At 72.1% G+C, this 57369-nt stretch carries 48 protein-coding genes (1 of these 48 running past the window's edge); 28 read left to right on the top strand and 20 right to left on the bottom strand.

What is annotated here, in order from left to right; all coding sequences use genetic code 11:
* The 6 genes from rimO to ACX6XY_RS01260 form a co-directional block, all read left to right on the top strand.
* Window positions 1–1453, top strand: partial view of a 30S ribosomal protein S12 methylthiotransferase RimO gene (gene rimO / locus ACX6XY_RS01285; protein ID WP_460325308.1) — the 3' portion only. 35 nt of this gene lie to the left of the window's left edge; only the last 1453 of its 1488 coding nucleotides appear in the window; its start codon lies off the left edge, out of view; it ends in the stop codon at window positions 1451–1453.
* Window positions 1450–2106 (top strand): CDP-diacylglycerol--glycerol-3-phosphate 3-phosphatidyltransferase, encoded by a 657-nt coding sequence (gene pgsA, locus ACX6XY_RS01280; RefSeq protein ID WP_460325306.1) that lies wholly within the window; start codon window positions 1450–1452, stop codon window positions 2104–2106. The genes rimO and pgsA overlap by 4 nt, the downstream gene beginning before the upstream one ends.
* An 86-nt stretch (window positions 2107–2192) precedes the next feature.
* The gene (locus tag ACX6XY_RS01275) at window positions 2193–2825 is read left to right on the top strand and encodes a CinA family protein (RefSeq protein ID WP_460325338.1); all 633 of its coding nucleotides are present in this window, start codon (window positions 2193–2195) and stop codon (window positions 2823–2825) included.
* A 109-nt stretch (window positions 2826–2934) separates the two neighbouring features.
* Window positions 2935–3318, top strand: a complete 384-nt coding sequence (locus tag ACX6XY_RS01270; protein ID WP_460325304.1) for a helix-turn-helix domain-containing protein — start codon at window positions 2935–2937, stop codon at window positions 3316–3318.
* 126 nt (window positions 3319–3444) lie between these two features.
* Complete coding sequence (locus tag ACX6XY_RS01265; RefSeq protein WP_460325302.1) at window positions 3445–3915, top strand: Dps family protein; 471 nt, start codon at window positions 3445–3447, stop codon at window positions 3913–3915.
* Between the two features lie 205 nt (window positions 3916–4120).
* On the top strand, window positions 4121–4372 hold the full coding sequence (locus tag ACX6XY_RS01260) for a hypothetical protein (RefSeq protein WP_460325300.1): 252 nt from the start codon (window positions 4121–4123) through the stop codon (window positions 4370–4372).
* Here the strand turns inward: ACX6XY_RS01260 and ACX6XY_RS01255 are convergent.
* The 3 genes from ACX6XY_RS01255 to ACX6XY_RS01245 all read right to left on the bottom strand — a co-directional run bounded on the left by ACX6XY_RS01255 (window position 4320) and on the right by ACX6XY_RS01245 (window position 10714).
* A complete protein-coding gene (locus ACX6XY_RS01255) occupies window positions 4320–5087 on the bottom strand; it encodes an SDR family NAD(P)-dependent oxidoreductase (protein WP_460325298.1) in 768 nt (255 codons plus the stop codon). The genes ACX6XY_RS01260 and ACX6XY_RS01255 overlap by 53 nt on opposite strands.
* A 110-nt stretch (window positions 5088–5197) precedes the next feature.
* Window positions 5198–5992 (bottom strand): Fpg/Nei family DNA glycosylase, encoded by a 795-nt coding sequence (locus ACX6XY_RS01250; protein ID WP_460325296.1) that lies wholly within the window; start codon window positions 5990–5992, stop codon window positions 5198–5200.
* 75 nt (window positions 5993–6067) lie between these two features.
* Entirely contained in the window at window positions 6068–10714 is a 4647-nt protein-coding gene (locus ACX6XY_RS01245) for an ATP-dependent helicase (RefSeq protein WP_460325294.1), read from the bottom strand.
* Window positions 10715–10824: 110 nt separating this feature from the next.
* Between ACX6XY_RS01245 and ACX6XY_RS01240 the strand changes: the two genes are divergently transcribed.
* The 3 genes from ACX6XY_RS01240 to ACX6XY_RS01230 are packed head-to-tail and all read left to right on the top strand — an operon-like array spanning window position 10825 to window position 12763.
* Window positions 10825–11712 carry an AraC family transcriptional regulator gene (locus tag ACX6XY_RS01240; protein WP_460325292.1) on the top strand — a complete coding sequence of 296 codons (888 nt, stop codon included), beginning with the start codon at window positions 10825–10827 and terminating at the stop codon, window positions 11710–11712.
* Between the two features lie 2 nt (window positions 11713–11714).
* The gene (locus tag ACX6XY_RS01235) at window positions 11715–12458 is read left to right on the top strand and encodes an AzlC family ABC transporter permease (RefSeq protein WP_460325336.1); all 744 of its coding nucleotides are present in this window, start codon (window positions 11715–11717) and stop codon (window positions 12456–12458) included.
* Complete coding sequence (locus ACX6XY_RS01230; RefSeq protein WP_460325290.1) at window positions 12455–12763, top strand: AzlD domain-containing protein; 309 nt, start codon at window positions 12455–12457, stop codon at window positions 12761–12763. The genes ACX6XY_RS01235 and ACX6XY_RS01230 overlap by 4 nt, the downstream gene beginning before the upstream one ends.
* An 87-nt stretch (window positions 12764–12850) precedes the next feature.
* On the opposite strand, the gene ACX6XY_RS01225 is transcribed toward ACX6XY_RS01230, so the two are convergent.
* Window positions 12851–13807 (bottom strand): hypothetical protein, encoded by a 957-nt coding sequence (locus ACX6XY_RS01225; RefSeq protein ID WP_460325288.1) that lies wholly within the window; start codon window positions 13805–13807, stop codon window positions 12851–12853.
* Window positions 13808–13886: 79 nt separating this feature from the next.
* Here ACX6XY_RS01225 and ACX6XY_RS01220 point away from each other — a divergent pair, with 79 nt between their 5' ends.
* Window positions 13887–14081 carry a DUF3046 domain-containing protein gene (locus ACX6XY_RS01220; RefSeq protein ID WP_460325287.1) on the top strand — a complete coding sequence of 65 codons (195 nt, stop codon included), beginning with the start codon at window positions 13887–13889 and terminating at the stop codon, window positions 14079–14081.
* A gap of 65 nt (window positions 14082–14146) precedes the next feature.
* Here ACX6XY_RS01220 and ACX6XY_RS01215 read toward each other — a convergent pair whose 3' ends face one another.
* The 6 genes from ACX6XY_RS01215 to ACX6XY_RS01190 all read right to left on the bottom strand — a co-directional run bounded on the left by ACX6XY_RS01215 (window position 14147) and on the right by ACX6XY_RS01190 (window position 21236).
* Window positions 14147–16306: an MMPL family transporter gene (locus ACX6XY_RS01215; protein WP_460325285.1), complete on the bottom strand. Its 2160-nt coding sequence runs from the start codon at window positions 16304–16306 to the stop codon at window positions 14147–14149.
* Between the two features lie 80 nt (window positions 16307–16386).
* Window positions 16387–17166, bottom strand: coding sequence for a cytochrome d ubiquinol oxidase subunit II (locus ACX6XY_RS01210; RefSeq protein WP_460325283.1), 780 nt, complete (start codon window positions 17164–17166; stop codon window positions 16387–16389).
* Window positions 17167–17175: 9 nt separating this feature from the next.
* Window positions 17176–18474: a cytochrome ubiquinol oxidase subunit I gene (locus ACX6XY_RS01205; RefSeq protein ID WP_460325281.1), complete on the bottom strand. Its 1299-nt coding sequence runs from the start codon at window positions 18472–18474 to the stop codon at window positions 17176–17178.
* A gap of 187 nt (window positions 18475–18661) precedes the next feature.
* The gene (locus ACX6XY_RS01200; RefSeq protein ID WP_460325279.1) at window positions 18662–19327 is read right to left on the bottom strand and encodes a response regulator; all 666 of its coding nucleotides are present in this window, start codon (window positions 19325–19327) and stop codon (window positions 18662–18664) included.
* Window positions 19324–20541: a sensor histidine kinase gene (locus ACX6XY_RS01195; protein WP_460325277.1), complete on the bottom strand. Its 1218-nt coding sequence runs from the start codon at window positions 20539–20541 to the stop codon at window positions 19324–19326. Before ACX6XY_RS01195 ends, ACX6XY_RS01200 begins: the two co-directional genes overlap by 4 nt.
* A gap of 77 nt (window positions 20542–20618) precedes the next feature.
* Window positions 20619–21236 (bottom strand): dihydrofolate reductase family protein, encoded by a 618-nt coding sequence (locus ACX6XY_RS01190; protein ID WP_460325275.1) that lies wholly within the window; start codon window positions 21234–21236, stop codon window positions 20619–20621.
* Between the two features lie 228 nt (window positions 21237–21464).
* Between ACX6XY_RS01190 and recA the strand changes: the two genes are divergently transcribed.
* Window positions 21465–22607: a recombinase RecA gene (gene recA / locus ACX6XY_RS01185; RefSeq protein WP_460325273.1), complete on the top strand. Its 1143-nt coding sequence runs from the start codon at window positions 21465–21467 to the stop codon at window positions 22605–22607.
* A gap of 3 nt (window positions 22608–22610) precedes the next feature.
* The gene (gene recX / locus ACX6XY_RS01180) at window positions 22611–23315 is read left to right on the top strand and encodes a recombination regulator RecX (protein ID WP_460325271.1); all 705 of its coding nucleotides are present in this window, start codon (window positions 22611–22613) and stop codon (window positions 23313–23315) included.
* A 79-nt stretch (window positions 23316–23394) separates the two neighbouring features.
* Here recX and ACX6XY_RS01175 read toward each other — a convergent pair whose 3' ends face one another.
* The 5 genes from ACX6XY_RS01175 to ACX6XY_RS01155 form a co-directional block, all read right to left on the bottom strand.
* The gene (locus ACX6XY_RS01175; RefSeq protein ID WP_460325269.1) at window positions 23395–25245 is read right to left on the bottom strand and encodes an FAD-dependent monooxygenase; all 1851 of its coding nucleotides are present in this window, start codon (window positions 25243–25245) and stop codon (window positions 23395–23397) included.
* Between the two features lie 184 nt (window positions 25246–25429).
* Window positions 25430–26374, bottom strand: a complete 945-nt coding sequence (locus ACX6XY_RS01170) for an amino acid ABC transporter permease (protein WP_460325267.1) — start codon at window positions 26372–26374, stop codon at window positions 25430–25432.
* Window positions 26371–27039, bottom strand: a complete 669-nt coding sequence (locus ACX6XY_RS01165) for an amino acid ABC transporter permease (protein WP_460325265.1) — start codon at window positions 27037–27039, stop codon at window positions 26371–26373. Before ACX6XY_RS01165 ends, ACX6XY_RS01170 begins: the two co-directional genes overlap by 4 nt.
* 86 nt (window positions 27040–27125) lie before the next feature.
* A complete protein-coding gene (locus ACX6XY_RS01160) occupies window positions 27126–27959 on the bottom strand; it encodes a glutamate ABC transporter substrate-binding protein (protein ID WP_460325263.1) in 834 nt (277 codons plus the stop codon).
* Window positions 27960–28000: 41 nt separating this feature from the next.
* Window positions 28001–28777 carry an amino acid ABC transporter ATP-binding protein gene (locus tag ACX6XY_RS01155; protein ID WP_460325261.1) on the bottom strand — a complete coding sequence of 259 codons (777 nt, stop codon included), beginning with the start codon at window positions 28775–28777 and terminating at the stop codon, window positions 28001–28003.
* Window positions 28778–29087: 310 nt separating this feature from the next.
* Between ACX6XY_RS01155 and ACX6XY_RS01150 the strand changes: the two genes are divergently transcribed.
* A complete protein-coding gene (locus ACX6XY_RS01150; RefSeq protein ID WP_460325259.1) occupies window positions 29088–29810 on the top strand; it encodes a response regulator transcription factor in 723 nt (240 codons plus the stop codon).
* A gap of 10 nt (window positions 29811–29820) precedes the next feature.
* On the top strand, window positions 29821–31284 hold the full coding sequence (locus ACX6XY_RS01145) for a sensor histidine kinase (RefSeq protein WP_460325257.1): 1464 nt from the start codon (window positions 29821–29823) through the stop codon (window positions 31282–31284).
* Here the strand turns inward: ACX6XY_RS01145 and ACX6XY_RS01140 are convergent.
* Window positions 31274–32269 (bottom strand): TAXI family TRAP transporter solute-binding subunit, encoded by a 996-nt coding sequence (locus tag ACX6XY_RS01140; RefSeq protein WP_460325255.1) that lies wholly within the window; start codon window positions 32267–32269, stop codon window positions 31274–31276. The genes ACX6XY_RS01145 and ACX6XY_RS01140 overlap by 11 nt on opposite strands.
* A 179-nt stretch (window positions 32270–32448) precedes the next feature.
* Here ACX6XY_RS01140 and miaB point away from each other — a divergent pair, with 179 nt between their 5' ends.
* The 3 genes from miaB to ACX6XY_RS01125 all read left to right on the top strand — a co-directional run bounded on the left by miaB (window position 32449) and on the right by ACX6XY_RS01125 (window position 35396).
* Complete coding sequence (gene miaB, locus ACX6XY_RS01135) at window positions 32449–34002, top strand: tRNA (N6-isopentenyl adenosine(37)-C2)-methylthiotransferase MiaB (RefSeq protein ID WP_460325253.1); 1554 nt, start codon at window positions 32449–32451, stop codon at window positions 34000–34002.
* 95 nt (window positions 34003–34097) lie between these two features.
* Window positions 34098–34502: a hypothetical protein gene (locus ACX6XY_RS01130; protein ID WP_460325251.1), complete on the top strand. Its 405-nt coding sequence runs from the start codon at window positions 34098–34100 to the stop codon at window positions 34500–34502.
* Window positions 34503–34655: 153 nt separating this feature from the next.
* Window positions 34656–35396: a class III extradiol dioxygenase subunit B-like domain-containing protein gene (locus ACX6XY_RS01125; RefSeq protein WP_460325249.1), complete on the top strand. Its 741-nt coding sequence runs from the start codon at window positions 34656–34658 to the stop codon at window positions 35394–35396.
* Window positions 35397–36065: 669 nt separating this feature from the next.
* On the opposite strand, the gene ACX6XY_RS01120 is transcribed toward ACX6XY_RS01125, so the two are convergent.
* Complete coding sequence (locus ACX6XY_RS01120) at window positions 36066–36482, bottom strand: hypothetical protein (protein ID WP_460325247.1); 417 nt, start codon at window positions 36480–36482, stop codon at window positions 36066–36068.
* 182 nt (window positions 36483–36664) lie between these two features.
* Between ACX6XY_RS01120 and miaA the strand changes: the two genes are divergently transcribed.
* The 6 genes from miaA (at window position 36665) to hflX (ending at window position 44989) form a co-directional block, all read left to right on the top strand.
* Entirely contained in the window at window positions 36665–37603 is a 939-nt protein-coding gene (miaA, locus tag ACX6XY_RS01115) for a tRNA (adenosine(37)-N6)-dimethylallyltransferase MiaA (RefSeq protein ID WP_460325245.1), read from the top strand.
* A gap of 108 nt (window positions 37604–37711) precedes the next feature.
* A complete protein-coding gene (locus tag ACX6XY_RS01110; protein WP_460325243.1) occupies window positions 37712–38227 on the top strand; it encodes a hypothetical protein in 516 nt (171 codons plus the stop codon).
* A 43-nt stretch (window positions 38228–38270) separates the two neighbouring features.
* Window positions 38271–39161, top strand: coding sequence for a diaminopimelate epimerase (gene dapF, locus ACX6XY_RS01105; RefSeq protein ID WP_460325241.1), 891 nt, complete (start codon window positions 38271–38273; stop codon window positions 39159–39161).
* 142 nt (window positions 39162–39303) lie between these two features.
* Window positions 39304–41757: a RelA/SpoT family protein gene (locus ACX6XY_RS01100; protein ID WP_460325239.1), complete on the top strand. Its 2454-nt coding sequence runs from the start codon at window positions 39304–39306 to the stop codon at window positions 41755–41757.
* Window positions 41758–41833: 76 nt separating this feature from the next.
* Entirely contained in the window at window positions 41834–43303 is a 1470-nt protein-coding gene (locus ACX6XY_RS01095) for a M1 family metallopeptidase (protein WP_460325237.1), read from the top strand.
* 177 nt (window positions 43304–43480) lie between these two features.
* Window positions 43481–44989, top strand: a complete 1509-nt coding sequence (gene hflX, locus ACX6XY_RS01090) for a GTPase HflX (RefSeq protein WP_460325235.1) — start codon at window positions 43481–43483, stop codon at window positions 44987–44989.
* A gap of 82 nt (window positions 44990–45071) precedes the next feature.
* Here hflX and ACX6XY_RS01085 read toward each other — a convergent pair whose 3' ends face one another.
* Window positions 45072–46283: a trypsin-like serine peptidase gene (locus ACX6XY_RS01085; RefSeq protein ID WP_460325233.1), complete on the bottom strand. Its 1212-nt coding sequence runs from the start codon at window positions 46281–46283 to the stop codon at window positions 45072–45074.
* 142 nt (window positions 46284–46425) lie between these two features.
* Window positions 46426–47673: a trypsin-like serine peptidase gene (locus tag ACX6XY_RS01080; RefSeq protein WP_460325231.1), complete on the bottom strand. Its 1248-nt coding sequence runs from the start codon at window positions 47671–47673 to the stop codon at window positions 46426–46428.
* Between the two features lie 266 nt (window positions 47674–47939).
* Between ACX6XY_RS01080 and ACX6XY_RS01075 the strand changes: the two genes are divergently transcribed.
* The 5 genes from ACX6XY_RS01075 to ACX6XY_RS01055 all read left to right on the top strand — a co-directional run bounded on the left by ACX6XY_RS01075 (window position 47940) and on the right by ACX6XY_RS01055 (window position 56278).
* Complete coding sequence (locus tag ACX6XY_RS01075) at window positions 47940–49331, top strand: diaminobutyrate--2-oxoglutarate transaminase family protein (RefSeq protein ID WP_460325229.1); 1392 nt, start codon at window positions 47940–47942, stop codon at window positions 49329–49331.
* An 80-nt stretch (window positions 49332–49411) separates the two neighbouring features.
* Entirely contained in the window at window positions 49412–51454 is a 2043-nt protein-coding gene (locus ACX6XY_RS01070; RefSeq protein ID WP_460325227.1) for an IucA/IucC family protein, read from the top strand.
* A gap of 30 nt (window positions 51455–51484) precedes the next feature.
* Window positions 51485–52204 (top strand): GNAT family N-acetyltransferase, encoded by a 720-nt coding sequence (locus ACX6XY_RS01065; protein WP_460325225.1) that lies wholly within the window; start codon window positions 51485–51487, stop codon window positions 52202–52204.
* An 86-nt stretch (window positions 52205–52290) separates the two neighbouring features.
* A complete protein-coding gene (locus ACX6XY_RS01060; RefSeq protein WP_460325223.1) occupies window positions 52291–54222 on the top strand; it encodes an IucA/IucC family protein in 1932 nt (643 codons plus the stop codon).
* A 40-nt stretch (window positions 54223–54262) separates the two neighbouring features.
* A complete protein-coding gene (locus tag ACX6XY_RS01055) occupies window positions 54263–56278 on the top strand; it encodes an ATP-dependent DNA helicase (RefSeq protein WP_460325221.1) in 2016 nt (671 codons plus the stop codon).
* Window positions 56279–56391: 113 nt separating this feature from the next.
* On the opposite strand, the gene lexA is transcribed toward ACX6XY_RS01055, so the two are convergent.
* Window positions 56392–57177, bottom strand: a complete 786-nt coding sequence (gene lexA, locus ACX6XY_RS01050) for a transcriptional repressor LexA (RefSeq protein WP_460325219.1) — start codon at window positions 57175–57177, stop codon at window positions 56392–56394.
* Window positions 57178–57369: the final 192 nt, after the last annotated feature.

The raw sequence follows: 57369 nt of genomic DNA, 5'->3' as shown, positions 1-57369 counted from the left end.
TGGCTGCGCCCGTAACGAGGTGGACTCGGAGGAGCTCGCAGGCCGCTTGGAGGCGGACGGCTGGCAGCTCGTCGAGGACGCCGCGGACGCGGATGTCGCCGTCGTCAACACCTGCGGATTCGTCGAAGCGGCCAAGAAGGACTCCGTCGACGCCCTGCTCGAAGCCAACGACCTCAAGGACCACGGCCAGACCCAGGCCGTGGTCGCCGTCGGCTGCATGGCCGAGCGGTACGGCAAGGAGCTCGCCGAGGCGCTGCCCGAGGCCGACGGCGTGCTCGGCTTCGACGACTACACCGACATCTCCGACCGCCTGCAGACCATCCTCAGCGGCGGCATCCACGCCGCCCACACCCCGCGCGACCGGCGCAAGCTGCTGCCGATCAGCCCTGCCGAGCGCCAGGACGCCGCCGACGTGGCGCTGCCAGGACACGCCCAGGAACCCGCGAGCCAGCCCACCGACCAGCCCGCCGACCTGCCGGACGGCCTCGCCCCGGCCTCCGGACCGCGCGCGCCGCTGCGCCGCCGGATCGGCACCGCACCGGTCGCCTCCGTGAAGCTGGCCTCCGGCTGCGACCGGCGCTGCTCCTTCTGCGCCATCCCGTCCTTCCGCGGGTCCTTCATCTCGCGGCGGCCGAGCGACGTGCTGAACGAGGCGCGCTGGCTCGCCGAGCAGGGCGTCTCGGAGATCATGCTGGTCTCCGAGAACAACACCTCGTACGGCAAGGACCTCGGCGACATCCGGCTCCTGGAGACGCTGCTGCCCGAGCTCGCCGAGATCGACGGTCTTGAGCGGGTACGGGTCAGCTACCTGCAGCCCGCCGAGATGCGGCCCGGACTCATCGACGCCCTGACCTCCACGCCGAACGTCGCGCCCTACTTCGACCTGTCCTTCCAGCACTCCGCGCCCGGCGTGCTGCGGGCGATGCGCCGCTTCGGCGACACCGACCGGTTCCTGGAGCTCCTCGACCAGATCCGCGCCAAGGCCCCGCAGGCCGGTGTGCGGTCCAACTTCATCGTCGGCTTCCCCGGCGAGAGCGAGGACGACGTCGCCGAGCTGGAGCGGTTCCTCACCGGGGCGCGGCTGGACGCCATCGGCGTCTTCGGCTACTCCGACGAGGACGGCACGGAGGCGGCGACGTACGAGCACAAGCTGGACGAGGACGTGGTCGCCGAGCGTCTCGCCCGCGTCTCGCGGCTCGCGGAGGAGCTGACCGCGCAGCGGGCCGAGGAGCGGATCGGCGAGACCGTGCGGGTGCTGGTCGAGTCGGTCGACGGCGCGGACGGCGCGGTCGGCCGCGCCGCCCACCAGGCGCCGGAGACCGACGGGCAGGTGGTGTTCACCACGAGCCGGGGGTTGACTGTCGGTCGTATGGTCGAGGCGAAGGTGGTCGGCACGGAAGGCGTCGACCTGGTGGCCGAACCGCTGGAAGGCGTCGAGGAGGCGGGCAGATGACCGGAGTCCCCGCGTCCGCGGCGGGCGGTACCGGGCGCAAGCCCGCGGCCGGCGGCGGCAAGCTGGGCACCGCGGCCGTCAACCAGGCCAGCCTGTGGAACATCGCCAATATCCTCACCATGGTGCGGCTGCTGCTCGTGCCGGGCTTCGTGATGCTGATGCTGGCGGCGGGCGGGTATGACCCCGCGTGGCGCTCCTTCGCCTGGGCGGCGTTCGCGGTGGCCATGATCACCGACCTGTTCGACGGGCATCTGGCCCGTACGTACAACCTGGTCACCGACTTCGGGAAGATCGCGGACCCGATCGCCGACAAGGCGATCATGGGGGCCGCGCTGATCTGTCTGTCCTGGCTCGGCGACCTGCCCTGGTGGGTGACCGGGGTGATCCTCGGGCGGGAGCTCGGGATCACGCTGATGCGGTTCTGGGTGATCCGGTACGGCGTCATCCCGGCCAGCCGGGGCGGGAAGCTGAAGACCCTGTCGCAGGGCATCGCGGTCGGGATGTACATCCTGGCGCTGACCGGGCCGCTGGCCACCATTCGGTTCTGGGTGATGGCGGTGGCCGTGGTGCTGACCGTGGGCACCGGGCTGGACTATGTGCGGCAGGCCGTGGTGCTGCGGCGGCGCGGGCGGGCGGCGGAGCGGTCGGCGTGAACTCTTCCGTTCCCGGCCGACCCGGCGCCACCGGCTCCGACCGGCCCGACGCCACCGGGGGCGCCACGGACCCGAGCGCCGCCGAGGTGCTGGGGCTGCTGGCCGGGCGGGGCGAGACGCTCGCCGTCGCCGAGTCGCTGACCGGCGGTCTCGTCGCGGCGGAGCTCACCGGGGTGGCCGGTGCGTCCAGGTGCTTCCGCGGGTCGGTGACGGCGTACGCGACCGAGCTCAAGGGGCGGCTGCTCGGGGTCGACGGCACCCTTCTGGCCGAACGCGGAGCGGTGGATCCCGAGGTCGCCCGGCAGATGGCCGAGGGCGTACGCCGGGCGCTCGGGGCGGACTGGGGGATCGCGACCACCGGCGTCGCCGGGCCCGAGCCCCAGGACGGGCAACCGGTCGGTACGGTCTACGTCGCCGTGGCCGGGCCGGGGTCCTGTGCTTCTCCGGGGCCCGGCGCTCCGCCGGGCCCCGGAGAAGCACAGAACCTGTCCGCCGACCCCGAGGCCAAAATGGCCGGGACGGTGCGCGGAGTGGCTGGTTCCGGTGGTCCGGTGGGTGGGAAAGTCGTCCAGCTGCGGTTGAAAGGCAGTCGAGCGGAAATCCGTAGAGAGAGTGTACGGAGCGTGCTGGAGCTGCTCAGAGGCCAACTGACCAGGCCGTCGAGCGAACTGATCGCGAATGCGGGGGCACAGGATACGGAACAACACGGGGGGATTTGATGTTTGCAGCCCTGAGTGAACACGACATCGCTCCCCGCACGGCCGCGTCGCGAGGCGGTACGGTGGTGCATGAAGGATGCGGTTACACGGTCCGAGGAGGGAGCCACCGATGATTCTGCTCCGTCGCCTGCTGGGTGACGTGCTGCGTCGGCAGCGCCAACGCCAGGGCCGTACTCTGCGCGAAGTCTCCTCGTCTGCCCGAGTCTCACTCGGCTATCTCTCCGAGGTGGAGCGGGGGCAGAAGGAGGCTTCCTCCGAGCTGCTTTCCGCGATCTGCGACGCGCTTGACGTACGGATGTCCGAGCTCATGCGTGAAGTGAGCGACGAGCTCTCGCTTGCCGAACTGGCCGCTTCGGCTGCGGCCGAGCCGGTGCGCGAGGCCGTTCCCGCCGGGGTGCGCCCCATGCTCAACGCGGTGTCCGTGACGGGCGTCCCACCAGAACGCGTGACGATCAAGGCACCCGCCGAGGCGGTCGACGTCGTCGCGGCCTGACGAACCGCGAGTGTGTCCGAACCCCGGCCGGGGTGATCCCGGCCGGGGTTTTCGCATGTCGTTTTTTGTGGGCTATGTCATGGTTGGTGGGTACTCGGGGAAGTGCGGACGGCTGGAGGAACCCGTATGTACGTTGTGAAGAGCCCGCTCCCCGACGCGGATCTGAAGACGGTCTCCGAGGCGCTGCAAGGCGCTCTGGTGGACCTGGTGGACCTTTCGCTGGTGGCCAAGCAGATCCACTGGAACGTGGTCGGACCGCGCTTTCGCTCCGTGCACCTGCAGCTGGACGAGGTCGTGGACACGGCGCGGCTGCACTCGGACACGGTCGCCGAACGGGCCTCGACGCTCGGGGTCTCGCCGGACGGGCGGGCGGCGACGGTGGCGGGGAGCAGCGGCATCGGAGCGGTGTCCGGGGGCTGGGTCAAGGACGCGGACGCGGTGCGGGTCCTGGTCGACGCGCTGGGTGCGGTGATCACGCGGATGCGGGAGCGGGTGGGGGCGACCGGAGACGCGGACCCGGTGAGCCAGGACATCTTCATCGGGATCACCGCCGATCTTGAGAAGCATCACTGGATGTTCCAGGCCGAGAACGGGTGAGCGGGGTGGGGCGCGGCTGCGCGCGGTCGAGGACGGCTGGGCGCGCCGTGTGACCCGTGTGCGCGTGTGTCCTGTGTCGCGCGCTGTGTCGCACGCTGTGTCGCGCCCTGTGTGGGCCTCGGACGCCCCCGGTGCTTCCGGTGCCTCCTGTGCGCCCTCCCGCTGGGTGATCGCGTGGCTCTAGCGTGGCCGGAGGAGGCTGTCCATGGCGACGTGCGGCGGACGGAGGTGGTCCATACCCAGGGCGCTGGCCGTGCCGGTCGCCCTGGGGCTGGGGGCGGTGTGGTGGTGGGCCGTGCTGCGGCTGGCGGTGGCGCCCGAGCGGGCGGGGGTGCTGGAGGGGGCGGTCGCGGCGGGGGGATGGGGGCTGAGTCTGCTGCCGGTGCACTGTGCGCCGAAGGCGACTACCAGGGCATGGCGACGCCGCCGTTCGGGCGGAGGATCTGGCCCGTCGTGAACGACGCGGCGTCGGATGCCAGGTGCAGCACGGTGTGCGCGACGTCTTCGGGCTCGCCGACCCGGCCCAGCGGTGCCATGCGGGACATCAGGGCCGCCGTGTGGGACTGGGCCTCGTCGTTGTTGTGCCGCTCGGTCATGGGGGTCCGGACCCAGCCGGGGGCGACGGCGTTGACGCGGATGCCGTGCGGGCCGATCTCGGCGGCCAGGGTCTTGGTGAGCTGGACGACGGCGGCCTTGGACGCGCCGTAGCAGAGCAGACCGGGGCCGCCGGTGTCGACGGCTCCGGAGGCCATGGTGACGATGCTGCCTCGGGTTCCGGCGGCGATCATCAGGCGGGCCGCCTCCTGGCAGGCGTACAGGATGCCCTTGAAATTGACCGCGAAGACGCGGTCGACGTCCGCGTCGTCGGTCTCCAGGACTGGGCTGCTGTGCATGACGCCCGCGATCGCCGCCAGGATGTCCAGCCGCTTAGGGCGGTGGAGCGCGGCCTTGAGCTGGGCGCGGTCGGTGACGTCCAGGGGGTGGGTGTGCGCCGTGCCGCCCGCGGCTCTGATCGTGGTGGCGGTCTCGTGCAGGCCGACCTCGTCGCGGTCGGCGCAGTGCACGGTGGCGCCCGCTTGGGCGAGGAGTATGGCGCTCGCGCGGCCTATGCCGCTTGCGGCGCCGGTGAGGAACGCGGTGCGGCCGGTGAGGTCGTACGCCGTGACGGGCATGACCGGACCGTACGAGCTCTCCTGACAGAGCGTCAATCGCCGGTGAGGGATCGGGGTCGGGAGCGGGCGCAGGTGCGGGTGCAGGCGCGGTGCGGGGTTACGGGGTGGGGTTACGGGGTGGGGCCGGGCTGGCAGCGAGGGCACCAGTAGGTGGGGCGTTCGCGGGAGCCGTCGCCCTGGTTCGCCGAGCGGACGGGGGCGCCGCAGCGCAGGCAGGGGCGGGGCGCGCGCCCGTAGACGTACAGGCGGGGGTCACGGCGGCCCGTGGTGCTGCGGGCGGGGCGGTCACGATTGGCTTCGAGGAGCCGTTTGGCGGTGGTGACCAGCCGTTCGGCGGTGGCCGCCGGGAGCTCGCCGACGGGGAGCCAGGGAGTGGCGGCGGCGAGGAAACACAGCTCGGACTTGTACACATTGCCGATGCCCGCGAGGTTGCGCTGGTCGAGCAGGGCCTCGCCGAGCGGGCGCGCGGGGTCTTGGAGGAGGTTGCGCAGGGCGGTTCGCGGGTCCCAGTCAGGGCCCAGGAGATCCGGGCCGAGATGGCCTACGGCCTTCGCCTCGTCCTGAGTGCGGAGCAGTTCCAGGACGGGGAGGCGGTAGCCGACGGCGGTGTGCTCATGGGTGCCGAGGATCGCGCGGATCTGGTGGGCGGGGCCGCCGCTCCAGCGCTCCCCGGAGGCGTAGACCTTCCAGGCGCCGTCCATCCGCAGATGCGAGTGCAGGGTGAGGCCGCCCTCGACGCGGGCGAGGAGGTGCTTGCCGCGTGCGGTGACGTCCCGGACGGTCCGGCCGGTGAGGTCGGCCGTGGCGTACCGGGGTACGCGCAGGTCCGAGCGGGTCAGGACCCGGCCCGCGAGCGCGCTGCTCAGACGCCGGGCGGCCTGGTGGACGGTGTCTCCCTCGGGCATGGGGCCAGGGTGACACGCACCGCGCCCCGGATGCCCGCGCGTCCTGGACGTCCTGCACGTCCCGCGCGTCCCACGTCACGCGCGTATGCGCAGGCCGCGCGGCGTGGCGTGGAAGCCCGCGGACTCCAGCAGGCGGCCCAGCGGCGAGGTCAGGGCGGGGGCGCCGTTGACGCGCTCCACGGTGACCGTCGTGCCGAGGGCGCTCGCGCGGGCCGCGGACGCCAGCGCCTCGGTGGCGCGATGGAGCCGGGCGTCGTCCGCCGCGGCCGGGTCCTCGGGGTCGGCGGGCCAGGCGAGCAGGGTCTTGCCGCCGCGCTCCATGTACAGCGCCAGGACGCCGTCGACCAGGACGACCAGCGAACCGGCCTTGCGGCCGGGTTTATGCCCGGCCTGCGCGGGGGGATCCGGCCAGGGGAGCGCCGCGCCGTAGGCGTTCGCCGGGTCGGCCGCCGCGAGGACTGTGGCCCGCGGGCCCTCGGGGCTGTCGCCGCGATCCAGGGCGTTCGACGCTGCCCGCAGCCGGTCCACCGCGCCGTCCATCGCGAACTGGGCCGCGCCGAGACCCTCGACGACATAGCCGCGCCGGGCCTGACCGCTGTCCTCGAAGGCGGACAGGACGCGGTACGTCGCCGCGAAGCCGCCCTCGACGCCTTCCGCGGCGACCGCGCCTCGGGTGACGACGCCGTGCCGGTCCAGGAGCGTACGAGCTCGGGCGTGGGCGCGCAGCGTGGGGTCGGGTTCGCGGGCCGGGAGCAGCGACCAGCGGCCCGCGACGGTGGGCGGACCGCTGCGCGACGCCGGGCGGGCGGCGCCGGTGAGGGAGCCGTACCGGCCTCGGGGGACAGGGCGTCGGGCGCGGTGGGCGGTGGAGCCCGCCGTACGCCCCGAGCCGAGCAACGAGCGCATGGGGGCGAGGGTGTCGTTGGTGAGCCGCCCGGACCACGCCAGGTCCCAGAGGGCGTCGGCCAGCTGGGCGTCGGTGGCGTCGGGGTGGGTGGTGGCGCGTACCTGATCGGTGATCTGGCGGAAGAACAGGCCGTAACCGCCCGAGAGGGCGTCCAGGACGGACTGGTGGAGCGCGGTGAGTTCCAGCGGGTGGGGCTCGGGCAGCAACAAGGGCGCGGAGTCGGCCAGATACAGCGACAGCCAGCCGTCCTTGCCGGGCAGCGCCCCGGCCCCCGCCCACACCACCTCTCCGGTGGTGGTGAGTTCGTCCAGCAGGGCGGGGGTGTAGTCCTGGACACGCGAGGGCAGGACGAGCTTCTCGAGCGCCGACGCGGGGACCGCGGCGCCCTGCAACTGCTCGACGGCGCGGACCAGTCCGTCGACGCCCCGCAGCCCGTGCCCGCCCAGGTGCTGCCACTGGGGCAGGAACCCGGCGAGCGCGGCGGGCGGCACCGGCTCCAACTCCTGGCGCAGGGCGGCCAGGGAGCGGCGGCGCAGCCTGCGGAGCACGGCGGAGTCACACCACTCCTGGCCGATGCCCGCCGGGTGGAACTCCCCTTGGACGACACGGCCGTTGGCTGCCAGGCGCTGTAGCACGCCCTCGGTGACGGCCGTGCCGAGGCCGAAGCGGGTAGCGGCGGCGGCCGAGGTGAACGGGCCGTGCGTGCGCGCGTAGCGGGCGAGCAGGTCGCCGAGGGGGTCCTTGACGGGCTCGGTGAACGCTTCCGGCACCCCCACGGGAAGTGCCGTGCCGAGCGCGTCGCGCAGGCGTCCCGCGTCCTCGATCGCCGCCCAGTGGTCGGCCCCCGCGATCCGGACCCGGATGGCGCGGCGGGCCGCGGCGAGCTGACCGGCCCAGTCCGGCTCGGCGCCCCGCTCGGCCAGCTCCTCCTTGGTGAGCGGGCCGAGCAGCCGCAGCAGGTCGGCGACGCCCTCGGCGTCCTTGACGCGCCGGTCGTCGGTGCGCCACTGCAGCTCGCGCTCCAGCTCGGTGAGCACATCGGCGTCCAGGAGCTCGCGCAACTCGGCCTGGCCGAGCAGCTCGGCCAGCAGACGCGAGTCCAGCGAGAGGGCCGCGGCACGGCGCTCGGCGAGCGGTGAGTCACCCTCGTAGAGGAACTGCGCGACATAGCCGAACAGCAGCGAGCGGGCGAACGGCGACGGCTCCGGTGTGGTCACCTCGACCAGGCGGACACGGCGGGCCTCGATGTCGCCCATGAGCTCCGTGAGCCCCGGTACGTCGAAGACGTCCTGGAGACACTCGCGCACCGCCTCCAGGACGATCGGGAACGAGCCGAACTCGCTCGCCACCTCAAGGAGCTGCGAGGCGCGCTGACGCTGCTGCCACAGCGGCGTGCGCTTGCCGGGGCTGCGGCGCGGCAACAGCAGCGCACGGGCGGCGCATTCGCGGAACCGGGAGGCGAACAGGGCCGAGCCGCCCACCTGATCGGTGACCAGCTGCTGCACCTCGCCCTGATCGAAGGCGACGTCGGCGGCGCCCACCGGAGCCTGCTCCGCGTCATACTCCGGGCCGGGCTCCGACGGCTCCTGGTCCAGCAGGTCCAGGCCCAGCAGATCGGCGTCGGGGAGCCGCAGCACCAGGCCGTCGTCGGCGTGCAACACCTGCGCGTCCATGCCGTACCGCTCGGTGAGCCTGGCGCCCAGGGCCAGCGCCCAGGGGGCGTGCACCTGGGCCCCGAAAGGGGAGTGCACGACGACGCGCCAGTCGCCCAGCTCGTCGCGGAAGCGCTCCACCACGATGGTCCGGTCGTCCGGCACATGGCCGCAGGCCGCGCGCTGCTCGGCGAGATACGCCAGGACGTTGTCCGCGGCCCAGGCGTCCAGGCCCGCGTCCGTCAGCCGCAGCCGGGCGTCCTCAGCGGCCAGGCCGCCGACCTCACGCAGGAACGCGCCCAGCGCGCGGCCCAGTTCGAGCGGCCGGCCCAGCTGGTCGCCCTTCCAGAACGGCAGCCGTCCGGGGACACCGGGCGCGGGGGAGACCAGGACGCGGTCACGGGTGATGTCCTCGATACGCCAGGAGCTGGTTCCCAGGGTGAAGACATCGCCGACTCGGGACTCGTAGACCATCTCCTCGTCCAGCTCCCCGACCCGGCCGCCCCCCTTCTTCGGATCGGCCCCCGCGAGGAACACCCCGAAAAGCCCGCGGTCCGGAATCGTGCCGCCCGAGGTGACGGCGAGGCGCTGCGCTCCGGGACGCCCGGTGACCGTACCGGCGACGCGGTCCCACACCACGCGCGGGCGCAACTCGGCGAAGGCGTCGGACGGATAGCGGCCCGCGAGCATGTCCAGGACGGTGTGGAACGCGGACTCCGGGAGGGTGGCGAAGGGCGCCGCCCTGCGGGCCACCGCCAGCAGATCGTCCACCTGCCAGCTGTCCAGCGCGACCATCGCCACGAGCTGCTGAGCCAGGACGTCCAACGGGTTGGCGGGAACCCGGAGGGACTCGATGCCGCCGGTGCGCATCCGCTCGGTGACCACCGCGGCCTGCACCAGGTCGCCCCGGTACTTGGGGAAGACCACGCCCGTGGAGACCGCGCCCACCTGATGCCCGGCCCGGCCGACGCGCTGGAGCCCGGAAGCCACCGAAGGAGGCGACTCGACCTGCACCACCAGATCCACGGCGCCCATGTCGATGCCCAGCTCCAGGCTGGAGGTGGCCACGACGGCCGGGAGACGCCCCGCCTTGAGGTCCTCCTCGACCTGGGCGCGCTGCTCCTTGGAGACCGAGCCGTGGTGCGCACGGGCCAGGACCGGCGGGGCGCCCTTGGCCGCACCCGACTCGGCCATCAGCTCGGCGGGCGAGTGGGCTTCGGGGAGCGGCTCCCCCGTCGCCCGCTCGTAGGCGATCTCGTTGAGGCGGTTGCACAACCGCTCCGCGAGGCGCCGGGAGTTGGCGAACACGATCGTGGAACGGTGCGCCTGGACCAGGTCGGCGATCTTCTCCTCGACGTGCGGCCAGATGGAAGGCCGTTCGCCCTCGTCCTGACCGGAGTCGGCGGCCGGTGAACCACCCAGCTCGCCCAGGTCCTCCACGGGGACGACCACCGACAGGTCGAACTCCTTGCCCGAGGGAGGCTGGACGATCTCCACCCGGCGCCGCGGCGAGAGATACCGCGCCACCTCGTCCACCGGACGCACCGTCGCCGACAGGCCGATCCGGCGCGCGGGACGCGGCAGCAGCTCGTCCAGGCGCTCCAGGGACAGCGCCAGGTGCGCCCCGCGCTTGGTGCCCGCCACCGCGTGCACCTCGTCCAGGATCACCGTCTCGACGCCGGTCAGGGCCTCGCGGGCGGCCGATGTGAGCATCAGGAACAGCGACTCGGGGGTGGTGATCAGGATGTCCGGCGGCCTGGTCGCCAGCGAGCGCCGCTCGGCGGCCGGAGTGTCCCCGGAGCGGATACCGACCCGCACATCGGGCTCCGGCAGCCCCAGGCGCACGGACTCCTGCCGGATGCCCGTCAGCGGGGAGCGCAGATTGCGCTCCACATCGACCGCGAGGGCCTTGAGCGGGGAGACATACAGCACCCGGCAGCGGTTCTTGGGGTCCGCGGGCGGCGGCGTGCTCGCGAGCGAGTCAAGCGCGGAGAGGAAGGCGGCCAGGGTCTTGCCGGAACCGGTCGGGGCCACGACCAGGACGTCCGAACCCTCGCCGATCGCCCGCCAGGCCCCTTCCTGGGCGGCCGTGGGCGCGGAGAAGGCCCCCGCGAACCAGCCGCGAGTCGCGGGGGAGAACGAGTCGAGAGCTTTCCCGGTCATGGTCCCCATCGTGCACCGCGCCACTGACAATCGCCCGGACCTGCACAAACTCAGGGGCGCCGAAGGAATCCAGTGGCGCGGCACCCGGCCCCGTGACACACAATGGGCGCATGGCGGCAGGCGAGCGGGCACGGTACTGGCAGTACCCCGACCTGCCCGGAGTGGACCTGCTGCACGCCCGCTACATCCACAAGACGTTCGCCCGGCACACACACGAGACCTTCGTCTTCGCCGCGGTCACCGAAGGAGCCGAGGCGTTCCACTACCGCGACGAACTGGTGCGCGCGGCACCCGGCCAGCTGGCCCTGGTGAACCCCGACACCCCGCACACCGGGCACGCGGCCGTCCCCGAGGGCTGGACCTACCGCACGCTCTACCCGGCCGCCGACCTGGTGCGGTCGATCGCCGCCGACGCCACGACACTGCGCGGCTCGGTGGCCTTCACCGCCCCCGTCGTGGACGACCCCTACGCGGCCCGGCTGGTCGTCGCCGTACACCGAGCCGCCGAGCAGGGCAACGCGCTGGCGGCCGACAGCCTGCTGCGACTGGTCACGGCGCGGATGCTGCGCAGCCACGGAGGCCGGCTCACCGCGCGCCGCCCCCTCTCCGCCGGAGCACGCGACGCGGCACGCGCGCGAGCCGTCCTGGAGGAGCGGATGGCCGACCCGCCGTCGCTGACACGGCTGGCCCAGGACCTCGGCACCAGCCCCTTCGCGCTGCTGCGCGCCTTCAAGGCGGCGTACGGAATGCCGCCGCACACCTGGCTCACCGACGCCCGAGTACGGCGCGCCCGCGGGCTCCTGGACGCGGGCACCGCCCCCGCGCGGGCGGCAGCCGCCGTCGGGTTCACCGACCAGCCGCACCTCAACCGGCACTTCACGCGGATCGTCGGGGTGCCTCCGGGGGCGTACCAGCGAGGGCGCAGAAACGTACAAGACCAGGCCGCCGAGAGTCACGTAGCGTCACCCGCGTGGCAGAACAACCAACAACACCCGTAGTGATACCCCCCGAGGCCGGGCCTCGGGAGGCGAGTGAGCCAGCCGCACCGGCTGACGTGGGCAAACCGGACTCCGCCGTCGTCCGGGACTCGCTCGGCGTCGGCGTCGCCGTCGGCCTGTCCGGGTTCGCCTTCGGCGTCACCGCGGTCGGCAACGGCCTGAGCCTGACACAGGCCTGCGCGCTCAGCCTGCTGGTCTTCACCGGCGCCTCGCAGTTCGCGCTCGTCGGCGCGCTGGCGGGCGGCGGCAACCCGGTCACCGCCGCCGCGGGCGCCTTCTTCCTCGGCGTGCGCAACGCGTTCTACGGCCTGCGCCTGTCGCAGCTGCTCGCGCTGCCGCGCTGGGTACGCCCCTTCGGCGCGCACTGGGTCATCGACGAGACCACCGCGGTCACGCTCGCCCAGCCCACCCGACGGGCCAGGCGCATCGGCTTCGCCGTCACCGGGCTGACCCTGTACGTGCTGTGGAACCTCACCACGCTGCTGGGCGCCCTGGGCGCCGAGGCCATCGGCGACACCGAGGCGTGGGGACTCGACGCCGCGGGGCCCGCGACGTTCCTCGCCCTGCTCGCGCCCATGCTGCGGACCGCGACCGAGCGGGCCGTCGCCGCGCTCGCCGTACTCCTCGGCCTCGGCCTGCTGCCCGTCCTGCCCGCCGGGGCGCCGGTGCTGGTGGCCGCGCTCGCGGCGCCCGTCGTGCTCATCGCGCGGGGCCGTCGCACGACCACGGAAGGGGCGGGGCGGTGACCGTCTGGATCGCGATCGCGGTCACCGCGGTCGGCTGCTACGCCGTGAAACTGCTGGGCCTGCTGGTGCCAGCGGGCATGGTGGAACGCCCGCTGGTCAAGCGACTGGCCGCGCTGCTGCCCGTCGCGCTGCTCGCCGCGCTCACCGCACAGCAGACCTTCTCCGCCGACGGCCAGCTGGTGCTGGACGCCAGGGCGGCGGGGCTCGTCGCGGCGGCGGTCGCGCTGCTGCTGCGCGCGCCCTTCCTGGTGATCATCGCCGCCGCCGTCGTGGTGACCGCTGGCGTACGGGCCATCGGCGGCTGATCCCAGGACACACCACCCGCGGACGTCGGCCCCGGCGGCCGGCCCTGCCGGTCGGCCCAGGAGTCAGTCCAGGAGCCAGTCCGGGAGTCAGTCCAGGGCGCGCCCGTAGGCCCGTAGCGTACGCAGTGCCTCAAGGGTGACGATCGGCCGTGACTCCATGACCGGGCCCGGAGCCCACTGGCGCCAGTTGACCGGCCAGCCGCCGTCCTGGCACTGCTCGCTCTCGAGGAAGTCCAGCGAGCGCGCCGTCTCCTCGTCGGTGAACCAGGAGCGGGCCAGCGACTCGGGCACGCGCGCGTAGTCATGCGGGAAGTGCTGCTCACCCGGCGCGTAGCCGGGCGCCACCGGGTAGTCGGCGCGCCGCCGCGGATCGAGCACCGCCAACCGCTGCTCGCGCACGAGGCGGCCCAGCCGGTCGGCCGCGACCTGTGCGCGCGACCGGTCGGGGACGCCGTCAAGGAACGCGACGGCCGCGTGGATCTCGTACGGGTGGGACGTCTCCAGCCGCTCGACGGCCGTCCAGCAGAAGTCGGTGGCGCGGAACAACCACGCGTGCCACACCTTGTTGCGGTGCAGCAGCCCCACCACAGGGCCGGTGGCGAGCAGGTCGCTCGGCGGATCGTCGACGACCGGCACGAACGGCGCCGCGGGATAGCCGCGCTGGCTGGGGTGGATCGCCGGAAGAGCGCCGTCGGCGGTCGACACCTCCGAGAGATAGCGGCACACCCGCTCCACACGCTGCCCGCCGCAGCGCCCGATGGAGTCCAGGACGCGCAGCGCGTGCGCGGTGTGCAGCGGCTGGCTGACGGGGCCGCGCAGATCGGGTTCGAGCGCGTGGCCGTACCCGTCGTCCTCGTTGCGGTACGCGGCGAGCGCGGCCTCGACCGAGTCCGCCGAGCCGCCGAGGAAGTGGTAGGCGAACCGGCGCTGCTCCAGCACGCGCGCGGTGAGCCAGACGAATTGCTCGGCGAGGGCGAGCCGCGAGTGCTCGGCGCGCCGGGGGCCGACGGAGCCCGCAGGAACTCCGGATGCGGATTCAGGCATGCACCGACCGTAGGACGGTCAGCGCTCCGGGGCAGCCCCTCGGTCCGTGCTGCACTCTCAGGGGCGTGATACTGGAGGCATGCGGTTGACGGTCTTCTGGGAACGGATGGCGGAGCACTTCGGCGCGGGGTACGTCGACTCCTTCGCACGCGATCATGTGATGTCGGAACTCGGCGGACGCACCGTGCACGAGGCGCTGGACGCCGGTCTTGAGGCCAAGGACGTCTGGCGCGCGGTGTGCGCCTCTATGGGGGTGCCGCCCGAGCGCCGCTGAGGCCCCCGCGCCCCCTCAGCGATGAGGGGGCGCGGGGGCGCTGAGGGGCACGCGGTGGTTACGGGTCAGTGCCGCTCCAGCTCCACCCTCGGCAGCACCCTCCGCAGCCAGCCGGGCAGCCACCACGCGCGCGTGCCCATCAGCTGCATCACGGCGGGCACGATCAGGCAGCGAATCACTACAGCGTCCAGCAGGATCGCCACCGCCAGGCCGAGCCCGAACTGCTGAAGCATCCGGTCGGGGCTCAGGATGAAGGCCGAGAACACCACGATCATGATCGCCGCGGCGGCCGTGATGATCTTGCCGGTGGCGGCCAGACCCTCGCGTACGGCGGCCTGCGGGTCCTTCGTACGCTCCCACTCCTCGTGGATGCGGGACAACAGGAAGACCTCGTAGTCCATCGAGAGCCCGAACACGATCGCGAAGATCATCACCGGGATGAACGCCTCGACCGGACCCGCCTGCACACCGAACCAGCCGTGCTGGAAGACCATGGTGACCGCGCCCAGAGCGGCGCCGATGCTGACCAGGTTGAGCACCGCGGCCTTCAGCGGGATCAGCACCGACCGGAAGACGACGAGCAGCAGCAGCGCCGACAGACCCACCACGATGGCGACGAACAGCGGCATCCGGTCCGAGACTGTGGACGCGAAGTCCTCGGACGCGGCGGTGGAGCCACCGACCAGCAACTGGGTGCCGGTCTCCCGCTCCAGGGGCGGCAGGATCTCGCCGCGCAGCCGGTCGACGAGCCGGGACGTCTCCACGGCCTGTGGGGCCGATTCCGGGAAGGCCATGACTGTGGCGACCGAACCGTCCTGCGACGGCATCGGCCCGGCGACGGCCGCGACGCCCGGAGTGTCCTCCAGCGCCTTCCGCACCGCGGACGCCGCCTGGGTGCCGCCCTGGCCTCCGGAGGTCGCGTCGGCGACCACGAACAGCGGCCCGTTGAAGCCGGGACCGAAGCCGTCGGCCAGCATGTCGTACGCCTGCCGACTGGTCCGGTCCTCGGCCCCGTTACCCGCGTCGGCGAAACCGAGCCGCATGTCCAGAGCGGGCGCGGCCAGCGCGCCCAACGCGACGACGGACACCAGCAGTGCCGCCCACGGACGCCGCTGCACACCGCTGGCCCAGCGCCGCCATCCGGTGCCCTCGGTGTGCTTCGCCTTGGCCGCGCGCTTGGCCACGTTCCGCTGGATGCGGCCGCCGAACACGCCGAGCAGCGCGGGCAGCAGGGTGAGCGAGGCGGCCATGGTCACCAGGACGGTCAGGGCGACGGCGAGTGCGACGCCCTGCAGCGAGCCGAGGCCGAGCGCCACCAGACCCATCAGCGCGATGATCACGGTCCAGCCCGCGAAGAAGACCGTACGCCCCGCCGCGTCCAGGGCCAGCCGGGTCGCCTGTTCGGGCTCCGCGCCGCGCAGCAGCTCGGTCCGGTAGCGCGAGAAGATCAGCAGCGCGTAGTCGATACCGACACCGAGACCGACCAGCATCATGATCGACGGAGTGAAGTCGGCGATGGTCGCGAGCTGCGAGGCCAGAGCGATCAGCCCGACCGAACCGCCCACCGCGAACACGGCGGTCACCAACGGCAGGCTCGCCGCGACCAGCGAGCCGAACAGGAAGACCAGGATCACCAGCGCGGCGAGCATCCCCGCGCCCTCGGCGCCGCCGCCCCCGCTCTCCTCGGCCCCGCGCACCGGGTCGCCGCCGACCGCGGTGCGCAGTCCGTCACCCGCCGCGTCCGTCGCGGTGTCGATGATCCGCCGGACGTCCTCCTTGGGAACGCTCTGGGCATCCCCGTCGAGGGAGACCGTGGCATAGGCGACGGTGCCGTCCTGGGCGACGGCGGTGGCGTCGTCGTACGGACTGCGCACGCCCGTCACGCTCGGCAGCGTCTCGACCTCGTCGAGCAGCGACTCGACGCGGTCCTTGACGACCGCCTCGCGGATACCGCCGTCGTCGGCGAACACGATCTGTACGGATGTGTCAGCCTGCACCGCCCCATGCTTCTCCAGCACCTCCTGTGCCTGCTGGGACTCGGTGCCGGGCAGCGAGAAGTCATTGTGGTACGCGCTGCCCACCGCTATCGACGCGCCAGTGATACCGACCAGCACCACCACCCACAGGACCAGCGCCTGCCACCGGCGGCGATAGGAGAACGCGGCGATGCGTTCGAAGGCGCTGGCCCGGCGCGTGGTGCGCGGGACCTCGGTCACGGGAGTCATTGGGGGCCTCCTGAGTGAGAACGGTGGGCGAACAAAATCGGTGAGGTATCAGGGACAGCGAGATAGCAGGGACAGTGAGGTCAGAGGTACGAGGGACGGGTGACGCGGTCGCGGAACGTGTGCCAGGTCCAGGCCTGCGCGGCCACCAGCAGCGGCGTCACGACCAGGAGCGCGGGCACCAGGAAGGCGAGCGTGCCGCCGTCGGCGGCCGAGTCGGCCAGCGGCAGGGCCGCACCCGCGAGCACCGGCAGGACCGCCAGCAGCACGGCGGTCAGCGCGAACGACTGCCAGGCGTGCCGACTCCGCCCGACCAGCCGACGGGCCCGCTCATACGGAGCGCCGGTCAGCCGCCCGGCCGCGAAGCCCAGGCCGTGCGCGGCGAACAGCGCGGCGACTGACAGCGCGGTGACCACCGCGACCGGGCCGGTCGCCGGATGCTCCACCGAGCCGTTGAACAGCGCGGCCAACAGCCAGCCCCAGGCCAGCGCGACGGTCCAGCTGCCGCACACCACCGCCCCGTCGCACCCGGCGCGCCAGCGGCGGCCGCCCGTACGGCCCCGCAGCCACAGGCCCGTGTCCCGCACCACCCATCCGGCGAGCAGCGGCACGAGCACCGCGAACTGGCCGCTCAGCAGCTCTCCCTCGAGGTCGGGGAAGCAGCCGACGAGGAGTCCGGCGGTGGCGATGAGCCAGACCTCGTTGCCGAGGAAGAAGGGCGCGAACGACGTGATCACCAGTCGGCGTTCGTCGTCGGAGCGCCCCAGGTACGGGGTGAGCATCCCGGTCCCCAGGTCGGCGCCGGCGAGCACGAAGTATCCGATGGCGAAGAAGGCGAGCAGGGCGATGGCGAGGGATTCCATGGGCACTCCTCAGTAGCTCGCCAGAGACAGGGAATCGACGGGGTTCCGGTCGTCGCCGTCGCCGTCGCCGTCGCCGTCGGTGCGGTCGTCACGGCCGAGTCCGGTCTGGCCGGGACCCGCGCGGGCGCAGCGCGCCAGCAGCCACGCGTTCACGGCGGCGAGCAGCGCGAACAGAGTGGTGAAGACGATCAGGGACACGCGCATCGCGCCGGGCGAGACATCGGACACCGCGTCCTCGGTCTTCAGCAGCCCGTACACGACCCAGGGCTGCCGACCCGCCTCACGGAAGACCCAGCCGCTGATCATCGCGAGATACGGCAGCGGCACGGCGGCCATCAGCACCACGTGCCAGAGCCGGAAGCGGTAGACGACCTTCTTGAAGCAGGCCAGGACGACACCGCCCAGGCACAGGTACATCATCAACGCGAAGGCCAGCAGCATCACCAGACCGGCGCCGCGCGTCAGACCCTGCGACGGCACATAGTCGCCGGGGCCGAAGCGGGCCGCCATCTCCGCCTGCAACCGGGCGATGTCGGCGGTCTCCCGGCCGAAGACCGCCTTCTTCATGGGCTGCATCGAGGCGAACTGCAGACCGCCGAACACCACCGTCACAAACAGCGCGGGCAGCGAGACGAAGACCCCGACACGCAGGCTCCGCCGGAAGAAGTCCCACTCGGGCGTGCGCTTGAACAGGTGGTACGCGCTGACCCCCGCCATGAAGAAACCGGCCGTCAGCAGCGCGCCGCCCAGCACGTGCGCGAAGGCCAGCAGGGTGTTCGGGTTGGTGAACACGGCCGCGGCGTCGGCCAGTACGAGGCCGTCGCCCTCGGCGCGATGGCCCACCGGGTTGTTGAGGAACCCGTTGGCCACCAGAATCCAGTACGCCGAGGCGTACGCGGTGAGCGTGACCGTCCAGATCAGCGCCAGGTGGACCCACTTGTTGAAGCGGTTCCAGCCGAAGATCCACAGGCTCAGGAAGGTCGACTCGACGAAGAACGCGACCACGGTCTCCAGCGCCATCGACGCCCCGAAGACATCGCCCGCGTAGTGCGTGAGCCCGCTCCAGCTCAACCCGAACTGAAACTCCATCACGATGCCGGTGACGATCCCGACCGCGTAGTTGATGACGTACAGCTGACCCCAGAAGCGGACCATCCGCGCGTGCTGCGGGCTGTCGCTGACCGTCGCCCTGGCCTGCAGGCACGCCACCACCGTCGCGAGCCCCAGGGTCAGGGCGACGAACAGGAAGTGGCCGCCCGCCGTGAGGGCGAACTGCAGCCGCGCGAGATCAAGCGTTTCCTCGGTCACGCCCACAGCGTCGGGGTACGGCTCGGGGCGGGGCGTCGGTCCGGCGAGTACACCCGGCGTACATCCTCAGTTGCGGACGCCCACGCGCGCGTACCGCGAAAGTTGCGGCCACACGCGCGTGACGGCGAACGCGGACGTCAGGCAGGGAGCCAGCAGAACACGCGAGTCAGCCGAACACGGACGTCAGTCAGTTCAGCCAGCCCGGAGTGATCATCCCGGACTCGTACGCGAGGATCACCAGCTGGGCCCGGTCCCGTACATCCAGCTTCGTCATGATCCGGCTCACATGCGTCTTCGCGGTGGCCGGCGACAACACCAGGCGGCGCGCGATCTCGTCGTTGGAGAGCCCCGCGCCGACCAGGCCCATCACCTCACGCTCCCGCTCGGTCAGGGCGTTCAGCCGGGGGCTGGGGTCGGGCTGCCTGCTGCGCCCCGCGAACTCGGCGATCAGCCGACGCGTGACGGCGGGCGCGATCAGCGCGTCCCCGCGCGCCACCACCCGTACGCCGTGCAACAGCTCCATCGGCTCGGTGTCCTTGACCAGGAAGCCGGAGGCGCCGGCGCGCAGCGCGCCGTACACGTAGTCGTCGACGTCGAAGGTCGTGAGAATGACGACCCGCACGCCTTCCAGGCCGGAGTCCGACGTGATCCGGCGGGTGGCCTCCAAGCCGTCGAGCCCCGGCATCCGGATGTCCATCAACACGACGTCCGGACGCAGTTCGCGGGCCAGCGCGAGCGCCTGCTCGCCGTCCGCGGCCTCGCCCACCACCTCGATGTCGTCCTCGTCGTCGAGCATGGACCGGAACCCGGCCCGTACGAGTGTCTGGTCGTCGGCCAGCACGACGCGAATCATTCGGTGCCCTTCCCGTGTCCTTCCAGCGGGAGCCGGGCGCTGACCCGGAAGCCCCCAGCGGTGTTCGCCGCGGTCAGTTCGCCGCCGAAGGCCCTCGCGCGCTCGGACATGCCGCGGATGCCGCTGCCCTGCGCCTGCGGGTCGGGGGTGCCCTGCCCGTCGTCGTCGATCTGCACCCGTACGGCGTCGTCGGCGTAGGCGATGGTGACCAGAGCTCCGCCCGCGCGCGCGTGCCGGGTCACATTGGTGAGCGACTCCTGGACGATGCGGTACGCCGCCAGGTCGACCGGCGGCGGCAGCGCGCGTACGGCCCCCTCGGTGCGGGTACGGACGTCCAGGCCCGCGCTCCGGGCCCGTTCGACCAGCTCGGGGAGCCGGTCGAGCCCGGAGGTGGGCGAGGTCGGCGCCGTCTCCTCCGCCTGGCGCAGCATGCCGAGGGTGGAGCGCAGCTCGCGCAGGGCGTCCTTGCTGGTGCCCTTGACCGCCTCCAGGGCCTCCTCGGCCGAGGCGAGCGCGGCGGGGGCGGCGTCGGCGGCCCGCTTCTTGCTCAGCCGGTGCAGCGCGGCACTGGACTGCACATTGATCAGCGAGATGCTGTGGCCGAGTACGTCGTGCAGCTCACGCGCGATCCGCAGCCGCTCCTCGGTGGCGCTCTGCTCGGCCCGTGCCTCCTGTTCCCGCTCGGCGGCCAGCGCCCGCTGCCGAACCTCCTCGTGGTAGGCGGCACGGGTGCGCTGGGAGCGGGCCAGCACCAGCAGGCTGAGCAGCCAGCCGGCCAGCATGATGATCGACATGTCGTCGACCCGGCGCTGGCCGGACGGTTGGAGGACCTCGGCGTAGACGATCACCAGCATGGCGACGACGCCCAGCGACACGGCGGCGGCGAACCGGCTGGAGAGCGCCGCCGTGTAGAGCGCGACGACGAAGGTGATCATCAGCGGGCCGTCGTTGTCGCTGATCGGGTAGTACGCGCCGCAGACGGCCAGCGTCAGGGCGGCGACCCCGACCGGCCACCGGCGCCGGTAGTAGATCGCGGCACAGGCCACGGCGATCAGCGACCAGCTCGCGAGGGACTGCCACCAGGTCTCGGACGCCCGGAGCATCCCGATGAGGGAGCCGCCCGCGACGACGACCGCGACCGTGAGGGTGACCGCGACGTCCTTGCCGTGCTCGGACAGCTGGCGTGCGCGGTGCGGGGTCGGGGCAAAGGCCATGCCCGAAGGATAGGGCGGGCGGTGGTCCGGGCGGGCGGCCAGGGTGCGGACGGAGGCGGGGCCCTACCGCCGCGGCCTCACCGGAGGACGTCGTAGGCCAGATGTGTCGCGGTCGATGTGGGAGTCACGCTCCGCCGCGCCAGCGTGCGTGCCGCCCCGCCGGTGAACAGCGGCGTCCCGGACCCCAGCAGGACGGGGGCCAGGTGCAGCGACAGCGTGTCGACCAGCCCGGACCCCAGCGCCGAGCTGATCGTGGCGCCGCCGCCCATGAGCACGACGTCGAGGTCCTGGCCGCCGCCCGACGCGGCCGCTTCGGCACGTTCACGCGCGGCGCTGACGGCATCGGGCAGGCCAGTGGTGATGAACGTCCAGTCGAGGTGGGTGAGCCGCACCGACTCCGGTGGCGAACTCGTCACGACGACGAACGCGGGCTCGCCGGCCTCGCCCGCGCCGTAGCCGGTCGTGTCGCCCCAGCCGTTCGGCCCGTCGACCAGGTCGAAGAGGCGGCGGCCGAGCACGACGGCGCCCGAGCGGGCGGTCGCCTCGCGCAGGATCCGGCGGTCGTCGGGATCGTCGGAGAACGCCCAGGTGTGCAGGGCCTCGCCGCCGATGCCCAGACCGCGGTCCGGGCCTGGGTCGGGTCCGGTGACGAAGCCGTCGAGAGAGACCGAGATGTCAGCGATGACGCGCGTCATGCGAGCTCACTTCCCCCGCGTGGTGCGCTTGACACACAAATCGAACATCCATTCTGATGGAGTCTCCGGCCTCGTTCCGGCCCTGCTCCGGTCCAGCTCCAGCCCGGTCTTCCGGGCGTCTCCAGGGAGTTATCCACAGGCCGGGGCCGACGTCAGGGCGCATTGTCAGTGGCAGGCGTTAGCGTCATGGACGTGAAGCGATCGACTCAAGCAAACCGGGTGGAGCCCATGGCAGGTACTGACCGCGAGAAGGCGCTCGACGCCGCGCTCGCACAGATTGAACGGCAATTCGGCAAGGGCGCCGTGATGCGCATGGGCGAGCGGCCGAACGAGCCCATCGAGGTCATCCCCACCGGATCGACCGCACTCGACATCGCCCTCGGGGTCGGCGGCATCCCGCGCGGCCGCGTGGTGGAGGTATACGGCCCGGAGTCCTCCGGTAAGACGACGCTGACGCTGCACGCCGTGGCCAACGCCCAGAAGGCGGGCGGCCAGGTCGCCTTCGTGGACGCCGAGCACGCACTCGACCCGGAGTACGCGCGCAAGCTCGGCGTCGACATCGACAACCTCATCCTGTCCCAGCCGGACAACGGCGAGCAGGCGCTCGAGATCACCGACATGCTGGTCCGCTCCGGCGCACTCGACCTGATCGTCGTCGACTCCGTCGCCGCCCTGGTCCCGCGGGCGGAGATCGAGGGCGAGATGGGCGACTCGCACGTGGGCCTGCAGGCCCGCCTGATGAGCCAGGCCCTCCGGAAGATCACCAGCGCGCTGAACCAGTCCAAGACCACCGCGATCTTCATCAACCAGCTCCGCGAGAAGATCGGTGTGATGTTCGGCTCCCCGGAGACCACCACCGGTGGCCGGGCGCTGAAGTTCTACGCCTCGGTGCGGCTCGACATCCGCCGGATCGAGACCCTCAAGGACGGCACCGACGCGGTCGGTAACCGCACTCGCGTCAAGGTCGTCAAGAACAAGGTCGCGCCGCCCTTCAAGCAGGCCGAGTTCGACATCCTGTACGGCCAGGGCATCAGCCGCGAGGGCGGCCTGATCGACATGGGCGTGGAGCACGGCTTCGTGCGCAAGGCCGGCGCCTGGTACACGTACGAGGGCGACCAGCTGGGGCAGGGCAAGGAGAACGCCCGCAACTTCCTGAAGGACAACCCCGACCTGGCCGACGAGATCGAGAAGAAGATCAAGGAGAAGCTGGGCGTCGGTGTGAAGCCGGGGAGCACGGAGGGCGAGTCGGGCGTGGCCGCGGTCGACGGCGCGGCCAAGGACACGAAGGACCCGAAGGACACGGTGAGCAAGTCGGTGCCCGCACCCGCCACGAAGGCCAAGGCGACCAAGGCCGCGGCGGCCAAGAGCTAGCCCGTGGTACGGCGAACGGACTGGCCGCAGGAGGCCGGGTCGCCCAGGGGCCTCGACCCGGTGGACGCCTCACCGCCGCCCGCTGGCGAACCGTGTGACGGCGGTTCACGGCGTGGCCGTCGGCGGGCCTTCGGCACGCAGGACAGCGGCTCCCCTGACCCGTCGAGGGCAGGGGACGGGGAGTCGCGCGGGCCGGACGAACGGGCGGCGGACCCGGCCGAGCGGGCGCGGGCGATCTGCCTGCGCCTGCTCACCGGCACCCCGCGCACCCGCAGACAGCTCGCGGACGCGCTGCGGAAGCGGGAGATCCCCGACGAGGTCGCCCAGGAGGTGCTCGCCCGCTTCGAGGACGTCGGCCTGATCGATGACGCGGCCTTCGCGAGCGCGTGGGTGGAGTCCCGCCACCACGGCCGGGGCCTGGCCCGGCGCGCGCTCGCACGGGAACTGCGCACCAAGGGCGTCGATTCCGCGACGATCGACGAAGCGGTCGGGCAGCTCGACTCCGAGCAGGAAGAGGAGACCGCCCGCGAACTGGTCGCCCGCAAACTGCGGTCGACCCGTGGCCTGGACCGCGACCGGCGGATACGTCGCCTCGCGGGCATGCTGGCCCGCAAGGGCTACCCGGAGGGCCTGGCGCTTCGGGTGGTGCGGCAGGCGCTGGAGGAAGAGGGCGAGGACACGGAGGACTTGGAGTACGGGGGTCTCTAGGTCCGCCGCGTCGCGGCTCTGCTCCGCCGCGCCGCCCCTCACCTGACGGGCGGGTGCCCGCCGCCCTTCGGCCCTGGCGTCACCCGGCGCCTGCCGCTGGGGCCGCACCCGCACCCCGCGGCTCCGGCTCGGCGGCGGCAGGCTCCTCGCGGTCGTCGCGAGCCTCGGGGTTCTCGCGGTCCTCACCGGGCCTGTGATCCTCACCGCGCTCGCGGTCCTCGCGGCCTTCGTGTTGCTCCGGGTCCGTGTCCTTGGGCTGCCGGACCACCGGCTCCCCGCCTCTCGCCGCGTCGGCGGCGGCGTACAGCTCCGCGGGGCGCACCCCGGCGAGCGCGGTCACCAGGTGGCCGTCGGGGCGTACCAGCAGCACGGTGTGCGCGGCGGCCCCTGGGTAGCTCTCCGCGACCAGCAGTTCGGCGTGTACCGGCAGGGCCGACACCGCCCCCGCGAGCCGGGGCATCACTCCAGCGGTCAGCCAGTGCCGCCGCTCCCAGACACCCGTACCGGGAGCGACCAGGACCACCAGCAGACGATCGAGCCCCAGCCGGTCCCGCAGCCGCACAAACGAGCCGTCCGGCGCGGTCACCCGCACATCCGCGACCGGTGCCCCCCTGCTGGTTCCCACCGTGACCTCCGCCGCCGTGACCGCCGACGAACTCTTCGGCGACAGCGGCGAGTCGTCGTACGAGGGCGGCGCTCCGAGCGCCCCGCGCCCCAGGTGGCCGTCGGTCAGCAGCACGTCGTGCCCGCGTGCCGCACCCGGCAGATACGCGCGCAGCCCACCGCCGCCACGCAGTATCGGCAGCGCCTGGTCGCAGGCGCGCAGCCGGGCGGCGACCGCGGTCCGCCGCTCCGCCTGATAGCTGCCGAGCAGTACCTTGGACGGCCCGTCATGCCAGCACCGCCCCAGCTTCCAGGCGAGGTTGTCGACGTCCCGCAGCCCCTCGTCGACCCCCTGGGTGCCCAGCACGCCCAGCAGATGCGCGGCGTCCCCCGCCACGAAGCAGCGGCCTACCCGCCAGCGCCGGGCCAGCCGGTGGTGCACGGTGTGCACCCCCGTGTCGAGGAGCTCGTAGGGGGGCGTGCCGCCCGCGCACCACCCGGCCAGGGTGTCCCTGATCCGTGCCACCAGGGCGTCCGGCGTGACCAGTTCGCTGCGCGAGGGCAGCAGCCAGTCCAGGCGCCAGACGCCGTCGGTGAGCGGCCGCGCGGTGACCTCGGGCGACGGTTCGCGCCATGGCGGCATCCGGTGCAGCACGGCCTCGCCCGGCCAGGGCAGTTCGGTGCGCAGCGCGGCGACCGCGTACCGCTCGACCGCCGTACGTCCGGGGAAGCGGATGTCGAGGAGCTTGCGCACCGTGGAGCGCGGTCCGTCGCACCCGACCAGGTAACTGCCACGCCACCAGGCGCCCTTGGGCCCCCTGATATGGGCGGTGACGCCGCCCGCGTCCTGCTCCAGGGAGTCGAGCCGGCTCTCGGTCGCGACCTTGATCAGCCGTTCCCGCGCCACCGCGTCCCGCAGCGCGCCGGTGAGCACATGCTGGGCCACGTGCACGGGTGAGGGTCCGCCGTCCAGCACGTCCACGGCGTCGCTCGGCGCGGCTGCGCCCGTCGTCATGCCCGCGTCCGCGTCCGCTTTCGCCTCCACGCCCGCGTCAAGATCCTCGACGTAGTCGAAGGCGAGCCGCCGCATCTCCTGCCGACGGCGCATCGACCGCCACCCGGCCCACCGGCAGTCACCGAAGGTGACTCCGGTCAGCCGTTCGACGAGGTCCACGATGTCCGGACGCAGCACGGCCGTACGCGCGGGCCGCTGCTCGTCCTTGCCGGGCCCCTCGTCCAGCACGACGGAGGGAACGCCCTGGCGGGCCAGGGCGAGGGAGAGCGCGAGCCCGACGGGCCCCGCCCCCACCACGATCACCGGATCCACGACACGGACCTTCCCGCGCTGGTGAAGGCCGCACGAGGTGCATGGGAGATACAGCTACCGGCAAGGGGAGCAAGGCGCACGATCACAGAACGTATGCAACCTACTGCGGGTGCTTGCGTCAAGTGACGGAGGCAGCGGCGTGACCGCCGCTGCCTCCTGTCTCGCTCTTGTCCCGCACACAGCGTCAGATTGTTTTGTCCGGTGGCCTGTTGTCCGGTGGTCTGCTGTCCGGCGCGGGGAAGTCCGGGTGCTCCTGAGCGCCCGGCGTCGCGAGCTCCGCGGCCGCGTCCACGCCGACCACCGTGCCGGTGCTCTTCTTGCCCTGGCGCAGCCTGCGCTCCAGCCAGGAGGCGAGACTGGTCAGGATGAAGTTCAGCACGATGAAGACCACCGCGACGACGACGAAGCTGGGGATGACGCTCGCGTAGAACGCCGCCGCCGTCTTCCGGGAGTCGAGCAGCTCGGCGAAGCCGAGCATCGCGCCGCCGAGCGCGGTGTCCTTGACGATGACGACCAGCTGGCTGACGATCGCGGGCAGCATCGCGGTCACGGCCTGCGGCAGCAGGATGGACCGCATCGTCTGGCCCTTGCGCAGCCCGATCGCCTTGGCGGCCTCCGTCTGCCCCTTGGGCAGTGACAGGATTCCGGCGCGCACCACCTCGGCGAGCACCGAGGCGTTGTACAGCACCAGGCCGGTGACGACCGCGTACAGGGGGCGGATGTCCGAGCTGATGTCGGTGGACGTGGCGTAGAGCGTGTTGGCGAACAGCATCAGCAGGAGTACCGGGATGGCCCGGAAGAACTCCACGACCGCACCGGCCGGGACGCTGATCCACAGATGGTCGGAGAGCCGCGCGATGCCGAAGAGCGCGCCCAGCGGGAGCGCGATGACCATGGCCAGGGCGGCGGCCTTCAGGGTGTTGGCGAGACCGGGCAGCAGATATGTCGTCCATGCCTCGGTGTCGGCGAGGAAGGGGCGCCACCTGTCCCACTCCAGCTGGCCGTTGTCGTCCATGGTGCGCCAGACCCACCACAGCCCCAGCGCCAGGAGGACGAAGAAGACGATCGACCAGATCAGGTTGCGCCGTTTGGCGGCGGGTCCGGGGTTGTCGTACAGAACGGAGCTCATCGCTTCACCGCCAGTCGCTTGCTGAGCCACCCGAGTGCGAGGCCGGTGGGCAGGGTGAGCACCACGAATCCCAGTGCGAAGATCACGGAGATGAGGAGCAGTTGCGCCTCGTTCTCGATCATCTCCTTCATGAGCAGCGCGGCCTCTGTCACGCCGATGGCTGATGCGACCGTGGTGTTCTTGGTCAACGCGATCAGTACGTTGGCGAGGGGGCCGATGACCGAGCGGAACGCCTGGGGCAGCACGACGCTGGTCAGCACCTGGGTGAAGCTGAGCCCGAGGGCGCGGGCGGCCTCGGCCTGGCCGACCGGGACCGTGTTGATGCCAGAACGTACCGCCTCGCAGACGAACGCGGCCGTGTAGGCGGCCAACCCGAGTACGGCGAGCCGGAAACCCCTGGCCTTGAAGTCATCGGCCGCGCCGAGCGTGACGCCGAGGATGTCGGCGAGACCCAGCGAGGTGAAGACGATGATGACGGTCAGCGGAATATTCCGGACGATATTCACATAAGCGGCACCGAAGCCGCGCATCAGAGGAACCGGGCTGACACGCATAGCGGCCAGCAGGGTGCCCCAGACCAGGGCGCCGATTCCGGAAAGGACGGTGAGTTTCACCGTCACCCAGAACGCCCCGAGCAGGTCGTAGCCTTCAAGAAAGTCGAACACGATCTCCCGCGCTCTCGGGTGTGTTGATGACGCGGTGCGCCGCCGGACTCCGGCGGCGCACCGGTGATGAGGTCAGGCGGGCCGGGTTACTTGACGATGTCGCCGATCTTCGGCGCGGGCTCGTTCTTGTAGTTGGCCGGGCCGAAGTTGTCCGCGACCGCCTTGTCCCAGGCCTTCTCCTCGACCATCTTCTCGAGCGCCTTGTTGACCTTGTCCAGCATCTCGGTGTCGCCCTTCTTGACCCCGATGCCGTAGTTCTCGTTGCTCAGGCTGAGCCCGGCCAGCTTGAACTTGCCCTTGTACGCGTCCTGCGCCGCGTAGCCCGCGAGGATCGCGTCATCCGTGGTCAGCGCGTCGAACGTGCCGTTCGCGACGGCGTCCAGGCACTCCGAGTAGGTACCGCGCTCGTCCAGCTGGGCTTCCGGCGCGATCTTCTTCTTGACGTTCTGCGCGGAGGTGGACCCGGCGACCGAGCAGAGCTTCTTGCCGTTGATGTCCGCGCCCTTGGCGATGTTGTCGTCGGCGCGGATCAGCAGGTCCTGGTGGGCGAGCAGGTAGGGACCGGCGAAGTCGACCTTCTCCTTGCGCTCGTCCGTGATCGAGTAGGTGGCCGCGATGATGTCCACGTCACCACGCTTGAGGGCCTCCTCGCGGTCGGCGCTCGGGGTCTCCTTCCACGTGATGTCGTCGGCGTCGTAACCGAGCTCCTTGGCGACGTACGTCGCGACGTCGACGTCGAAGCCCGTGTAGCCGTCGGGCGTCTTCAGGCCGAGACCCGGCTGGTCGAACTTGATGCCGATGGTGATCTTCTTGCCGCCGTCACCCGAGTCCGAGCTGTCGTCGTCGGAGCCGCAGGCGGTGGCGGTCAGGGACAGAGCGAGAACGGTAGCGGCGGCAGCGCTGGCCTTACGGAGATTCATCGTGAACATCCTCTTGTCTTAATTCTCGGAGTGCGGGGAGCTCAGTGGTGCAGGATCTTCGACAGGAAGTCCTTGGCCCGGTCACTGCGGGGGTTGGTGAAGAACTGGTCCGGCGTCGTCTCCTCGACGATCTGGCCGTCGGCCATGAACACGACCCGGTTGGCGGCGGAGCGCGCGAACCCCATCTCGTGGGTCACGACCACCATGGTCATACCGTCGCGGGCCAGTTGCTGCATGACCTCGAGGACTTCGTTGATCATCTCCGGGTCAAGGGCCGAGGTCGGCTCGTCGAAGAGCATCACCTTCGGCTCCATCGCCAGGGCTCGGGCGATCGCCACGCGCTGCTGCTGGCCGCCGGAGAGCTGGGCCGGGTACTTGTCCGCCTGGTTGGCGACGCCCACCCGGTCGAGCAGTGCGCGGGCGGACTCCTCGGCGGCGGCCTTGCCCTTCTTGCGTACCTTGACCTGCCCCAGCGTGACGTTCTCCAGGACCGTCTTGTGCGCGAAGAGGTTGAAGGACTGGAACACCATGCCGACGTCGGCGCGCAGCCTGGCCAGCGCGCGGCCTTCGGCGGGCAGCGGCCTTCCGTCGAGCGAGATGCTGCCGGAGTCGATCGTCTCCAGGCGGTTGATGGCGCGGCACAGCGTGGACTTCCCCGAACCGGACGGTCCGATGACGACCACGACCTCGCCACGGGCGATGGTCAGGTCGATGTCCTGGAGCACATGCAGCGCGCCGAAGTGCTTGTTGACGTTCTTCAGCACGACCAGGTCGTCGGTCGCCTCCGCGGCGTCCTTGGTCGCCGAAACTTCGGTCATCGGCTTGTTGCTCCGTCCTCCTCGGTTGCAGAGGACAGTAGTAACCCGGCGCGACCAGCGTCATTACATCTGAGCGGAAATTGAGCATAACGATCCGGCCGCAACCGGACACACCGCGTGAAGGGGACGCCGCACTCCGTACCGGCTGCATAACGGAACAACCCCGTGACCGGAACGCACTTGACGGGATCCCCGAGTATCGGCGTGGATGCCATGGTGCGTGCCCGCGCACGCCGTGACCGCGCGCCCCCGCTCCGGGCGGGCGCCGGGGCAGGGCTGACCGAACGAGTGACGACCGGGGGAGGCCGGAATGAGACTGCTGCTCGTCGAGGACGACGACCACGTGGCCGCCGCGCTCTCCGCCGTCCTCGCCCGGCACGGCTTCGACGTCGTCCACGCCCGCAGCGGCGAGGAGGCGCTTCAGGCCCTGCTGCCGAGCGACCCGTACGCCGCCGGGCAGGGCGACAAGCCCCCGTTCGGGGTCGTCCTGCTCGATCTGGGCCTGCCCGACCAGGACGGCTACGAGGTCTGCGGCAAGATCCGCAAGCGCAGCGGCATCCCCGTGATCATGGTGACCGCCCGGTCCGACGTACGCAGCCGGATACACGGCCTCAATCTCGGCGCCGACGACTATGTGGTCAAGCCGTACGACACCGGCGAACTGCTGGCCCGTATCCACGCGGTCAGCAGGCGCAACGCCGCCGACGACGCCGCGCCCGGCGACGACGGCCGCCCCCTGGAACTCGGCCCGGTGGCGATCGAGCTCCCCACCCGGCGGGTCACCGTCGAGGGCGAGGCCGTCCAGCTGACCCGCAAGGAGTTCGACCTGCTGGCGCTGCTCGCGCAGCGGCCCGGCGTGGTCTTCCGGCGCGAGCAGATCATCAGCGAGGTGTGGCGCACCAGCTGGGAGGGGACCGGGCGCACCCTGGAGGTGCACGTCGCGTCGCTGCGCTCCAAGCTGCGGATGCCCGCCCTGATCGAGACGGTGCGCGGCGTCGGGTACCGGCTGGTCGACCCGCCGGACCGGACCTAGGGCCCGCCTGGTGCGTACGCGCCTGCTCCCGCTGCTCATCGTCCTGATGGCGGGCGTACTGCTCGCGCTCGGTTTCCCGCTCGCGGTGAGCCTGGCCGCGGCCCAGCAGCAGCGGGTCGTGGTGGACCGGATCGACGACTCCGCGCGCTTCGCCGGACACGCCCAGTTCGTCACGGAGCGCCCGACCGGCACGCGCCCGGCGGGGGCAGGAGCGGGGGCGGAGGCGGGGAAGGACGAGCGGCTGGGGCGGCTGGAACGCGAACTCGAGCGCTACCACGAGGTGTACGGCATCAGGTCTGCGGTGGTCTACCGCGACGGCGAGTCCATGGCCGCCGCGCCCGCCGCACACCGGCCCGACGCGCACATACTCCGCGACGAGCGGGCCCGGCAGGCCTTCGACCAGGCCCTCTACGGCAACAGCAGGCAGGCGCCAAAGCAGGTCTGGCCCTGGCAGCGGCAGCGCCTGTACATCGCGTCGCCGGTGATCCGCGAGGGCGATGTGGTCGCGGTCGTCGTCACCGACTCGCCCACCGGCAAGATGCGTTCACGGATCCTGCGCGGCTGGCTGGTCATCGGCGCCGGAGAGGCCGCCGCGATGCTGCTCGCCATCGGCGCCGCGCTACGGCTCACCGGCTGGGTGCTGCGGCCCGTACGCACCCTGGACGCGACCACACACGACATCGCCACCGGACGGCTCGCCTCCCGTGTGCCGGCCGCTGGCGGACCGCCGGAACTCCGCAGCCTGGTCCGCTCGTTCAACGAGATGGCCGACAACGTCGAGGACGTGCTCGAGCAGCAGCGCGCCTTCGTCGCCGACGCCTCACACCAGTTGCGCAACCCGCTGGCCGCCCTGCTGCTCCGGATCGAACTGCTCGCCCTCGAACTGCCCGAGGGCAACGAGGAGGTCGCCTCGGTCCGCACCGAGGGCAAGCGCCTCGCGCGGGTGCTCGACGACCTGCTCGACCTGGCCCTGGCCGAGCACGCCGCACCGGACCTCCAGCTCACCGACATCGGCGAGCTGGCCACCGAGCGGGCCGCCGCCTGGCGTCCGCTCGCCGACACCAAGGGGGTGCGTCTGACCTGCGACGGTCTGGCGGCGACCACCGCGTGGGCGGACCCGGTCGCCCTGTCCAGCGCGCTGGACGCGGTGCTCGACAACGCCCTGAAGTTCACCCCCGACGGCGAGACCGTCACGGTCACCGTCGGCTCCAACGGCGACACCTCCACGATCACCGTCGCCGACGGCGGCCCCGGCCTCACCGAGGACGAACTCGCCCGGATCGGGGACCGCTTCTGGCGCAGCAACCGCCACCAGAACGTCACCGGCTCCGGCCTCGGCCTGTCCATCACGCGCGCGTTGCTCGCGGCGGGCGGCGGGTCGATCCGCTACGCCCAGAACACCCCGCGAGGCCTGCGCGTGACGGTGACCGTACCGCGCGGTGCACCGTCCCCCGAGACGCCCCTCAGGGCTTGACCGACCGGTAGTAGCGGCGGGCCCCGTCGTGCAGCGCGAGCGGGTCCGTGTAGATCGCGGTGCGCAGATCCACCAGCTGGGCCGCGTGCACCTGGGAGCCGATGTGGTCCCGGCTGTCGATGACCGTACGGGTCAGCCCCTCGATCAGCGCCCGGTCCACCCGGTCCGTGGTGACCAGCAGGTTCGCCACCGCGAGCGTCGGTACGGCGGTGCCGTCCTGCGCGGCCGGATAGGCGTCGGCGGGCATCGTGGCGGCCCGGTAGTTCCGGGACACGCCGCCCTGGCCGTGCAGCTCGTCCACCAGGTCGCCCAGCGGTACGAGGCGGATGTCGACCCGCTGCGACATCTCGCGGATGATCGTCGTCGGCAGTCCGCCAGACCAGAAGAACGCGTCGATGTCCCCCCGCTCCAGCTGCTCGGTCGCGTCGCCGATCCCGCTGGACACCGGCTCGATGTCCGTGCGCGGATCGAGCCCGGCCGCCGTCAGCACGCGCTCCGCTATCAGCCGTACCCCCGATGCGGGCTGCCCGACGGCCACCCGGCGCCCCCGCAGATCCGCGGCCTCGCGTACGGCCGAGCCCTTGAGCACGACCAGCTGTACGTAGTCGTCGTACAGGCGGACGCACCCGCGCAGCCGCTCGGCGCCCGCCAGACCGTCCCGCTGGTACTTCTCCACCGCGTCGGCGGCGGCGATGGTGAAGTCCGCCCGCCCGGTCGCCACCCGCGCCACGTTCTGCTGGGACCCCTCGCTGCCCAGCAGCTCGATCTCGAGATCGGGCAGATCGCGGGCGGCCGCCTGCCGCAGCAGCTGCCCGTAGCGCTGGTACACGCCGCGCTCCACGCCCGTACTGAAGACCACCTCACCGCTCGGCGACGCGGCGCCCAGCGGCAGCAGCCACCACACCAGCAGCCCGAACACGGCCAGGGCCACGGCGGCGCCCTGGAGGGCACGGCCTCGGCCGAGACGGGGGAGCGCCGGGAACATGCCCGCGATCCTGTCAGCTCGGGCCGCCCGCGGACAGACCCTATGCCCGAGGTCACAGCGCCCCGCACGCCCGAGGGCACAGCACTCCGCACGCCCGAGGGCACAGCACTCCGCACGTGTGAGATCGCGGCTCCCGGCTCTCGGACAAGCGACGCCGGGGACACCCTTACCCTTGTTCCATGAGCAGCGCGGGCCGGAGTGAAGCAGTGGCAGTGGACGACATCGACGACATCGCGGCGGGCGACGCCGCGGAGCGTACGTACGAGGTACGCACCTACGGGTGCCAGATGAACGTCCACGACTCCGAGCGGCTGTCGGGCCTTCTGGAAGGCGCCGGATACGTCCGCGCCCCCGAGGACGCCGACGGCGACGCCGACGTCGTCGTCTTCAACACCTGCGCGGTCCGCGAGAACGCCGACAACCGGCTCTACGGCAACCTCGGGCGGCTCGCCCCGATGAAGACCAGGCGTCCGGGGATGCAGATCGCCGTCGGCGGCTGCCTCGCGCAGAAGGACCGCGACACCATCGTGGAGCGCGCCCCCTGGGTCGACGTGGTCTTCGGCACGCACAACATCGGCAAGCTGCCGGTGCTCCTGGAGCGCGCCCGCGTACAGGAAGAGGCGCAGGTCGAGATCGCGGAGTCGCTGGAGGCGTTCCCGTCCACGCTGCCGACCCGCCGCGAGAGCGCGTACGCCGCCTGGGTCTCCGTCTCCGTCGGCTGCAACAACACCTGCACCTTCTGTATCGTCCCGGCGCTGCGCGGCAAGGAGAAGGACCGCCGCCCCGGCGACATCCTCGCCGAGGTCGAGGCGCTGGTCGCCGAGGGCGTCAGCGAGATCACCCTGCTCGGGCAGAACGTCAACGCGTACGGCAGCGACATCGGCGACCGCGAGGCATTCAGCAAGCTGCTGCGCGCCTGTGGCCGGATCGAGGGCCTGGAGCGGGTCCGCTTCACCTCGCCGCACCCGCGTGACTTCACGGACGACGTGATCGCCGCGATGGCCGAGACGCCGAACGTGATGCCGCAGCTGCACATGCCGCTGCAGTCCGGATCGGACACCGTGCTCAAGGCGATGCGCCGCTCGTACCGGCAGGAGCGTTTCCTCGGGATCATCGAGAAGGTGCGTGCGGCGATCCCGCACGCCGCCATCTCCACCGACATCATCGTGGGCTTCCCCGGCGAGACCGAGGAGGACTTCGAGCAGACCATGCACGTGGTGCGTGAGGCGCGCTTCGCGAACGCCTTCACCTTCCAGTACTCCAAGCGTCCCGGAACGCCCGCCGCCGAGATGGACGGGCAGATCCCCAAGGAGATCGTCCAAGAGCGCTATATGCGGCTGGTCGAGCTCCAGGAGGAGATCTCCTGGGAGGAGAACAAGAAGCAGGTCGGGCGCACCCTCGACCTGATGGTCGCCGAGGGCGAGGGCCGCAAGGACGGCAGCACGCACCGCCTCTCCGGGCGGGCGCCCGACAACCGCCTGGTGCACTTCACCAAGCCGGAGCAGGAGGTGCGCCCCGGCGACGTGGTCACCGTCGAGATCACCTACGCGGCCCCGCACCACCTGCTCGCCGAGGGCGAGGCGCTGGCGGTGCGCCGCACTCGCGCGGGCGACGCCTGGGAGAAGCGGAACTCCGCTCCTACTGAGAAGCCCGCCGGTGTGCTGCTCGGGCTGCCGAAGGTCGGCGTCCCGGAGCCGCTGCCCGCGGCGACCGGCGGCTGCGGCATCGACTGAGCGGCCGCACGCGGGGCGGGCGGGGCGGGCGGGGCGGGCCACACGGCGTACGGAGCGCGGGAGCGTAAGAGCACAGGTCACAGGGGGCGGAGAGCATGACGGCGCGGTGGGGCCTCATCGTCGAGGAGAACGACGGGATGGGGGACCGCAAGACCTGGGCCACCCAGGTCCTGGGACGGGTCGAGGGCACCCGCGAGGATGCACTCGCCCAGCTGGAGAAGCTGGCGCGCAACTACAGCGCGCAGCACCCGATGACCCCCACGAGCGTCCAGCTGTACCGGACCGCCGAGGGCTTCCTGCTGCTCAGCGAGGGGTCCATGCGGACCTACCACTGCCGTTTCTCGGTCGCCGAGCTGCTGTACGACAGCGTGGAGGCCCAGCGGGCGGCCGCCGAGGCACGCGCCGCCGAGCGGGCGGCGTGGGAGGCGCACAGGGCCGCGGAGAAGGCGGCCCGGCGCGCCGAGCGCGGGCCGCTGTTCGGCAGACGCCGCGGCCGGTGACGGCGCGGGACGCGGCGGATACAGCGGGACGCGGCGGGATGCAACGGACGCGAGGACGCGACGGAATCGCGCCGCCCGCCGGTCGTGCGACGGCGCACCGTACGCGCACGGGGGATTCGGAGTGCCGGGCCCGGCACGCTTAAGCTCCCGATCATGCTTGTCGCCGCAGCTGTCTGCCCCTGTCCGCCCCTGCTGGTTCCCGAGGTCGCCGCAGGCGCGGCGTCGGAGCTCGACGCCGCGCGGGCGGCCTGCAGCGATGCCGTGGGGGTGCTGGCGGCGGCCAGACCGGACCGGCTGGTCGTCGTCGGGCCCGCGGAGCGGGACGGGCGGGGGGCGCATCCGGAGGGCTCCCGAGGGTCGTTCCGCGGTTTCGGGGTGCCGTTCGACGTCCGGCTCGGGCGGTCGGCGCCGGACGCGGGAGCGGCCGACCAGCCCGGCGACCGCCCGGAGCGTGAGCTTCCGCCCTCGCTCGCGGTGGGCGCGTGGCTGCTCGACCGTACGTCCTGGTCGGCGTCGCCGGTGCAGGGGCTCGGGGTGGGGGAACCCCTCGCGGCCGAACGGTGTGCCCAGGCCGGACGGGAGATCGCGGCGTGGTCCGAGCGGGTGGCCCTGCTGGTGATGGGAGACGCGAGCGCCTGCCGCACGCTCAAGGCGCCGGGGTATCTGGACGAGCGAGCGGCCGGTTTCGACGCGGCGGCGGCCAGAGCGCTCGCCGCCGCCGACACGGCGGCGCTCATGGCGCTGGACCCGCACCTGGCGGCCGAACTCCAGGCGGCCGGTCGCGCCCCGTGGCAGGTACTCGCGGGCGCGGCCGAAGGCACCGCGCTGCGTGGCGCGTTGCTCTACGACGACGCTCCGTACGGCGTGGGGTATCTGGTCGCGGCCTGGTCCTAGGCCCTGTCTTCACGCTCCCGTCGTCGCCCGGAGGGCGGCCTCGCGCCCGCTGCGAAGCAGCTCATGTCACCGAGGTGCGTGATCCTCGGCGTGCCGGGTGCGGGCGCTTGTCGCGGCGTCCGGTGTGGCGTACCGGCGTGCGGCCGGATCGCCCTCGTACGGGACGGAGTGCTCGGGCGCTGCGGCTGTACGGCGAAGGGGGCCGCTGCTTGAGCGGAGCCGAGAGCTTGGGGCGCAGGCCGGGCGTCGCGCCCCCGCGAAGACCGGGCACACGCCCTAGGGGCGCCTGGGCCGCACGGCCGTAGGCGCTCCCGGCGTGGCTGGGGTGACGACGCTGGCGCGGGTCCGTCCTGCGGGGCCCAGCCCGGCCCCGCGGCGGCGATCGGGCGTACCGTCGCGGCGGAGGCGTCGCGGCGGAGGCGTCGCGGCGGAGGCGTCGCGAGGACGTTCGGCGGGCCGTGACCGCTGAGGTCTCCCCTGCTGGCGGAGCGCGAGCGGGGAAGCCGAGAGCGGAGAGGAGCCGAGAGCGGGGGCGTGCGTGCCAGGCCGCCGCGCCCCTGGCGTGATCCGCCGGGCAGGCGCTCCGGCGGCACGCGCCTCCCCGGTGGCCGTGGGGCCAGGCCCCACGGCCGTCCCTGGGGGCGTCCGGCGGTGGCCGACCGCCTCGTGCTACTTACGGGCGGCTTCGCCCGCCGTGCTGTCCGCCGCCGCGTCCGCCGACTGCTGCTTGGGGATCTCCACCGCCTCGGCTGCTGACGCCTCCTCGGCCGGGGCTGCCTCATCGGCTGGGGAAGCGCCCGAGCCCGAGTCCGAGTCCGGGCCGGAGGCCGAGCCCGCGTCCGGACCCGGACCAGGGGCAGAGTCCGCGTTCACGCGCGCGTTCGCGTCCGCGTCGGCGTTCACGCGTGCGTCCGTGTCCGTGCTGGCTTCGGCGGAGGCCTCCGCAGGGGCCTTTGCGGCGGAATCGGTCGCCTCATCCGCGGCCTGTGCCGGGGGCTCGGCCGTGAGAGTGGCCGTCTGCGGCTCGGCTGTTGACGTCTCCTCCGTGTCCTTGGCCTTGCGGCGAAACCGTGCAAATACGCCCATGTCTACTCCATATGCTGTTCGTGTGGGCGAAATCCCGGACCGCCCGGAGCGTTTCCTCGCATCGCCCAGGGGCTCCGGTCCTCACAACCGGCGGCCAGAACCTCGCAACAGGCAACGACCCCGGATGCGTGACGTCACGTCGCTCGTTCGGGTTGAGGCGCGTGATTTGCGAGACTGGGGAGGTGAGTACCGCAGCCTCCCCTCCTCGGGTCATCGCCGTCGTCGGCCCCACCGCGGCCGGAAAGTCGGATCTCGGCGTCTTCCTCGCCCAGCGACTCGGCGGCGAGGTCGTCAACGCCGACTCCATGCAGCTCTACCGAGGGATGGACATCGGCACGGCGAAGCTGACACCCGAGGAACGCGACGGCGTCCCGCACCACCTCCTGGACATCTGGGACGTGACCGAGGCGGCGAGCGTCGCCGAATACCAGAAGCTCGCCAGGGCCGAGATCGACCGGCTGCTCGCCGACGGCCGCTGGCCGATCCTGGTCGGCGGCTCCGGGCTCTACGTCCGCGGGGCCGTCGACAACCTCGAGTTCCCCGGCACCGACCCCGTGGTCCGCGCCCGCCTGGAGGAGGAGCTGACCCTGCGCGGTCCGGGCCCGCTGCACGCCCGCCTCGCCGCCGCCGACCCCGACGCGGCCAAGGCGATCCTGCCCAGCAACGGCCGCCGCATCGTCCGCGCCCTGGAAGTGATCGAGATCACTGGGCAGCCGTTCACGGCCAACCTCCCCGGCCATGAATCGGTCTACGACACCATCCAGATCGGCGTCGACGTCGCCCGCCCCGAGCTCGACGAGCGCATCGCGACGCGCGTCGACCGCATGTGGGAGGCGGGCCTCGTCGACGAGGTGCGCGTGCTCGAGCGCCAGGGGCTGCGCGAGGGGCGTACGGCGTCCCGCGCGCTTGGCTACCAGCAGGTACTCGCGGCACTCGCGGGCGAGTGCGGCGAACAGGACGCGCGCGCCGAGACCGTACGTGCCACCAAGCGCTTCGCGCGCCGTCAGGACACCTGGTTCCGCCGTGACGCGCGCGTGAACTGGCTCAGCGGAGCGGCCGCGGACCGACGGGAACTCCCGGCGCGGGCGCTGACGTTGGTCGAACGAGCGGTTACAGCCTGATCACGTGATGGCATCGGGACGCTCCGGCGGTCATCCGGGCCGTTGGGAGCGTGCCATCATCAAGCTTCGATCGAGCCAGTGGAGTCCGAGTTGGGAGGGCGTGTGGCGATGGAGGCCAGCCCTCGCGACACCGCACATGAGGACCGGGGACAGCAGAGCCCCGACGGTCCTGAGGGAGCCCGTGCCCCCGACACTTCACACGGCGGCGCCTCGCGCAGCGCCACCTCGCCCGGCGTAGTGGACGACGGCCCCGACGAGACCGAAGCCGCCGACGAGGCGGCCGCCGACGAGGTCGAGGTCGAGCTGCGCCCACAGCGCCGGATGCGGATCTGGCAGACCGCGCCCATCGTGGTGCTCGCGACCGTCGGCTCCCTGATGTTCGCCTTCCCGCTGGCCTTCGACTTCGGCGACGGCGGCGCCGTCGTGGCGATGCTGGGCCTGCTGCTCAGCTGCTGCGCCGCGGGCTGGGCCGTGATGGCCGCCCGCCGCGTCGGCCTCACCTGGCCGGGACTGCCGGGCCGCGGTTCGGGGCGCCGCCCGGACTGGCGAGTGATCGCCGCGTACACCCTGGTCGTCGGGGCCGTCGCCGTGCTGGCCGTATGGCGCGTGGCCCGGCTGCGCTGACCGCGCGGCGGGCGTTGTCGTACCCACCCCGTACGATCGAGGAATGAGCACCCGGACCGCCTTCCTCAAGGGGCACGGCACGGAGAACGACTTCGTGATCATCCCCGACCCGGACAACACCGTCGAGCTGCCCCCGGCCGCGGTAGCCGCGCTCTGCGACCGCCGGGCGGGCATCGGCGGCGACGGCCTGCTGCACGTGGTGCGCTCCGCCGCGCACCCCGAGGCCGAGGCCATGGCGGGCGAGGCCGAGTGGTTCATGGACTACCGCAACGCCGACGGCTCAGTCGCCGAGATGTGCGGCAACGGCGTACGCGTCTTCGCCCGCTATCTCCAGCGCGCCGGACACGTATCCGCGGGCGACCTGGCCGTCGCGACCCGCGGCGGTGTGAAGCGGGCGCACATCGCCAAGGACGCCGACGGCCGCGCCGCGGACGGCGACATCACGGTCTCCATGGGGCGCGCGCTGCTCCCCGACGAGCAGGCCACCGCCTCCGTCGGCGACCACGCCTGGCCCACGCGGAACGTGAACATGGGCAACCCGCACGCGGTGGCCTTCGTCGACGACCTGGACCACGCGGGCGACCTGTTCACCGCGCCGACCGTCAGCCCGGCCACCGTCTACCCGGACGGGGTGAACGTCGAGTTCGTCGCCGACCGCGGCGAGCGCCATGTCGCGATGCGGGTGCACGAGCGCGGCTCGGGCGAGACCCGCTCCTGCGGCACCGGCGCGTGCGCCGTGGCCGTCGCCACGGCCCGCAGGGACGGCGTGGACCCCGCCGTGACGGGCGTGCCGGTGACGTACACCGTGGACCTGCCGGGCGGCCGACTGCTGATCACCGAGCGGCCCGACGGCACCGTGGAGATGACAGGACCCGCCGTGATCGTCGCGGAGGGCGAGATCACGGAGGAGTGGTTTTCAACCGTAAACCCCTGAACCTTCGCTCGAATGGGTGATCCGTTTCATGCTGGGCGAGAGCCGGTGAGCAGCGCGTGATGGGCTCGGTAGCATCAAGCACCGGCCCGGTCGGGGGATGCCGCCGCCCGCCCCGCCGCCGGTCGAGCTGCGGGAGGTGCCCATGAGTACGGAACCGAAGGGGGCGGCGCACAGCGCCTCGGGCCGCGCGGCGGGGGAAGCCGGGCAGGCGAGCCCCGCCACACCGCCCACACCCCCCGCCCCTCGCAGGCGCGGCCGTGCCCGCATCGACCTGCGCAGGCTGGGGCGGGCCGCGCTGCTCGGCGGGGCCGCCCGGAGCAGGCTGCCGGCCGCCATCGGCCATGTGGCCGAAGCCCACCGCGCGTACTACCCGGACGCCGACCTGGATCCGCTGCGCCGCGCCTACGTACTCGCCGAGTCCTCGCACCGCGGCCAGATGCGCAAGAGCGGCGAGCCGTACATCACCCACCCGCTCGCGGTGACCCTGATCCTCGCCGAGTTGGGCGCGGAGACCAAGACCCTGACCGCGTCCCTGCTCCACGACACCGTCGAGGACACCGAGGTGACACTCGATCAGGTGCGGTCGGAGTTCGGCGCGGAGGTCTGCTACCTCGTCGACGGAGTCACCAAACTGGAGAAGGTCGACTACGGCTCGGCCGCCGAGCCCGAGACCTTCCGCAAGATGCTCGTCGCCACCGGCAACGACGTACGCGTGATGTCCATCAAGCTCGCCGACCGGCTGCACAACATGCGCACCCTCGGCGTGATGCGCCCCGAGAAGCAGGCCAGGATCGCCAAGGTGACCCGCGACGTCCTCATCCCGCTCGCCGAGCGGCTCGGCGTGCAGGCCCTGAAGACCGAGCTGGAGGACCTGGTCTTCGCGATCCTGCACCCCGAGGAATACGCCACGACACAGACCCTGATCGCCGAGAACGCGGCCCGCCACGACCCGCTCGCGGACATCGCCGACGAGATGCGGACCGTGCTGCGCGAGGCGGGCATCGAGGCCGAGGTCCTGATCAGGCCCCGGCACTTCGTCTCCGTGCACCGGGTACGGATCAAACGCGGCGAACTGCGCGGCGCGGACTTCGGGCGCGTCCTGGTGCTGGTCAACGAGGACGCGGACTGCTACGGCGTACTCGGCGAGCTGCACACCTGCTTCACCCCGGTCGTCTCGGAGTTCAAGGACTTCATCGCCGTCCCCAAGTTCAACCTGTACCAGTCCCTGCACACCGCCATCGCCCGCCCGGACGGCGCGGTCGCCGAAGTCCTCATCCGCACCCACCAGATGCACAAGGTCGCCGAGGCGGGCGTCGTCGCGCTCGGCAACCCGTACGCGCCCGGCGCCGAGGAACCGGGCGACGGCGAGCGCGCCGACCCCACCCGCCCCGGCTGGCTCTCCCGGCTCCTGGACTGGCAGCAGGCGACCCCCGACCCGGACGCCTTCTGGAGCTCGCTGCGCGAGGACCTCGCCCAGGACCGCGAGATCACCGTCTACCGCGAGGACGGCGGGACCCTCGGCCTTCCGGCCGGCGCCAGTTGCGTGGACGCGGCCTACGCGCAGTACGGCGAAGAGGCGCACACCTGCATCGGCGCCCGCGTCAACGGCCGCCTGGCGACGCTCAGCACGGTGCTCCACGACGGCGACACCGTCCACCTGCTGCTCGCCCCGCAGGACACCGGCTCCGGGCCGTCTCCCGACTGGCTCGACCACACCCGCACCCCGGCCGCCCGGATCGCGATCCGCCGCTGGTTCGCCACCCACCCGGCCACCCCGCCGGAAACCCCCACCCCGGAAACCCCCACCCCGGACGCCGCGACCTCGGACATCGCGCCCCCGGCGGCCATGAGCCCGGACACCGTGGCACGAGCCGTGGCCGGGGACACCACCGCTCGCTATGCCACCGCCTCCGAGAACGCCGCCGCTCGTGCGGGCACGAGAGCGGCCGAGGCCACCGCCTCCGCCACCGCCTCTGCCGAAGCCCCCGAGCGCCTCGCGCCGGGCGCCACCGCTCCCACCGCGCACGAGCGACGGCGGCCCGGCTCCCCCGAGGGCGACTCGGGGGCCGTCCCGAGGGCTGAGGCCTCCGGCCCCCGGCCTCCCGCCCCCGCGGCCGCCACCCGCCCGGCGCAGCCCAGCGCCGTGGTCGACCGGCCCGGCGCGACCGTACGCCTGGCGCGGTGCTGTACCCCGGTGCCGCCGGACGCGGTGACCGGGTTCGCGGTGCGCGGCGGCGTGGTCACCGTGCACCGCGTGACCTGCCCCGCGGTGCAGCGGATGGCCGAGGCGGGACGCGAGCCGGTCGGCGTCCGCTGGGAGGACCGCGACGACAGCGCCGAGTGCCGGGTGACGCTGTTCGCCGAGTCCTTCGGGCGGCCCCACCTGCTCGCCGACCTCACCGAGGCCATCGCCCTGGAGGGCGCGGAGATCGTCTCGGCGACCGTGGAGCCGCCGACCGAAGGACGAGTACGCCACACCTACACACTCCAGCTCCCCGACTCAGCCCTGCTTCCCTCGCTGATGCGCGCGATGCGCCAGGTGGCCGGGGTGTACGACGTGGGCCGCGCCCAGCACTCGGCGACGGCAACGCGGTAGCCCGGTCGGCCCCCGTTCGGGTGGGCGGGGCGCGCGTCGTCGCGGCGAAGGCGGTGCGCGCTGATAGCCGTGTTCCATGTCGCTCTCGCCCCGGCTCAGGGCCGCCCTGCTGGCCGTCGCCTCCGCATCGCTGCTCGCCGCGAGCCTGCCCGCACCCGCCGCCGAGCCGCTCGGCATCGGCGACCCGCTCTTCCCGCACCTGGGCAATCCGGGGTACGACGTCATCTCGTACGACATCGCCCTCACCTACCGTGGCGACAACAGCAAGCCCCTGGACGCCGTCACCAAGATCGACGCGCGGGCGACCGACCGCCTGGACCGGATCAACCTCGACTTCACCCACGGCACCGTGCGCTCCGTACACGTCAACGGTTCCGCCGTCCGCCACGAGAGCGTCGGCGAGGACCTGGTCCTGACCCCCGAAGCCCCGGTCGCCCCCGGCGGCGCGCTGCGGATCACCGTGCGGCACACCAGCGACCCCGCGGGCGCGTCCGCGGGCGGCTGGGTACGCACCCGCGACGGCCTCGCCATGGCCAACCAGGCCGACGCCGCCCACCGGGTCTTCCCGTGCAACGACCACCCGGCCGACAAGGCCCACTTCACCTTCCGCGTCACCGCGCCCAAGCACCTCACCGCCGTCGCCAACGGGCTGCCGACCAGCCGGCTGCGCGGCGCGCGCGACACCACCTGGACTTACCGCACCCGGCACCCCATGGCCACCGAACTGGCCCAGGTCTCGATCGGCCGCTCGGACGTGGTGCGCGGGCAGGGGCCGCACGGGCTGCCGTTGCGCGACGTGGTGCCGACCAAGGACCGCGCGAAGCTGGAGCGCTGGCTGGTGAAGACCCCCGACCACCTCGCGTGGATGGAACGCAAGGTGGGCCGCTACCCCTTCGAGACCTACGGAATCCTGGTAGCCGACGCCAAGACCGGCTTCGCCCTGGAGACCCAGACCCTGTCGCTGTTCGAGCGCTCGCTGCTCACCCGGCCCGAGTACCCCGAGTGGTACGTCGAATCGATCATGGTCCATGAGCTGGCGCACCAGTGGTTCGGCGACAGCGTCAGCCCGCGCAACTGGTCCGACCTGTGGCTGAACGAAGGGCACGCCACGTGGTACGAGGCGCTCTTCGCCGAGGAGCGCGCCGGGCGGACCCTGCGGGCGCGGATGAAGCGCGCGTACGCGTGGTCCGACCACTGGCGGGAGAGGGGCGGCCCGCCCGCGTCACCGAAGCGGGCCGAGCCGGGACAGCAGCTCAGCCTGTTCCGGCCGGTCGTCTACGACGGCAGCGCGCTGGTGCTCTACGCGCTGCGGCAGGAGATCGGCGAGCGCGCCTTCGAGCGCCTGCAGCGTGCCTGGGTGCGCACCTACGCCGACCGGTCCGCGACGACGGCGGACTTCGTCCGGATGGCCGGGCGGGTCTCCGGGCGCGACCTGGGCGGCTTCTTCCAGGACTGGCTGTACGCCCCGACCACGCCGCCGATGCCCGGACACCCGGAGTGGAAGTCCGACGCCACTCCCGCCGACCCTGCCGCGTCGGCCGCGTGATCCCCGCCCCGCCGGGTATAAGTCAGGTGACGAGACGGGGCGTGTCGTGCGACCATCAAGGCGTCGGACGGACGGCACGGCCGGACCTCGGGGAATCTCCGGGGCGTCCCGGACGTTGACGCGACTGACCACCCAGCCGATGCGACAGGCCATCGGCGCGAACGACCTAAGGATCCAATGACCTCCTCTTCTTCCCCTTCCCAGGACGCACAGGACGCGCGGAACCCCGCGCAGAACCTCCCCGAAGGACTTCGGGCCGATGCCCTGATGGAAGAGGACGTCGCCTGGAGCCACGAGATCGACGGAGTCCGGGACGGCGACCAGTTCGACCGCTCCGAGCGCGCGGCGCTGCGCCGCGTGGCCGGACTCTCCACCGAGCTCGAAGACGTCACCGAGGTCGAGTACCGCCAGCTCCGCCTTGAGCGCGTGGTGCTCGTCGGCGTCTGGACCACCGGCACCGTGGACGACGCCGAGAACTCCCTCGCGGAGCTGTCGGCGCTCGCCGAGACCGCGGGCGCGCTGGTGCTCGACGGCGTGATCCAGCGCCGCGACAAGCCCGACCCGGCGACGTACATCGGATCGGGCAAGGCCCAGGAGCTGCGCGACATCGTGCTGGAGACCGGGGCCGACACCGTCGTCTGCGACGGTGAGCTCTCGCCGGGTCAGCTCATCCACCTTGAGGACGTCGTGAAGGTCAAGGTGGTGGACCGCACCGCCCTGATCCTCGACATCTTCGCCCAGCACGCCAAGTCCCGCGAGGGCAAGGCGCAGGTCGCGCTCGCGCAGATGCAGTACATGCTGCCGCGACTGCGCGGCTGGGGTCAGTCGCTGTCCCGGCAGATGGGCGGCGGCGGGTCCAGCGGCGGCGGCGGTATGGCCACCCGCGGCCCTGGTGAGACCAAGATCGAGACGGACCGGCGGCGGATCCGCGAGAAGATGGCGAAGATGCGCCGGGAGATCGCGGAGCTGAAGACCGGCCGCGAGATCAAGCGCCAGGAGCGCAAGCGCAACAAGGTGCCCTCGGTCGCCATCGCTGGTTACACCAACGCCGGAAAGTCGTCCCTGCTCAACCGCCTCACGGGCGCGGGCGTACTGGTGGAGAACGCGCTGTTCGCCACCCTCGACCCGACCGTGCGCCGGGCCGAGACCCCCAGCGGGCGGCTGTACACCCTGGCCGACACGGTCGGATTCGTCCGGCACCTGCCGCATCACCTGGTCGAGGCGTTCCGCTCCACCATGGAGGAGGTCGGCGAGTCCGATCTCATCCTGCACGTGGTGGACGGCTCGCACCCCGCGCCGGAGGAGCAGCTGGCCGCCGTGCGTGAGGTCATCCGCGATGTGGGCGCCACGGACGTACCCGAGATCGTGGTGGTCAACAAGGCGGACGCGGCCGACCCGCTGGTGCTGCAGCGGCTGCTGCGGGTCGAGAAGCACGCGATCGCGGTGTCCGCGCGTACCGGACAGGGCGTCGGCGAGCTGCTTGAGCTGATCGACGTCGAACTGCCGCGGCCCCAGGTCGAGATCGAGGCCCTGGTGCCGTACACGCAGGGTGCGCTGGTCTCGCGTACGCACGCCGAGGGCGAGGTGATCTCCGAGGAGCATCTCGCGGAGGGCACCTTGCTCAAGGCGCGGGTGCACGAGGAGCTCGCCGCGGAGCTGATGACGTTCGTGCCCGCGAAGCGGTAGAAGCGGTAGCCGCCGGTGCGCTGAGAAGGCCCGCCCCCCGATTCCGGGAGGCGGGCCTTCTCAGCGCTGTGGTGCGGCGCCGCTACTTCTTGCTCGCCGCGTCGAAGGCCCGCTTGGCGCCCGCGCCGAGCTGCGGTCCCGCGACCCAGCCACTGCCGCCGGCCGGGCCGATCGAGGTGTTGGACACCAGCGCCAGCTGACCGTTCGACTTCTTGTAGAACCAGCCGCCGCCCGACGCGCCACCGGTCATGGTGCAGCCGATGCGGTACATCGTGGCCGTGCCCGGAGCGATGGTGAGGCGGCCCGGACGGTCGACGCACTTGTACATCAGCGCGCCGTTGTGCGGCGGGGCCGCGGGGTAGCCCCAGGCGCCCATCGCGCTCACGCTCCGCGCCGACGGGGCGGAGAAGTCGACGTCCAGCGCGGTGCCGACGGTCTCTTCCAGGGACTTGCCGCCGCGTCCGGGCCGTACCTTCAGCACGGCGTAGTCCTGCGCCCAGGCGGCGTTGCCGGTGCCGCCCTGCTTGATCCAGGCGCTGGAGGTCACTCCCCAGGTCGCCCAGAACTGGCCGTAGGGCGCCACCTGCCGCGGCGCGGCGCTGCGCAGCGCCGCGGGGGACTTGCCGAGGTCGTTGTAGGACGGCACGAACATGATGTTGCGGTACCAGCCGCCCTTGCCGCCGGCGTGGATGCAGTGGCCCGCGGTCCACACCAGGTTGGACTTGCCCGGATGACGCGGGTCCTTCACCACGGTGCCCGAGCAGACCATCGAACCCTTGGGCGAGTCGAAGAAGATCTTGCCGACGGCGGCGGAGTTCTGGTGGTACGGCGTCTTCTCACGCTTCGCCGTGACGGGCCGCGGAGTGGGGTCGGTCTCGCCCTGACCGGCGCTCTGGACGCTGACCGTGGTGTCCGGGTCCTTGGCGCCGCCCATGCGCTCGAGGTCCCACAGGCCGTCGATGACCGGGTTGGCGAAGTCCTTCGCCTCACGCAGCCACTTGTCCTTGTCCCAGTCCTGCCAGCCGCCCTCCTTCCACTTGTCGAGGTCGATGCCCTGTTCCTTGAGCCGGTCGGTGACCTCCGAAGGGAGTTCGATGCCGTCGCCGCCCTCTCCCTCGCCTCCGCCGCCGGTGTCGCCCTCGCCGCCGTTGCCGTTGCCGGTGCCTTCGGCCGTGCTGGCGGTGGCGGTCGGCTTGCCATCGGCCTTGTCGTCGCTCGACCCGCAGGCGGTGGCGGTCAGCGCGAGGGCGGCGGCGATCGACACCGCTGCCAGGGCTGGACGTATGGATCTCATGGTGTGTGAACCCCCGATAGGTGCTTTATGTCATGCTCGCGTCATTTGCGTGCGGCGTGCGGCGTGCGGCGTGCTTCGGCGTGCGGCGTGCTTCGGCGCCCGACGCTCAGGCGCAAGGCCTCACTACGCCGCCCGCCGGGCCCTACTTGGCGTACTTCTCGCTGACCGCGTCGTAGATGCCCTTGGCCTCGTCGCCGAGGCGCGGGCCCGCCAGCCATCCGGCCGTCACCGGGCCGATGGAGGTGTTGGAGACCAGCGCGGGCTTGCCGTCCTTGCCCTTGGCGACCCAGCCGCCGCCGGAGGAACCGCCCGTCATGGTGCAGCCGATGCGGTACATCGTCGGCTCGTCCTTCTTCAGCGACAGCCGCCCCGGCTTGTCGGTGCAGGAGAACTGCTTCTGGCCCTCGAAGGGCGGAGTCGCCGGGTAGCCGGTCGCCGTGATGCTGTCGACCTCGGGCACCGCGGGAGCCTTGAACTCCACCGGAAGCGACGCGCCCACCGTCTCCTCAAGCGACTTGCCGCCGCCGTTCTCCGGCTTGACGTGCAGCACGGCGAAGTCGTACGGCGCGCCCAGGCCGCCGCGCGTGGCGCCCTGCTCGATCCACTGCTCGGAGGTCTGCGCCCAGTCGGCCCACCAGGAGCCGTACGGGGCGAGCTCCTCCTTCGTCGGCTTCTCCTGGCGGAGTTCGGCGAGCGACTTCCCGTCGTTGTTGTACGAGGGGACGAAGACGATGTTGCGCATCCAGCCGCCCTCCTTGCCCGCGTGCACACAGTGGCCCGCGGTCCACACCAGGTTGGACTTGCCGGGGTTGGCCGGGTCGGCGACCACGGTGGCCGAGCAGACCGCCTTGCCCTGGGGCGTGTCGAAGAACAGCCTGCCCGCCGCCGGGGCGCTGTCGTGGTACGGAGTCGCCACCTCCCGCGCCTCCACGGGATCGGGCGTGGGGTCCGTCACCCCCTGGTCGCCGGAGATGTCGTCATCGACGGGCTGGTCCGGCGTCTTGTCGGCGTCCCGCATCCGGTCCGCGTCCCACAGGTCCTTGATGATCGGATTGACGAAATCCTTGGCCTCGCGGAGCCACTTGTCCTTGCTCCAGTCCTTCCACTCGCCGTCCCGCCACTTGTCCATGTCGATCCCGTGCTCCTTGAGCCGGTCCTTCAGCTCGTCCGGGATCGTGATCGCGTCGGCGCCGTCCGAACCGTCCGAACCAGCGGTGGCGGTGGCGGACGGCTGGTCGTCGGCCTTGTCGCCGCCGCCGTCGTCGGGGCCGCAGGCCGTCGCCGTCAGGGCCAGCGCGGCGCAGACGGCGGCCACAGCGGGAGCGGGGGAGGTTCCGCGGCGCGCGCCCCTCCCTCGGCGAACGGTCAAGAGCGGGCGAATGGGACGCATGGTGAGATCTCCCCCTGGACTGGCGGTGGACTTCGCTGGCTGTCGAGCACCCACACACTATGTCGGCGCTATCGGGGACTTCCGACGGGTCCGCAACAGTCCTGTCACGGAAGGATCTTGACCTTGCCCGTGATCCTCCGGCCTTCGCGTCGTTGGTACGTACGGGGGACCCGCGGCGCGCGTTCGGCCTGCCTCCCCCTCCGTGTTCCCCCGTGAACCAACCGACATCCAGCGTCAGTTCCCGTACAGCAGGAGGACCCACCGCCGTGGCCGTGACCGAGCAGGCGCCCGCGGGGCCGCCCACCGCACCCGCCGTGCTCCCCTCCGCCCCCCTCGACGGCGCGGCCGACGAGGGGATTCTGCGGCGTCAGTCCTCGCGTGAGTCGGCGGCGCGCACCTACGCGCGGGCCCTGCCGATCGTGCCGGTACGCGCGCGAGGGCTGACGATCGAGGGCGCCGACGGGCGGCGCTATCTGGACTGCCTCTCCGGAGCGGGGACGCTGGCACTCGGGCACAACCACCCCGTGGTGCTGGAGGCGATCAGGAAGGTCCTGGACTCGGGAGCGCCCCTGCACGTCCTGGACCTGGCCACACCGGTCAAGGACGCGTTCATCACCGAGCTGTTCGCCACCCTGCCGAGTGCGCTGGCGGACCGGGCGCGGGTGCAGTTCTGCGGACCGGCGGGCACGGACGCGGTCGAGGCGGCGCTGAAACTCGTCCGCACGGCCACGGGACGCGACGGCCTGCTCGCCTTCACCGGCGCCTACCACGGGATGACGGCGGGCGCGCTCGAAGCCTCCGGCGGCGCTCGGGACGTACGGGTCACCCGGCTGCCGTATCCGCAGGACTACCGCTGCCCCTTCGGGGTCGGCGGGGAGTACGGCGGCGAGCTGGCCGCCCGCTGGACCGAGACGCTGCTCGACGACCCCAAATCCGGGGTGCCCGCGCCCGCCGGAATGATCCTCGAACCGGTCCAGGGCGAGGGCGGTGTGCACCCCGCGCCGGACGGCTGGCTGCGGCGGATGCGGCGGCTCACCGCGGACCGCTCCATTCCGTTGATCGCCGACGAGGTGCAGACCGGGGTCGGGCGCACGGGCGCCTTCTGGGCCGTCGAGCACAGCGGGATCGTGCCCGATGTGCTGGTGCTGTCCAAGGCGATCGGCGGCAGCCTGCCGCTGGCCGTCGTGGTGTACCGGGACGATCTGGACACCTGGGAGCCCGGCGCGCACGCCGGTACGTTCCGCGGCAACCAGCTCGCCATGGCGGCGGGCGCGGCCACGCTCGGGTACGTCCGGGCGAACGGCCTCGCGGAGCGGGCCGGGGTCATCGGGGCCCGGATGCTCGCACAACTGCGGGGCCTGGCCGCCGAGTACCCGTGCGTCGGAGACGTACGCGGGCGGGGACTGATGATCGGGGTCGAGCTGGTCGACCCCTCCGCGGACCCGGCGGCGCTCGGGCGGCCGCCCGCCGCGCCCGCGCTCGCGGCGGCCGTGCAGCGTGAGTGCCTGCGCCGAGGACTGATCGTCGAGCTCGGCGGGCGGCACTCCAGCGTCGTACGGCTGCTGCCGCCGCTCACCCTCACCGACGAACAGGCCACGGCGGTACTCGACCGGCTGGCCGACGCGGTGGCCAGCGTGTCCCGTGGCACCCACGGATAGCCCGGATGGCGAGCGTCGGCACACCACCACGGCGACACCCGACGAGATCGACGTACCCGACCAGCGCACAAGGACAGCCCGTGAACCGCGACTCCACGCCCGACAGCCGCCCTGACACCTCACCGCACGGGACGCCCGCGCGGCTGATGACGGAACCACAGTCGGTCCCCAGGCAGTCGGCGGGCGGTCATGACACGGGGGGCCCGCGCGCGGCCGACCGTCCGGTCGCCGCGTACGCCGACTTCCTGGAGCACCCGGACCCGCGAACCGCGGCGGAGGCCGCCGCCGTCGAGAACCTGCTGCGGTGCTGGGTACGCGAGAAGGACTGCCCGGCGCCGGACACCGCAGACGCCGCCGGTGTCACCGCGGGCCCCGGCGTCCTGCGCATCCCGCTCGAGGCCAGCGGTACCGCCCTGCTCGTCCCCGTGCACTACTGGTCGGCGACCGGCTGGCACCGCTTCGGGCCACCCGCCCTGGAGAGCGGCCCGCACGGTGCGGCGCCCGTCGACGCGGTCACCACCGCGGCGCTCCTGAGCCGTGAAGCGGCAGCGGAGAGCGGGGCGCTCGGCGACGGCGGCGACCTGGTCGGCCGGGTCGCCGACTCGGTCCGCAGGACCACCGACTTCCTCGCCGACAGCAGAAACCGCACCGAACACGAGAACGACCACGGGAACCACGGGAACCACGGGAGCGACCACGGCAATGGCCGTGGGAATGGCCGTGGGAACGACCTCTTCCTGACCGCCGAGCAGTCGCTCCTTCTCGGCCACCCGCTGCACCCGACACCGAAAAGCCGCGAAGGGCTCACCGAAGCCGAGTCCCGGCGGTACTCACCCGAGTCGGGCGGCGCGTTCCCGCTGCACTGGATGGCCGTCGACCGCTCCGTACTCGCCACCGACTCGGCCTGGACCGAACGCGGCCGCACCGTGCCCGCGCACCAGCTCACCGAGCGGCTCGCCAGTCCCGGCCTCGATCTGCCCGACGGCCGGGCCGCGCTGCCGCTGCACCCCTGGCAGGTCCGCGAACTGACGCACCGACCAGAGATCGCCGCCCTGCTGGAGGCCGGACTGCTCCAGGACCTCGGCGCGCACGGCGAGCCCTGGCACCCCACCTCGTCCGTGCGCACCCTCTACCGCTCCGGCGCACCCGCCATGCTCAAACTCCCGCTCGGCCTGCGCATCACCAACTCCCGCCGGGAGAACCTCCACAAAGAACTCCTGCGCGGCGTCGAGGTCCACCGGCTGCTGCGCAGCGGCCTCGCCGAACAGTGGCAGGCCGTCCATCCGCGGTTCGACGTCATCCGCGACCCGGCCTGGCTCGCCGTCCTGGGGCCCGAAGGCACACCGCTGCCAGGCCTGGACGTGATGATCCGGCACAACCCGTTCCTTCCGGGCGACGACGCCAGCTGCGTCGCCGGGCTGATCTCGCCCAGGCCGACGCCGCTCACCGAAACCGGCGACCGCAGGCCGATGCGCTCCCGACTGGCGGCGATCGTCACCCAGCTCGCCGCGCGCACCGGCCGCCCCGCGAGCGCCGTCGCCGCCGAGTGGTTCATGCGCTACCTCCAGCAGGTCGTCCGCCCCGTGCTCTGGCTCGACAGCGAGGCGGGCGTCGCCCTGGAAGCCCACCAGCAGAACACTCTCGTCCTGCTCGACCCCGAAGGCTGGCCCGCGGGCGGCCGCTACCGCGACAACCAGGGGTACTACTACCGACAGTCCCGGCAGGCCGCACTCGAGCGGCGACTCCCCGGCATCGGAGAGCACAGCGACACCTTCGTACCCGACCAGGTCACCGACGAACGCTTCGCCTACTACCTGGGCATCAACAACGTGTTCGGCCTCATCGGGGCCTTCGGCTCCCAGCGACTCGCCGACGAACAGCTGCTGCTCGCCGCCTTCCGGCGCTTCCTGGGCGACGCCGCCACCGGCCCCGACCGGCTCGACTCGCCGCTTCCCGCACTGCTGCTGGACTCACCCGTGCTGCGCTGCAAGGCCAACCTGCTGACTCGGCTGCACGGCCTCGACGAGCTGGTCGGCCCCGTCGACACCCAGTCCGTCTACGTGACGATCGCCAACCCGCTCCACAGCGCGCCCCGTAGCGCACCCCGTACGCCCCGCGCATGACCCACGCCACCTGGTGAGAGGAGGGCCGCCGTGCCGCCCACCGATGCGAGCACCGACAGCGAGGACACACTGGAACTGCGCCTGCCGGATGACTTGCTCGCGCTCCTCGGCGCGAGCACCGACAGCGAAGGCCGCGGGCAGCCGACGGGGGAGCGGCGGCCCGGCGCCCGGCCGGGCGGCGGCCCGCTCGACGACATCGACACATGGCGCCCGGCCACCACCGCCGCGGGTGTCTTCCAGCTCCTGCCGGTACGCCCCGAACGCGACCTGGCGCTCATCAGCCGCTGGATGAACGACCCGGCCGTGGCCGCCTTCTGGGAGCTCGCCGGGGACAAGACCGTCACCGCCGCGCACCTGAGCGCCCAGTGCGACGGCGACGGACGAAGCGTCCCCTGCCTCGGTGTACTCGACGGCACCCCGATGAGCTACTGGGAGATCTACCGCGCCGACCTGGATCCGCTGGCCCGCTACTACCCCGCCCGCCCGCACGACACCGGAATCCACCTCCTCATCGGCGGCGTCGCCGACCGAGGCCGAGGCCTTGGCGCCACCCTGCTGCGTGCCGTCGCCGACCTGGTGCTCGACCAGCGACCGCACTGCGCCCGTGTCATCGCCGAACCCGACCTGCGCAACACCCCTTCCGTCTCCGCCTTCCTGAGCGCCGGCTTCCGGCTCTCCGCCGAACTGGACCTGCCCGACAAACGCGCGGCCCTGATGGTCCGCGACCGTGCCCTACGCGGGGTGCTCTAGGCCGCCGAGCCGCCGCTGCCACCGGCACCCCCGTTTCCGTCACCTCGTCGAACGGACGCTTCGCGCCCTCTGACCCCGGAGTCCCCGTGCAGAATCCCCCCGCCGCCCACGGCACGGGAGAACCGCCCGCGCCGTACAACCCATCCGCGCCGGACAGCCCATCCGCGCTGGACAGCCCATCCGCGCTGTACGACCCGCCGGAACTGAACCGGGAGGTCTGGCACCGGGCGGCCCGCCGCCTGCTCGGCAAGATGCTCGGCGAGTTTGCCCACGAAGAGATCATCCAGCCGGTTCCGTGCCCGAACCCCGCACCGGGAGCCGCCCCCGATCACTACACGCTCAGCCTCGACGACGGCGCCGAGCTGGCCTTCCGCGCCCGCCGTGGCGCGTACGGAAGCTGGCGCGTCGACCCGGACTCCCTCACCCTGCGCCCGGCACCAGGCCCACGGGAATCCCCGGGGGACACCGCGGCGACGCCCTTCGCCGACCCGCTCCGCTTCCTCGCCCTGGCCCGCCGCACCCTGGACCTGGACGGCGCGACCCTCGGCCACCTCATCCGCGAGCTGAGCACCACCCTGGCCGCCGACGCCCGCCTTCACCACACCGCCCACACGGCGGCCGCCCTCGCCGACCTCGGCTACGCACAGCTCGAAGGCCACCAGTGCGGCCACCCCTGGCTCGTCTTCAACAAGGGACGCCTGGGCTTCTCGGCCCAGGACGCCGCCCAGTGGGCGCCCGAGGCCCGCAGACCCGCCAGGCTGCCGTGGATCGCGGTGCGCCGCACGCTGGCGACCTACCGCGGCGTCAGTGGACTCGACACCTCCGACGCGCTCTACGACCGCGAACTCGACGCACCCACCCGCACCTCCTTCGCCGCCGCCCTGCGCGTCCGGGGTCTCGACCCGGCCGCCTACCTCTACCTCCCCGTACACCCGTGGCAGTGGGACGAGGTCGTGCTGCCGCTGTTCGCCCCGTCCATCGCCACCGATGACATCGTGCCACTCGCCACTGACAACGACGAGCGGCTGCCCCAGCAGTCCATCCGGACCTTCCTCAACCTCACCCGCCCGGACCGGCGCACCGTCAAGCTTCCGCTGTTCGTGCTCAACACCCTGGTCTGGCGCGGACTGCCGACCGAGCGGACCCTCGCCGCGCCCGCCGTCACCGCCTGGGTGCACGCGCTGCGCGACGCCGACCCGTTCCTGACGGACGCCTGCCGGATGGTGCTGCTCGGCGAGGTCGCCTCGGTCACCGTCGAGCACCCCGTCTACGACCGGCTCGCCGAGACCCCGTACCAGTACAAGGAACTGCTCGGCGCGATCTGGCGGGAGCCGCTGAGCCGCTACCTGGAGCCCGGCGAGCGGGCCCGCACGCTCGCCGCCCTGCTGCACACCGACGCCGCGGGCCGCGCGTTCACCGCGGAGCTCGTCGAGCGCTCGGGCCTGACGCCGAAGGTGTGGCTGCGGCGGCTCTTCGCCGCCCTGCTGCCGGGACTGCTGCACTTCCTCTACCGCTACGGAACCGTTTTCTCGCCCCACGGCGAGAACGCCATCGTCGTCTTCGACGAGCAGGACGTTCCGGTCCGACTGGCGATGAAGGACTTCGTCGACGACGTGAACATCAGCGCCGAACCGCTGCCCGAGCACGCGGCGATGCCCGCCGAGGTACGGTCCGTCCTGCTCACCGAGCCCGCCGCCTTCCTCACGCAGTTCATCCACTCCGGGCTGTTCGTCGGCGTCTTCCGCTACCTCGCGCCGCTGTGCGAGGAACAGCTGGGCGTGCCGGAGAGCGACTTCTGGGCGCTGGTACGCGCCGAGATCCTCCGCTACCAGGCACGGTTCCCCGAGCTGAAGGAGCGCTTCGAGCTGTTCGACCTGCTCACCCCGCGGATCGAGCGCCTGTGCCTGAACCGCAACCGGCTCCACCTCGACGGATACCGCGACCGCCCCGAGCGCCCGCACGCCGCCGTCCACGGCACGGTCCCCAACCCCCTGTCCGTCCCCTCGTCCGTACCGTGATCGCGGGATTGTCAGTGGTGCCCTTTAGGGTGGACGAGCTATGACGAAGCCCTCACTCCCCGAACTCCTCCATGCCGCAGTGGACGCCGTCGGCGGTACGGAGCGCCCTGGTCAGGTGACCATGGCCGAAGCCGTCGCCGAGGCCATCGACGACGGCTCCCATCTGCTGGTCCAGGCGGGCACGGGCACCGGAAAGTCCCTCGGCTATCTCGTCCCGGCCCTCGCGCACGGGGACCGGGTCGTGGTGGCCACCGCCACGCTGGCGCTCCAGCGTCAGCTCGTGGAGCGCGACCTGCCGCGCACCGTGGACGCGCTGCACCCGCTGCTGCGCCGTCGCCCCGAGTTCGCCATGCTCAAGGGCCGGTCCAATTACCTGTGCCTGCACCGGCTGCACGAGGGCGCGCCCCAGGAAGAGGAGGAGGGCCTGTTCGACCAGTTCGAGGCGGCGGCCCCGTCCAGCAAGCTGGGCCAGGACCTGCTGCGGTTGCGCGACTGGGCGGACGAGACCGAGACAGGCGATCGCGACGACCTCACGCCGGGTGTCTCCGACCGGGCCTGGTCGCAGGTGACCGTCTCCTCGCGCGAGTGCCTGGGCGCGACCAAGTGCGCATACGGCGCTGAGTGCTTCGCAGAACAGGCCCGTGAGCGCGCCAAGCTCGCCGAGGTCATCGTCACCAACCACGCGCTGCTCGCCATCGACGCCATCGAGGGCGCCCCGGTCCTGCCCTCGCACGAGGTGCTGATCGTGGACGAGGCTCATGAGCTGGTCTCGCGAGTCACCGGTGTCGCCACGGGCGAGCTCACTCCGGGCCAGGTGAACCGCGCCGTACGCCGCGCCGCGAAACTGGTCAACGAGAAGGCCGCCGACCAGCTCCAGACGGCCGCCGAGACCTTCGAGCGCCTGATGGAGCTGGCCCTTCCGGGCCGCCTGGAAGAGATCCCCGAAGACCTGGGCTATGCGCTGATGGCCCTGCGGGACGCCGCCCGTACGGTCATCTCGGCCCTGGGCTCCACCCGCGACAAGTCCGTCCAGGACGAGGACGCCGTACGCAAGCAGGCCCTCGCCTCCGTAGAGACCATCCACGATGTGGCGGAGCGGATCACCAACGGCTCCGAGTGGGACGTCGTCTGGTACGAGCGCCATGAGCCCCGCGGCGGAGCCGCTTATCGACACAGCGGAGCGTCGCTGCGGGTCGCTCCGATGTCGGTGTCCGGCCTGCTGCGGGAGAAGCTCTTCGCGGACCGCTCGGTCGTCCTGACCTCGGCGACCCTGAAGCTCGGCGGGGACTTCAACGGTGTGGGGGCCTCGCTGGGCCTAGCCCCCGAAGGCACCGCGGGCGGCGAGGGCACCGAGGCGGAGGAACTGCCGGTCTGGAAGGGCGTCGATGTCGGCTCACCCTTCGACTACGGTAAGCAGGGCATCCTCTACGTCGCCAAGCACCTGGCCCGGCCCTCGCGCGACGGCACCCGCGACGACATGCTGGACGAACTCACCGAACTGATCGAGGCGGGCGGCGGCCGTACCCTGGGCCTGTTCTCCTCGATGCGGGCCGCCCAGTCCGCCGCCGAGGAGCTACGGGCCCGTATCCCCGACTATCCGATCCTGCTCCAGGGCGAGGAGACACTCGGCGAGCTGATCAAGGCCTTCGCCGCCGACCCGAAGACCTGTCTGTTCGGCACACTCTCGCTGTGGCAGGGGGTGGACGTGCCGGGCGCCAGCTGTCAGCTGGTGGTCATGGACAAAATCCCGTTCCCGCGGCCCGACGACCCGCTGATGAGCGCGCGCCAGAAGGCGGTGGAGGAAGCCGGCGGCAACGGCTTCATGGCGGTGGCGGCGACCCACGCGGCCCTGCTGATGGCACAGGGCGCGGGCCGTCTCGTACGGGCGTCGGGCGACCGTGGTGTGGTCGCGGTCCTGGATCCCAGGCTGGCCACGGCCCGCTACGGCAGTTATCTGAAGGCCTCCCTCCCTGACTTCTGGTACACCACGGACCGCAACCAGGTCCGCCGCTCCCTCGCCGCGATCGACACCGCGGCGACCGCGGAAGGCCACTGAGCCGACAGCGCGCCAGCGAGCACGACAGCACCGGTGAGCCGGAAGGCCCCTGGAGACCACAGCGCGGTCTCCAGGAGCTTTCGTGGCCGTTCCCAGCCGTACCAGTGGCGACATCACATCCGCCGCAGCACCGCCACGACCTTGCCGAGGATGGTCGCGTCGTCACCGGGGATCGGCTGGTAGGAGGCGTTGTGCGGGAGGAGCCAGACATGGCCGTCCTCGCGCTTGAAGCGCTTCACCGTGGCTTCGCCGTCCAGCATGGCGGCCACGATGTCGCCGTTCTCGGCGACCGGCTGGCGGCGGACCGTCACCCAGTCCCCGTCGCAGATGGCGGCGTCGACCATCGAGTCACCGACGACCTTGAGGACGAAGAGCTCGCCGTCGCCCACCAGCTGCCTCGGGAGCGGGAACACGTCCTCGACCGACTCCTCGGCGAGGATCGGGCCGCCTGCCGCGATGCGGCCGACGAGCGGTACGTAGGAAGCGGCCGGCTTGCCGCTGGTGTCGGTGGGCTGGCTGCTCGGCTGGTCGGATCCGCGTACCTCGTACGCCCTCGGCCGGTGCGGGTCGCGACGCAGGAAGCCCTTGCGTTCGAGGGCCATCAGCTGGTGCGCGACCGACGAGGTGCTGGAGAGGCCCACCGCCTGTCCGATCTCCCGCATCGACGGCGGATAGCCGCGCCGCTGCACGGAGTCCCGGATGACCTCGATCACCCTGCGTTGCCTGTCCGTGAGTCCTGAGCTGTCCGCCCTGATTCCTGGAGGTCGGCCGGGCAGCGAGCGCGTGGGCTTGGGCCCCTCCGGGTTCGTGGTTGTGTCTGTCATGGCATGCACCGGCTCGAGTCGGCCCTGGGAACGGTCCTGGGCAGTGATGGTGGCGCTGTCTGCGGTGGTGGTCACGGCGGCCCCTCTCGAGATGTTCTCCCTAGCTGGACAACGGTAGTTGCTTTCGAAAGGTTGCGCCAAACACACGTTCGAGTGAAAAACCGGCGATTACCTGACGTGATCATGTGCCTGGGTGTATGGGTGATGTGCGAACGCACGGCAATTCGGGTCATTGCGGTACGCTTCGTCATCGATGGGGCAGATCTC

It is taken from the genome of Streptomyces sp. O3 (assembly GCF_054788135.1).
Note: the sequence above shows the minus strand (reverse complement) of the source record. Positions and strands in the feature narration are given on the sequence as shown.

Excerpts from the sequence above, each read along its gene's own strand:
- pgsA (WP_460325306.1), top strand. The coding sequence starts at position 1,450 with ATGACCGGAGTCCCCGCGTCCGCGGCGGGCGGTACCGGGCGCAAGCCC.
- ACX6XY_RS01270 (WP_460325304.1), top strand. The coding sequence starts at position 2,935 with ATGATTCTGCTCCGTCGCCTGCTGGGTGACGTGCTGCGTCGGCAGCGC.
- ACX6XY_RS01265 (WP_460325302.1), top strand. The coding sequence starts at position 3,445 with ATGTACGTTGTGAAGAGCCCGCTCCCCGACGCGGATCTGAAGACGGTC.
- ACX6XY_RS01260 (WP_460325300.1), top strand. The coding sequence starts at position 4,121 with ATGGCGACGTGCGGCGGACGGAGGTGGTCCATACCCAGGGCGCTGGCC.
- ACX6XY_RS01255 (WP_460325298.1), bottom strand. The coding sequence starts at position 5,087 with ATGCCCGTCACGGCGTACGACCTCACCGGCCGCACCGCGTTCCTCACC.
- ACX6XY_RS01250 (WP_460325296.1), bottom strand. The coding sequence starts at position 5,992 with ATGCCCGAGGGAGACACCGTCCACCAGGCCGCCCGGCGTCTGAGCAGC.
- ACX6XY_RS01245 (WP_460325294.1), bottom strand. The coding sequence starts at position 10,714 with ATGACCGGGAAAGCTCTCGACTCGTTCTCCCCCGCGACTCGCGGCTGG.
- ACX6XY_RS01240 (WP_460325292.1), top strand. The coding sequence starts at position 10,825 with ATGGCGGCAGGCGAGCGGGCACGGTACTGGCAGTACCCCGACCTGCCC.
- ACX6XY_RS01225 (WP_460325288.1), bottom strand. The coding sequence starts at position 13,807 with ATGCCTGAATCCGCATCCGGAGTTCCTGCGGGCTCCGTCGGCCCCCGG.
- ACX6XY_RS01220 (WP_460325287.1), top strand. The coding sequence starts at position 13,887 with ATGCGGTTGACGGTCTTCTGGGAACGGATGGCGGAGCACTTCGGCGCG.
- ACX6XY_RS01215 (WP_460325285.1), bottom strand. The coding sequence starts at position 16,306 with ATGACTCCCGTGACCGAGGTCCCGCGCACCACGCGCCGGGCCAGCGCC.
- ACX6XY_RS01210 (WP_460325283.1), bottom strand. The coding sequence starts at position 17,166 with ATGGAATCCCTCGCCATCGCCCTGCTCGCCTTCTTCGCCATCGGATAC.
- ACX6XY_RS01200 (WP_460325279.1), bottom strand. The coding sequence starts at position 19,327 with ATGATTCGCGTCGTGCTGGCCGACGACCAGACACTCGTACGGGCCGGG.
- ACX6XY_RS01195 (WP_460325277.1), bottom strand. The coding sequence starts at position 20,541 with ATGGCCTTTGCCCCGACCCCGCACCGCGCACGCCAGCTGTCCGAGCAC.
- ACX6XY_RS01190 (WP_460325275.1), bottom strand. The coding sequence starts at position 21,236 with ATGACGCGCGTCATCGCTGACATCTCGGTCTCTCTCGACGGCTTCGTC.
- recA (WP_460325273.1), top strand. The coding sequence starts at position 21,465 with ATGGCAGGTACTGACCGCGAGAAGGCGCTCGACGCCGCGCTCGCACAG.
- ACX6XY_RS01170 (WP_460325267.1), bottom strand. The coding sequence starts at position 26,374 with ATGAGCTCCGTTCTGTACGACAACCCCGGACCCGCCGCCAAACGGCGC.
- ACX6XY_RS01160 (WP_460325263.1), bottom strand. The coding sequence starts at position 27,959 with ATGAATCTCCGTAAGGCCAGCGCTGCCGCCGCTACCGTTCTCGCTCTG.
- ACX6XY_RS01155 (WP_460325261.1), bottom strand. The coding sequence starts at position 28,777 with ATGACCGAAGTTTCGGCGACCAAGGACGCCGCGGAGGCGACCGACGAC.
- ACX6XY_RS01150 (WP_460325259.1), top strand. The coding sequence starts at position 29,088 with ATGAGACTGCTGCTCGTCGAGGACGACGACCACGTGGCCGCCGCGCTC.
- ACX6XY_RS01140 (WP_460325255.1), bottom strand. The coding sequence starts at position 32,269 with ATGTTCCCGGCGCTCCCCCGTCTCGGCCGAGGCCGTGCCCTCCAGGGC.
- miaB (WP_460325253.1), top strand. The coding sequence starts at position 32,449 with ATGAGCAGCGCGGGCCGGAGTGAAGCAGTGGCAGTGGACGACATCGAC.
- ACX6XY_RS01130 (WP_460325251.1), top strand. The coding sequence starts at position 34,098 with ATGACGGCGCGGTGGGGCCTCATCGTCGAGGAGAACGACGGGATGGGG.
- ACX6XY_RS01125 (WP_460325249.1), top strand. The coding sequence starts at position 34,656 with ATGCTTGTCGCCGCAGCTGTCTGCCCCTGTCCGCCCCTGCTGGTTCCC.
- ACX6XY_RS01120 (WP_460325247.1), bottom strand. The coding sequence starts at position 36,482 with ATGGGCGTATTTGCACGGTTTCGCCGCAAGGCCAAGGACACGGAGGAG.
- ACX6XY_RS01110 (WP_460325243.1), top strand. The coding sequence starts at position 37,712 with ATGGAGGCCAGCCCTCGCGACACCGCACATGAGGACCGGGGACAGCAG.
- dapF (WP_460325241.1), top strand. The coding sequence starts at position 38,271 with ATGAGCACCCGGACCGCCTTCCTCAAGGGGCACGGCACGGAGAACGAC.
- ACX6XY_RS01100 (WP_460325239.1), top strand. The coding sequence starts at position 39,304 with ATGAGTACGGAACCGAAGGGGGCGGCGCACAGCGCCTCGGGCCGCGCG.
- ACX6XY_RS01095 (WP_460325237.1), top strand. The coding sequence starts at position 41,834 with ATGTCGCTCTCGCCCCGGCTCAGGGCCGCCCTGCTGGCCGTCGCCTCC.
- hflX (WP_460325235.1), top strand. The coding sequence starts at position 43,481 with ATGACCTCCTCTTCTTCCCCTTCCCAGGACGCACAGGACGCGCGGAAC.
- ACX6XY_RS01085 (WP_460325233.1), bottom strand. The coding sequence starts at position 46,283 with ATGAGATCCATACGTCCAGCCCTGGCAGCGGTGTCGATCGCCGCCGCC.
- ACX6XY_RS01080 (WP_460325231.1), bottom strand. The coding sequence starts at position 47,673 with ATGCGTCCCATTCGCCCGCTCTTGACCGTTCGCCGAGGGAGGGGCGCG.
- ACX6XY_RS01055 (WP_460325221.1), top strand. The coding sequence starts at position 54,263 with ATGACGAAGCCCTCACTCCCCGAACTCCTCCATGCCGCAGTGGACGCC.